The organism is Microbacterium bandirmense, from assembly GCF_037204185.1.
Taxonomy (GTDB): Bacteria; Actinomycetota; Actinomycetes; order Actinomycetales; family Microbacteriaceae; genus Microbacterium; species Microbacterium bandirmense.
In genome coordinates this window covers 1-56,864 of the sequence record NZ_JBBDGM010000003.1, presented here as the reverse complement: position 1 = coordinate 56,864, position 56,864 = coordinate 1, and the positions used below count along the sequence as shown (strand labels likewise).

At 68.7% G+C, this 56,864-nt stretch carries 50 protein-coding genes and 4 tRNA genes (1 of these 54 running past the window's edge); 25 read left to right on the top strand and 29 right to left on the bottom strand.

Annotated elements, in window-relative coordinates; all coding sequences use genetic code 11:
• Positions 1-556: the 5' portion of a YebC/PmpR family DNA-binding transcriptional regulator gene (locus tag WDU99_RS04050; RefSeq protein ID WP_337331162.1), read on the bottom strand. The gene continues 212 nt to the left of window position 1, outside the view; 556 of the gene's 768 nt are visible here — the first part of the coding sequence; the start codon lies at positions 554-556; its stop codon lies beyond the left edge, outside the window.
• Positions 557-643: 87 nt separating this feature from the next.
• On the opposite strand from WDU99_RS04050, the gene WDU99_RS04045 reads away from it, so the two are divergent.
• A complete protein-coding gene (locus WDU99_RS04045; protein WP_337331161.1) occupies positions 644-1,222 on the top strand; it encodes a phosphotransferase family protein in 579 nt (192 codons plus the stop codon).
• Here the strand turns inward: WDU99_RS04045 and pdxT are convergent.
• The 3 genes from pdxT to pdxS form a co-directional block, all read right to left on the bottom strand.
• Complete coding sequence (gene pdxT / locus WDU99_RS04040; protein WP_337331160.1) at positions 1,206-1,844, bottom strand: pyridoxal 5'-phosphate synthase glutaminase subunit PdxT; 639 nt, start codon at positions 1,842-1,844, stop codon at positions 1,206-1,208. The genes WDU99_RS04045 and pdxT overlap by 17 nt on opposite strands.
• Positions 1,845-1,846: 2 nt before the next feature.
• A complete protein-coding gene (locus tag WDU99_RS04035) occupies positions 1,847-2,713 on the bottom strand; it encodes an AraC family transcriptional regulator (RefSeq protein WP_337331159.1) in 867 nt (288 codons plus the stop codon).
• A gap of 110 nt (positions 2,714-2,823) precedes the next feature.
• Positions 2,824-3,723, bottom strand: coding sequence for a pyridoxal 5'-phosphate synthase lyase subunit PdxS (gene pdxS / locus WDU99_RS04030; protein WP_337331158.1), 900 nt, complete (start codon positions 3,721-3,723; stop codon positions 2,824-2,826).
• Positions 3,724-3,800: 77 nt separating this feature from the next.
• On the opposite strand from pdxS, the gene WDU99_RS04025 reads away from it, so the two are divergent.
• The 6 genes from WDU99_RS04025 to thpD all read left to right on the top strand — a co-directional run bounded on the left by WDU99_RS04025 (position 3,801) and on the right by thpD (position 9,434).
• Entirely contained in the window at positions 3,801-5,096 is a 1,296-nt protein-coding gene (locus WDU99_RS04025; protein ID WP_337331423.1) for an aminotransferase class I/II-fold pyridoxal phosphate-dependent enzyme, read from the top strand.
• Positions 5,097-5,148: 52 nt separating this feature from the next.
• The gene (gene pdxY, locus WDU99_RS04020) at positions 5,149-6,000 is read left to right on the top strand and encodes a pyridoxal kinase PdxY (RefSeq protein ID WP_337331157.1); all 852 of its coding nucleotides are present in this window, start codon (positions 5,149-5,151) and stop codon (positions 5,998-6,000) included.
• Between the two features lie 130 nt (positions 6,001-6,130).
• Entirely contained in the window at positions 6,131-6,682 is a 552-nt protein-coding gene (ectA, locus tag WDU99_RS04015) for a diaminobutyrate acetyltransferase (protein WP_337331156.1), read from the top strand.
• Positions 6,683-6,772: 90 nt separating this feature from the next.
• Positions 6,773-8,050, top strand: a complete 1,278-nt coding sequence (ectB, locus tag WDU99_RS04010; RefSeq protein ID WP_337331155.1) for a diaminobutyrate--2-oxoglutarate transaminase — start codon at positions 6,773-6,775, stop codon at positions 8,048-8,050.
• A gap of 35 nt (positions 8,051-8,085) precedes the next feature.
• A complete protein-coding gene (locus WDU99_RS04005) occupies positions 8,086-8,478 on the top strand; it encodes an ectoine synthase (RefSeq protein ID WP_337331154.1) in 393 nt (130 codons plus the stop codon).
• A gap of 65 nt (positions 8,479-8,543) precedes the next feature.
• Entirely contained in the window at positions 8,544-9,434 is an 891-nt protein-coding gene (gene thpD, locus WDU99_RS04000) for an ectoine hydroxylase (protein ID WP_337331153.1), read from the top strand.
• A 54-nt stretch (positions 9,435-9,488) separates the two neighbouring features.
• On the opposite strand, the gene WDU99_RS03995 is transcribed toward thpD, so the two are convergent.
• The 5 genes from WDU99_RS03995 to WDU99_RS03975 all read right to left on the bottom strand — a co-directional run bounded on the left by WDU99_RS03995 (position 9,489) and on the right by WDU99_RS03975 (position 12,583).
• A complete protein-coding gene (locus WDU99_RS03995; RefSeq protein WP_337331152.1) occupies positions 9,489-10,049 on the bottom strand; it encodes an HIT family protein in 561 nt (186 codons plus the stop codon).
• On the bottom strand, positions 10,046-12,001 hold the full coding sequence (gene thrS / locus WDU99_RS03990; RefSeq protein ID WP_337331422.1) for a threonine--tRNA ligase: 1,956 nt from the start codon (positions 11,999-12,001) through the stop codon (positions 10,046-10,048). The genes WDU99_RS03995 and thrS overlap by 4 nt, the downstream gene beginning before the upstream one ends.
• A 282-nt stretch (positions 12,002-12,283) precedes the next feature.
• Positions 12,284-12,358: transfer RNA gene (locus WDU99_RS03985), tRNA-Val, on the bottom strand.
• A 27-nt stretch (positions 12,359-12,385) separates the two neighbouring features.
• Positions 12,386-12,456: transfer RNA gene (locus WDU99_RS03980), tRNA-Cys, on the bottom strand.
• A 54-nt stretch (positions 12,457-12,510) separates the two neighbouring features.
• Positions 12,511-12,583: transfer RNA gene (locus WDU99_RS03975), tRNA-Gly, on the bottom strand.
• A gap of 197 nt (positions 12,584-12,780) precedes the next feature.
• Here WDU99_RS03975 and WDU99_RS03970 point away from each other — a divergent pair.
• A tRNA-Val gene (locus WDU99_RS03970) sits at positions 12,781-12,853 on the top strand.
• 167 nt (positions 12,854-13,020) lie between these two features.
• Positions 13,021-13,635 (top strand): YceI family protein, encoded by a 615-nt coding sequence (locus tag WDU99_RS03965; RefSeq protein WP_337331151.1) that lies wholly within the window; start codon positions 13,021-13,023, stop codon positions 13,633-13,635.
• A 3-nt stretch (positions 13,636-13,638) separates the two neighbouring features.
• Here the strand turns inward: WDU99_RS03965 and WDU99_RS03960 are convergent, their stop codons facing one another.
• On the bottom strand, positions 13,639-14,250 hold the full coding sequence (locus WDU99_RS03960) for a type II toxin-antitoxin system PemK/MazF family toxin (protein ID WP_337331150.1): 612 nt from the start codon (positions 14,248-14,250) through the stop codon (positions 13,639-13,641).
• A 122-nt stretch (positions 14,251-14,372) separates the two neighbouring features.
• On the opposite strand from WDU99_RS03960, the gene WDU99_RS03955 reads away from it, so the two are divergent.
• Complete coding sequence (locus WDU99_RS03955; RefSeq protein WP_337331149.1) at positions 14,373-15,680, top strand: cytochrome P450; 1,308 nt, start codon at positions 14,373-14,375, stop codon at positions 15,678-15,680.
• Entirely contained in the window at positions 15,677-16,861 is a 1,185-nt protein-coding gene (locus WDU99_RS03950; RefSeq protein WP_337331148.1) for a zinc-dependent alcohol dehydrogenase, read from the top strand. The genes WDU99_RS03955 and WDU99_RS03950 overlap by 4 nt, the downstream gene beginning before the upstream one ends.
• A gap of 74 nt (positions 16,862-16,935) precedes the next feature.
• Here WDU99_RS03950 and WDU99_RS03945 read toward each other — a convergent pair whose 3' ends face one another.
• Positions 16,936-18,171 (bottom strand): ammonium transporter, encoded by a 1,236-nt coding sequence (locus WDU99_RS03945; RefSeq protein ID WP_337331421.1) that lies wholly within the window; start codon positions 18,169-18,171, stop codon positions 16,936-16,938.
• Between the two features lie 112 nt (positions 18,172-18,283).
• Positions 18,284-19,327, bottom strand: coding sequence for a cell division protein ZapE (gene zapE, locus WDU99_RS03940; protein WP_337331147.1), 1,044 nt, complete (start codon positions 19,325-19,327; stop codon positions 18,284-18,286).
• A gap of 129 nt (positions 19,328-19,456) precedes the next feature.
• Here zapE and WDU99_RS03935 point away from each other — a divergent pair, with 129 nt between their 5' ends.
• Together WDU99_RS03935 and WDU99_RS03930 are read left to right on the top strand one after the other, a co-directional pair.
• Positions 19,457-20,353, top strand: coding sequence for a sulfurtransferase (locus tag WDU99_RS03935; RefSeq protein WP_337331146.1), 897 nt, complete (start codon positions 19,457-19,459; stop codon positions 20,351-20,353).
• Between the two features lie 19 nt (positions 20,354-20,372).
• Positions 20,373-20,804, top strand: coding sequence for a SufE family protein (locus WDU99_RS03930; RefSeq protein ID WP_337331145.1), 432 nt, complete (start codon positions 20,373-20,375; stop codon positions 20,802-20,804).
• Positions 20,805-20,840: 36 nt separating this feature from the next.
• Here WDU99_RS03930 and WDU99_RS03925 read toward each other — a convergent pair whose 3' ends face one another.
• Complete coding sequence (locus WDU99_RS03925; protein WP_337331144.1) at positions 20,841-22,010, bottom strand: alpha/beta hydrolase; 1,170 nt, start codon at positions 22,008-22,010, stop codon at positions 20,841-20,843.
• Positions 22,011-22,035: 25 nt separating this feature from the next.
• Here WDU99_RS03925 and WDU99_RS03920 point away from each other — a divergent pair, with 25 nt between their 5' ends.
• The 4 genes from WDU99_RS03920 (at position 22,036) to WDU99_RS03905 (ending at position 27,232) form a co-directional block, all read left to right on the top strand.
• Positions 22,036-22,617: a DUF3000 domain-containing protein gene (locus WDU99_RS03920; protein ID WP_337331143.1), complete on the top strand. Its 582-nt coding sequence runs from the start codon at positions 22,036-22,038 to the stop codon at positions 22,615-22,617.
• Entirely contained in the window at positions 22,610-23,803 is a 1,194-nt protein-coding gene (locus tag WDU99_RS03915) for a ribonuclease D (RefSeq protein WP_337331142.1), read from the top strand. The genes WDU99_RS03920 and WDU99_RS03915 overlap by 8 nt, the downstream gene beginning before the upstream one ends.
• Before the next feature lie 73 nt (positions 23,804-23,876).
• Positions 23,877-25,082, top strand: a complete 1,206-nt coding sequence (locus WDU99_RS03910) for a thiolase family protein (protein ID WP_337331141.1) — start codon at positions 23,877-23,879, stop codon at positions 25,080-25,082.
• An 8-nt stretch (positions 25,083-25,090) separates the two neighbouring features.
• Positions 25,091-27,232: a 3-hydroxyacyl-CoA dehydrogenase NAD-binding domain-containing protein gene (locus tag WDU99_RS03905; RefSeq protein ID WP_337331420.1), complete on the top strand. Its 2,142-nt coding sequence runs from the start codon at positions 25,091-25,093 to the stop codon at positions 27,230-27,232.
• A gap of 94 nt (positions 27,233-27,326) precedes the next feature.
• Here WDU99_RS03905 and WDU99_RS03900 read toward each other — a convergent pair whose 3' ends face one another.
• From WDU99_RS03900 to dut, 6 genes are all read right to left on the bottom strand, one after another.
• Positions 27,327-28,238 carry a YegS/Rv2252/BmrU family lipid kinase gene (locus WDU99_RS03900; RefSeq protein WP_337331140.1) on the bottom strand — a complete coding sequence of 304 codons (912 nt, stop codon included), beginning with the start codon at positions 28,236-28,238 and terminating at the stop codon, positions 27,327-27,329.
• Positions 28,239-28,246: 8 nt separating this feature from the next.
• A complete protein-coding gene (gene dxs / locus WDU99_RS03895) occupies positions 28,247-30,190 on the bottom strand; it encodes a 1-deoxy-D-xylulose-5-phosphate synthase (RefSeq protein WP_337331139.1) in 1,944 nt (647 codons plus the stop codon).
• A 119-nt stretch (positions 30,191-30,309) separates the two neighbouring features.
• Complete coding sequence (locus tag WDU99_RS03890) at positions 30,310-33,141, bottom strand: aconitate hydratase (RefSeq protein WP_337331138.1); 2,832 nt, start codon at positions 33,139-33,141, stop codon at positions 30,310-30,312.
• Positions 33,142-33,318: 177 nt separating this feature from the next.
• Entirely contained in the window at positions 33,319-34,065 is a 747-nt protein-coding gene (locus tag WDU99_RS03885; protein ID WP_420063981.1) for a DUF3159 domain-containing protein, read from the bottom strand.
• A complete protein-coding gene (locus WDU99_RS03880) occupies positions 34,062-34,649 on the bottom strand; it encodes a DUF3710 domain-containing protein (RefSeq protein WP_337331137.1) in 588 nt (195 codons plus the stop codon). The genes WDU99_RS03885 and WDU99_RS03880 overlap by 4 nt, the downstream gene beginning before the upstream one ends.
• Positions 34,646-35,095 carry a dUTP diphosphatase gene (dut, locus tag WDU99_RS03875; RefSeq protein WP_337331136.1) on the bottom strand — a complete coding sequence of 150 codons (450 nt, stop codon included), beginning with the start codon at positions 35,093-35,095 and terminating at the stop codon, positions 34,646-34,648. Before dut ends, WDU99_RS03880 begins: the two co-directional genes overlap by 4 nt.
• A gap of 3 nt (positions 35,096-35,098) precedes the next feature.
• On the opposite strand from dut, the gene WDU99_RS03870 reads away from it, so the two are divergent.
• The gene (locus WDU99_RS03870) at positions 35,099-35,578 is read left to right on the top strand and encodes a DUF3093 family protein (RefSeq protein ID WP_337331135.1); all 480 of its coding nucleotides are present in this window, start codon (positions 35,099-35,101) and stop codon (positions 35,576-35,578) included.
• 103 nt (positions 35,579-35,681) lie between these two features.
• On the opposite strand, the gene WDU99_RS03865 is transcribed toward WDU99_RS03870, so the two are convergent.
• Complete coding sequence (locus WDU99_RS03865; protein WP_241928650.1) at positions 35,682-35,975, bottom strand: DUF4193 domain-containing protein; 294 nt, start codon at positions 35,973-35,975, stop codon at positions 35,682-35,684.
• Between the two features lie 208 nt (positions 35,976-36,183).
• Between WDU99_RS03865 and sepH the strand changes: the two genes are divergently transcribed.
• Positions 36,184-37,206, top strand: a complete 1,023-nt coding sequence (sepH, locus tag WDU99_RS03860; RefSeq protein ID WP_337331134.1) for a septation protein SepH — start codon at positions 36,184-36,186, stop codon at positions 37,204-37,206.
• Here the strand turns inward: sepH and WDU99_RS03855 are convergent, their stop codons facing one another.
• The gene (locus tag WDU99_RS03855) at positions 37,207-38,331 is read right to left on the bottom strand and encodes an alkaline phosphatase family protein (RefSeq protein ID WP_337331133.1); all 1,125 of its coding nucleotides are present in this window, start codon (positions 38,329-38,331) and stop codon (positions 37,207-37,209) included. It lies immediately after the preceding gene.
• Positions 38,332-38,413: 82 nt separating this feature from the next.
• Between WDU99_RS03855 and WDU99_RS03850 the strand changes: the two genes are divergently transcribed.
• Positions 38,414-40,852, top strand: a complete 2,439-nt coding sequence (locus WDU99_RS03850; protein ID WP_337331132.1) for a DNA gyrase/topoisomerase IV subunit A — start codon at positions 38,414-38,416, stop codon at positions 40,850-40,852.
• A gap of 87 nt (positions 40,853-40,939) precedes the next feature.
• On the opposite strand, the gene WDU99_RS03845 is transcribed toward WDU99_RS03850, so the two are convergent.
• A complete protein-coding gene (locus WDU99_RS03845; RefSeq protein WP_337331131.1) occupies positions 40,940-43,081 on the bottom strand; it encodes a DNA gyrase/topoisomerase IV subunit B in 2,142 nt (713 codons plus the stop codon).
• A gap of 179 nt (positions 43,082-43,260) precedes the next feature.
• On the opposite strand from WDU99_RS03845, the gene WDU99_RS03840 reads away from it, so the two are divergent.
• Entirely contained in the window at positions 43,261-43,470 is a 210-nt protein-coding gene (locus tag WDU99_RS03840; RefSeq protein WP_337331130.1) for a DUF7455 domain-containing protein, read from the top strand.
• A gap of 28 nt (positions 43,471-43,498) precedes the next feature.
• Here the strand turns inward: WDU99_RS03840 and WDU99_RS03835 are convergent, their stop codons facing one another.
• The 6 genes from WDU99_RS03835 to WDU99_RS03810 form a co-directional block, all read right to left on the bottom strand.
• Positions 43,499-44,533: an alanine racemase gene (locus WDU99_RS03835; RefSeq protein ID WP_337331129.1), complete on the bottom strand. Its 1,035-nt coding sequence runs from the start codon at positions 44,531-44,533 to the stop codon at positions 43,499-43,501.
• Positions 44,530-45,237 (bottom strand): alanine racemase C-terminal domain-containing protein, encoded by a 708-nt coding sequence (locus WDU99_RS03830; protein ID WP_337331128.1) that lies wholly within the window; start codon positions 45,235-45,237, stop codon positions 44,530-44,532. Before WDU99_RS03830 ends, WDU99_RS03835 begins: the two co-directional genes overlap by 4 nt.
• A 14-nt stretch (positions 45,238-45,251) precedes the next feature.
• Positions 45,252-46,004 (bottom strand): glutamine amidotransferase, encoded by a 753-nt coding sequence (locus WDU99_RS03825; RefSeq protein ID WP_337331127.1) that lies wholly within the window; start codon positions 46,002-46,004, stop codon positions 45,252-45,254.
• Positions 46,001-47,317: a MurT ligase domain-containing protein gene (locus tag WDU99_RS03820; RefSeq protein WP_337331126.1), complete on the bottom strand. Its 1,317-nt coding sequence runs from the start codon at positions 47,315-47,317 to the stop codon at positions 46,001-46,003. The genes WDU99_RS03825 and WDU99_RS03820 overlap by 4 nt, the downstream gene beginning before the upstream one ends.
• On the bottom strand, positions 47,317-48,585 hold the full coding sequence (locus WDU99_RS03815) for an RNA polymerase sigma factor (RefSeq protein ID WP_337331125.1): 1,269 nt from the start codon (positions 48,583-48,585) through the stop codon (positions 47,317-47,319). Before WDU99_RS03815 ends, WDU99_RS03820 begins: the two co-directional genes overlap by 1 nt.
• 171 nt (positions 48,586-48,756) lie before the next feature.
• On the bottom strand, positions 48,757-49,683 hold the full coding sequence (locus WDU99_RS03810) for a proteasome assembly chaperone family protein (protein WP_337331124.1): 927 nt from the start codon (positions 49,681-49,683) through the stop codon (positions 48,757-48,759).
• 109 nt (positions 49,684-49,792) lie between these two features.
• Between WDU99_RS03810 and WDU99_RS03805 the strand changes: the two genes are divergently transcribed.
• The 3 genes from WDU99_RS03805 to sucB all read left to right on the top strand — a co-directional run bounded on the left by WDU99_RS03805 (position 49,793) and on the right by sucB (position 54,535).
• A complete protein-coding gene (locus tag WDU99_RS03805; RefSeq protein ID WP_337331123.1) occupies positions 49,793-51,268 on the top strand; it encodes a leucyl aminopeptidase in 1,476 nt (491 codons plus the stop codon).
• Positions 51,268-52,641, top strand: a complete 1,374-nt coding sequence (gene lpdA, locus WDU99_RS03800; RefSeq protein ID WP_337331122.1) for a dihydrolipoyl dehydrogenase — start codon at positions 51,268-51,270, stop codon at positions 52,639-52,641. The genes WDU99_RS03805 and lpdA overlap by 1 nt, the downstream gene beginning before the upstream one ends.
• A 67-nt stretch (positions 52,642-52,708) precedes the next feature.
• Positions 52,709-54,535 (top strand): 2-oxoglutarate dehydrogenase, E2 component, dihydrolipoamide succinyltransferase, encoded by a 1,827-nt coding sequence (gene sucB / locus WDU99_RS03795; protein WP_337331121.1) that lies wholly within the window; start codon positions 52,709-52,711, stop codon positions 54,533-54,535.
• 6 nt (positions 54,536-54,541) lie between these two features.
• Here sucB and WDU99_RS03790 read toward each other — a convergent pair whose 3' ends face one another.
• Positions 54,542-55,978 carry a hypothetical protein gene (locus tag WDU99_RS03790; protein WP_337331120.1) on the bottom strand — a complete coding sequence of 479 codons (1,437 nt, stop codon included), beginning with the start codon at positions 55,976-55,978 and terminating at the stop codon, positions 54,542-54,544.
• Positions 55,979-56,116: 138 nt separating this feature from the next.
• Between WDU99_RS03790 and WDU99_RS03785 the strand changes: the two genes are divergently transcribed.
• A complete protein-coding gene (locus WDU99_RS03785; RefSeq protein WP_337331119.1) occupies positions 56,117-56,827 on the top strand; it encodes a DUF4191 domain-containing protein in 711 nt (236 codons plus the stop codon).
• Positions 56,828-56,864 lie beyond the last annotated feature (37 nt).

Below are 56,864 nucleotides of genomic sequence, written 5' to 3'. Positions count from 1 at the left end.
TTCGCACCGTGACGAGATCGGTCGCCTCGGTGATGACCTCGAACCCCTGCGCGTGCGGCTCGATCTCCTCGGCGCCGGCCTCGAGGGCCGCCATCATGACGTCGTCCTCGGTGGTGCCCTCGGAACCCACGACGATGACGCCCTTGCGGGAGAAGTTGTAGGCGACCGACCCGGGGTCGGCGAGCGTGCCGCCGTTGCGGGTCAGTGCGGTGCGCACCTCGGCGGCCGCGCGGTTCTTGTTGTCGGTGAGGCACTCGATCATCAGGGCCACGCCGTTGGGCCCGTAGCCCTCGTACATGATGGACGAGTACTCGACGGCCTCGCCGCCGATGCCGGCGCCGCGCTTCACTGCGCGGTCGATGTTGTCCTTCGGCACCGACATCTTCTTGGCCTTGAAGACGGCGTCGTACAGGGTCGGGTTGCCCGCCAGATCAGCGCCGCCGAGCTTCGCGGCGACTTCGATGTTCTTGATCAGCTTCGCCCACGACTTGGCACGGCGCGCGTCGATGACCGCCTTCTTGTGCTTGGTCGTGGCCCACTTGGAATGCCCGGACATATATCTCCGCTCGTGTGTTCCGCCCCGAAGCGGCGCCCAGGGCGTCGTCCAGTCTAACGGGTGGCTTCTGCGCCCTACACTGGCGCGATGACGTCCGGAGCCGATCGCCTGCGCCCGCCCTGGTCTTCCCTGCCGTCTGCACTGCGGAGTCGAGTCGTCGGCGCCATCGGCGGGCGGTTCGTCACCGACACCCCTGCACACGGCGGGTTCAGCGCCGGCTATGCCGGGACCGTCCACACCACATCCGGCCGGGCGTTCGTCAAGGCGATGCCTGCCGCCGCGCACGCCGACTCGCTCGCGCTGTACCGCCGCGAGGCTGCAGTGCTGATCCACGGCGATCTGCGGGCGGACAACATCCTGCTCGCAGACGACCGCGCACGCTTCATCGATTGGCCGTATGCGGTGCGGGGCGCCGCGTGGTTCGACCTGCCCAGCCTCCTGCCGAGCGTGGAAGCCGGTGGCGGCCCCTCGTGCGAGGTGGCCTGGACGGTCTTCGAGGAGTTCGGTGCCCCGCAGCCCGACGAGCACCTGCCCCTGATCGCCGGTATCGCGTCGTACTTCTGGTTCGCCCAGGCGCAGCCCGAGCCGCTGGGCGTGCCGGGGCTGCGGGCGTTCCAGCGTGCGCAGGCGGTGCCCGCTCTGCGCTGGCTCAGCTCGCTGCTGTGAGTGTCGCGGTCCGCCGCGCCGCGACCCGGTCGAGGAACCGCCGGTGGAACCGCGTCTCCCCCGAGATCTCGGGATGGAAGCTGATGCCGATCAGGTTCCCCTGTTCCACGGCCACCACGCGGCCATCGTCCAGCGTGGCCAGCGCGGTGGCATCCGATCCCACGGTCTCGACGACCGGACCGCGGATGAACGTCGCCCGCACCGGCGGCTCGCCGAGGGCCGGCACCGCGAGCGACGCCTCGAACGACTCCACCTGACGGCCGAACGCGTTGCGCCGCACCACGACGTCGAGGCCGCCGAAGGTCTGCTGCCCCGTGATCGCGTCCGTGATGGTGTCGGCGAGCATGATCAGTCCGGCGCACGTGCCGAGCACGGGCATCCCGTCGGCGATGGCAGCGCGGATCGGATCGCGCACGCCGAAGATGCGGGAGAGCTTGTCGATCACGCTGGATTCGCCACCGGGGATGACGAGTCCTTCGACTGTGGCGAGCTCCTCGGGGCGACGGACGCGCACGACATCCGCCCCGAGTCCCTCCAGCGTCGAGACGTGCTCGCGTACATCGCCCTGCAGGGCGAGCACACCGACGCGCTCGCCCTGCCCGTCCGTGGATAGTCCGGTCACTCTCAACTCCGTTCGATGGGCATCCACAGTTCGCAGACCGCGGTGCTGAAGTCGTCGGCGCGTTCGATGATCGCGACGATCGACGGCCCCTGGCGCAGTCGCCAGGGATTGGACGGGAACCAGTCGGCCGCCGTCGCGGCCCACGCCGACTGCAGCGCGGCAGGGAACGGGCCCGAGATCCGGAAGACGACCCAGGTTCCGGCGGCGACGTCGATCACGTCGAGGTCGTCCGGCACAGGTGTCTCCGCCGAGACCGCGACGCCATGCAGGTGCGTGAGCGCGCTTCCTTCGGTGTACTCGTCGTCGACGTCGGCCGTCACCTGCAAGAGGCCGGCGGGCTCGGTGCTGCTGAGCGACTTCAGCCGCACATGCTCTTCCGGCGGGAGCGAGGCGATGTGCTCCTGGATGTGCGGGTTGACGCCCTCGTGGATCAGCGGCACGCGCGCGGCGTGGCCGATCAGACGGAATGCAGGCTGTTCGTGGATTCGGGCGTCCATGCTGGCGCTCCCTTCGACGGTCAGGCGGAACCTGAGCTGTGGTTGGCTGCGAAGGGGTCCTCCGTCTCGACGGACATCGCCGTGAGCGACGCCGTGCACGGCGCGGAACGCTCGACCGAACGCCTCGGTCGAACCGTAGCCGTAGCGAACCGCGATCATGAGCAGATCGTCGTCGCCGACGACATCAGCCGCGGCGACCGTCATGCGGCGACGACGCACGTACTCCGAGACCGACATCCCCGCCAGCGACGAGAACATCCGCCGCACGTGGTAGCCGGTTGTTCCCGAGGCGCGCGCGACACCGTCGACGTCGGGGACGTCGCCGAGGTGCTCCTCGATCTCGTCGATGAGGTGATTCAACGTCTCGATCATGTCGGCTCCCTTCGACATCCACTCTCGTCGGAGCACCGCCCCCGGCACCCGACCGTTCGCGTTCGATGCGATCGGGTGCCGGAGGCGCGAGGCACTGCCGCGTCGAGAAGCTACCAGCCGCGTTCGGCCAGCCGGTGCGGGGCGGGCAGATCGGCGACGTTGATGCCGACCATCGCCTCGCCGAGTCCGCGGGAGACATCGGCGATGACCTTCGGGTCGTCGTAGAAGGCGGTCGCCTTGACGATGGCCTTGGCACGCGCGACGGGGTCACCCGACTTGAAGATGCCCGAGCCGACGAAGACGCCATCCGCGCCGAGCTGCATCATCATCGCGGCATCCGCGGGCGTCGCGACGCCTCCGGCGACGAACAGCACGACCGGCAGCTCGCCCGTCTCGGCGATCTCGGCGACGAGTTCGTAGGGGGCCTGCAGGTCCTTGGCCGCGACGTACAGCTCGTCCTTTGACAGCGAGCCGAGGGCGGCGATCTCGCCGCGGATCTTGCGGATGTGCTTCATCGCCTCCGAGACATCACCGGTGCCGGCCTCGCCCTTCGAGCGGATCATCGCGGCGCCCTCGTTGATGCGGCGCAGCGCCTCGCCCAGGTTCGTCGCCCCGCAGACGAACGGAACCGTGAAGCCCCACTTGTCGATGTGGTTGACGTAGTCGGCCGGCGAGAGCACCTCGGACTCGTCGATGTAGTCGACGCCGAGCTCCTGCAGCACCTGCGCCTCGACGAAATGACCGATGCGGGCCTTGGCCATCACCGGGATCGATACCGCGTCGATGATGCTGTCGATCATGTCGGGATCGCTCATGCGCGAAACGCCGCCCTCGGCGCGGATGTCGGCGGGCACCCGCTCAAGCGCCATGACGGCCACCGCGCCGGCATCCTCGGCGATCTTCGCCTGCTCGGCGGTGACGACGTCCATGATGACGCCGCCCTTGAGCATCTCGGCGAGTCCGCGCTTGACGCGCTGCGATCCGGTGGTCGGGTTCTGGTCGGATGCCATCGTCGCTCCTCATGTGTGACAAAGAATTGTTTGGCCTATGACAAAAGATAGCACCATAGAATCGACCTGTGAACGACATGATCACCGGGACCACCGCGGCGGAGATCGCCGGCAGCGTGCGGGAACTGCACGAGCGCGGCACGCTGCGCCCCGGCGATGCGCTTCCGCCGGTGCGCGAGCTCGCGAGCACGCTCGGCGTCAACCGCAACACAGCCGTCGCCGCCTACCGGCAGCTCGCCCAGGCCGGACTGGTCGTCTCGCGCGGGCGCGCAGGCACCGTGATCGCCGGCACGGAGAGCGTGGCGCAGGAGGGCCTGGCCGACACAGTGCTGCACGACATCGGCTCGGGCAACCCGGATCCGGCGCTGATCCCCGATCCCACCGCCGCACTGAGCCGCATCGTCGGACGCCCCGTGCTGTACGGCGAACCCGTCATCGACGCCGGGCTCGAGGCCTGGGCGCACGAGTGGATGCGCACGGATCTGGGCCGCGACGACCTGCGCATCAGCGTCACCAGCGGCGCCGTCGACGCCGTCGAACGCCTGCTCGCCCAAGCACTGCTGCGCGATGACGCCGTCGCGCTCGAAGACCCGTGCTTCCTCGCCAGCATCCACACGGTGCGGCTCGGCGGCTACCGCGCCGTGCCGGTGCCGGTCGACGACGAGGGCATGACGGTCGACGGACTGCGCAACGCATTGGATGCCGGAGTGCGGGCGATCATCAGCACGCCCCGCGCCCAGAACCCGACAGGGGTGAGCCTCTCCCCCGCGCGGGCCGCCGCACTGCGCGAGGTGCTCGCCGAGCATCCGTACGTCCTGATCATCGAGGACGATCACTTCTCGCTGCTCTCGCCCCACCCGTATGCATCTCTGATCGGGCCGACCCACCGCCGGTACGCCCTGGTGCGATCGGTGTCGAAGTTCCTCGGACCCGACATGTGCCTGGCACTCGCCGCGACCGACCCCACCACCGCGGAGCGTCTCGGCATGCGCCTCAGCCCCGGGACCACCTGGGTGAGCCACCTGCTGCAGCGCCTCGCGCACGCGCAGCTGACCGACGCCGCGATGCGCGCGCAGATCGCCGCCGCAGCCACGCACTACGCCGAGCGCAATGCCGCGTTCACCTCTGCACTGGCCGCACGCGGCATCCCGACCCACTCGAGCGACGGGCTGAGTCTGTGGGTGCGGCTCACCGTTCCCGCGCGCGTCGCGGCCGAACGCCTCATGCGGCGCGGCTGGCTCGCGCGCACCGGCGACGAGTTCCGCCTCGACGAGGGCTCGCCCGCCTCGCATCACCTGCGGCTCACCGTGCACGACCTGTCGGATGCCGACACGGGCCGCCTGCTCGACGACCTCGTCGCCGCCCAGGTGTGAATCCACCGCTCACGCGTGATGGGCGCGGGCGCACGGGTGAGAGGATGTCAGGATGAAGATCCTCTCGATCCAGTCGGCCGTCGCATACGGGCACGTCGGCAACTCAGCCGCCGTCTTCCCCCTGCAGCGCATCGGGGTCGACGTCGTGCCGGTGTACACGGTGAACTTCTCGAACCACACCGGATACGGCGCCTGGCGCGGCCCGATGATCGATCCCTCCGACGTGCGCGAGGTCATCACCGGCATTCGCGAGCGTGGCATCATGCCTCAGATCGACGCCGTGCTCAGCGGCTACCAGGGCGGCGAAGGCATCGCCGACGTCATCATCGACGCCGTCGCCCAGCTCAAGGCCGAGAATCCGGATGCCGTGTACGCGTGCGACCCCGTGATGGGCAACGCGAAGTCGGGCTGCTTCGTCGCCCCGGCGATCCCTGATCTGCTGCGTGATCGCGTCGTGCCGGTCGCCGATATCATCACCCCGAACCAGTTCGAGCTCGGCTACCTGACCGGCACCGAGCCCGCCGATCTCGAGTCGACGCTCGCCTCGGTCGACGCGGCCATGGCCATGGGCCCGTCGACGGTGCTCGTCACCTCGGTCGAGCGACCCGACCGCGATGAGGGCACGATCGAGATGCTCGCCGTCGACGGCAAGGGCGCCTGGCTGGTCACCACCCCGCACCTCCCGATGAAGGCGAACGGGTCGGGCGATGTCACCGCGGCCCTGTTCACTGCGCACTACGTCGGCACCGGCGATGCCAAGCTCGCTCTCGAGCGCACGGTGTCGAGCGTGTTCGACCTGCTGCAGACCACTCTCGACGCCGATGACCGCGAGCTGCGACTGATCGAGGCGCAGGAGAGGTACGCGAACCCACGGATGCAGTTCGCCGCACGCCAGGTGCGCTGACGCAGGCCCTCGCGCGCGCGATCGCGGACGCGCCCGCTCGCACGCGTACCCTCTCGTAGACGCGAACGGTGCGCAAAGGGACACGCCGCGGCTTGCCGACCCCGATGATCCTCGTTAGCGTCGTGCACGCATGACTACGTTCAACGAAGCCACCCATGCCCACCAGACCGCCCTCGACCCCGCGAGGATCACGATCATCGCGCCCGCCGCATCGCACGGTGCCGGCATGTGGCGCGTGGCCGGCGCCGCCGGCGAGCTGGATCTGAACTCCTCGTACATGTACCTGGTGTTCGCGCGCGATTTCGCCGACACCTGCCGCGTCGCTCTCGAAGGCGACGACGTCGTCGCCTTCGTGCTCGGGTACCGGCGTCCCGAGCATCCCGACCGGCTCTTCGTCTGGCAGGTCGCCGTCGACGCGCAGCACCGCGGCGCGGGTCTCGCTGGACGACTGCTCGATGACCTGATCGACACAGCCGGCACCGGTGATGTGCCGCTCCGCTGCGTCGAGACGACCATCACCGACGACAACACCGCATCGCAGCGACTGTTCGCCGGCTTCGCCGCCCGGCGGGGAGCCGCGCTGGAGACCACCGCACTGTTCGACGCGCAGGACTTCCCCGATCAGCACGACGCGGAACGCCTGCATCGGATCGGCCCGTTCCCCCCGTCCCAACGGGACTGACGGACAGATCCAGTCTGGGAATCCTTCCCAGCCTCGGCACCCGCCGAGCTGCCGCGTACGCCGGAGCGTACGCACACACCAGGAGGCGCAATGTCCATCTCCACCACCGATGACCTCGGGATCTTCGAGTCGCTCGAATCCCAGGTCAGAAGCTACTCACGGTCCTGGCCCGTCGTGTTCGACCGCGCGGTCGGCAGCACCCTGTTCGACGAGGAGGGGCGGGACTACCTCGACTTCTTCTCCGGCGCCGGCGCCCTGAACTACGGCCACAACAACCCGGCGTTGAAGGAGGTGCTCATCCGCTACCTGGCGGACGACCGGATCATCCACTCGCTGGACATGTTCACCACCGCACGCCGGGACTTCCTGCAGACGTTCTCCGAGAGCATCCTCGCGCCCCGCGACCTCGACTACCGCGTGGTCTTCCCCGGGCCGGGCGGCGCGAACGCCGTCGAGGCGGCGCTGAAGCTCGCCCGCAAGGTGACCGGCCGCGAATCGGTCGTGAACTTCACCAACGCCTTCCACGGCATGACGCTCGGCGCCCTGTCGGTGACCGGCAACTCGCTCAAGCGCGGCGGCGCCGGGGTTCCCCTCGTGCATGCCACGCCCATGCCGTACGACGACTACTTCAACCAGGACTACCCCGACTTCTTCTACTTCGAGCGGCTGCTCACCGACAGCGGCAGCGGGCTCAACCTGCCCGCCGCGGTCATCGTCGAGACGGTGCAGGGCGAAGGCGGGATCAACGCCGCGCGCGCGGAGTGGCTGCGCGGTCTCGCCGACCTGTGCCGGCGCCACGAGATCCTGCTGATCGTCGACGACGTGCAGATGGGCTGCGGCCGCACGGGAGGCTTCTTCAGCTTCGAGGAGGCCGGCATCGTGCCCGACATGATCTGCCTGTCGAAGTCGATCAGCGGATCGGGCCTGCCGATGGCGCTGACGCTTGTGCGGCCGGAGCTGGACATCTGGGAGCCGGGTGAGCACAACGGCACCTTCCGAGGGATCGCGCCGGCCTTCGCCACCGCGACCGAGGCGATCCGCACCTACTGGCAGGACGATGCGCTCGAGAAGTCAACGATCCGCAAGGGCGCCCGCGTCGAGGGACGGTTCAACGCGATCGTCTCGCGGCACGGCGAGGCCGACCTCGTCTCGAAGGGGCGCGGTCTCGCGCGCGGCCTGCAGTTCGCCGATGGCGAGACGGCGGATGCTGTCTGCCGCGCCGCATTCGAACGCGGCCTGCTGATGGAGACCTCCGGGCCCGTCGGCGAGGTGATGAAGATCCTGCCGGCGCTCACGATCACCGACGCCGAGCTCGATCGCGGACTCGACATCATCGAGACCTCGGTCGCCGAAGTCCTCGCCGCCTGACCACCCCGCACACACTCATCCTCGAGAGGATCCCCATGCTCGTTCGCACGATCGACCAGATCACCGACACCGACGCCGACATCCAGTCCGAGAACTGGCGCAGCAAGCGCATCGTCCTCGCCCGGGAGGGTGCCGGATTCTCGGTGCACGAGACCACCCTGTACGCAGGCACGGAATCGGAGTTCTGCTACCAGAACCACATCGAGGCGGTGTTCATCGTGGAAGGCGAGGGTGAGATCGAGGACCTCGCGACCGGCGAGGTTCACCAGCTCGCCCCGGGTTCGCTGTATCTGCTGAACGACCACGATCGGCATCGGGTGCGTCCGCGCACGCAGATGCGCACGGTGTGCGTCTTCAACCCGCCGGTCACGGGCCGCGAGGTGCACGACGAGAACGGCGTGTATCCGCTCGTCACCGAGCCCGCCTGACCGCGGATCCATCCTCAGCCGCAGTCCAGCGGTGAAACGAAGAGAACGGGAGAAGGACGATGACGATGACCACTGACCAGGATCTGTATCCCACCCGGCTGTCCGAGCCGAAGGCGCCCCTCACCCGCGAGCACCCCACCGTGTGGGGCGACGCGGGATCGGGGCCGTTCAGCGCGGAAGAGTTGGCGGCACATGAGACACGCGGCTTCACGGTGATCGACGATTTCCTCGATGCACAGGAGATCGCGGCCTACTCCGCCGAGTTGCAGCGTCTGTCGGATGCCCCCGAGCTCGCCCGAGACGAACGCGTCATCCGGGAGCGGCAGACGGGCGCCGTCCGATCGGTGTTCGCCGTGCAGCAGCTCAGCGAGGCGATCGATCGGCTGACGCGCGATCCGCGCCTGCTTGACCGGGCGCGGCAGCTGCTCGGCAGTGACGTGTACCTGCATCAGACCCGGATCAACTTCATGCCGGGCTTCCGCGGTACCGGGTTCTACTGGCATTCGGATTTCGAGACCTGGCATGCGGAAGACGGCATGCCCATCCCGCGGGCGGTGAGCTGCTCGATCGCCCTGACCGACAACTACCCGTTCAACGGCGGGCTGATGGTCATGCCCGGGTCGCACAAGACGTTCGTCTCGAGTGTCGGAGCGACGCCGGCCGACAACCACGAGTCGTCGCTTCAGGCGCAGGAGGTCGGCGTGCCCAGCGAGAGCGACATCACCTCGCTGGCAGAACGGTACGGGATCGACCAGTTCACGGGTGCTGCCGGGTCGGCGCTGTGGTTCGACTCGAACATCATGCACGGTTCGGGCAACAACATCACGCCGTTCCCGCGGTCGAACATCTTCCTGGTGTTCAACAGCGTCGACAATGCCCTGGTGCAGCCTTACGCCGCGCCCGCGCCGCGACCGGAGCACATCGCCCACCGCGAGAACGTCACGCCGCTGCGCTGAGCGCCAGAGCGAGTGTGGGGCTGGTTGCTGCCGCACATCCCGCCCCACACTGCGTCAGGCCTGCGGCCAGGCGCCCGCGACGGCTTCCCGCACCTCGCCGAGCAGCTGCGGGAGTGCCTTCGTCTTCGCGATGATCGGGAAGAAATTGGCATCCGACGACCATCGCGGCACGATGTGCTGATGCAGGTGGGCATCCACCCCCGCGCCGGCGACGGCACCCTGGTTCATGCCCAGGTTGAAGCCGTCGCAGCGCGACACCCCGCGCAGTACGCGCATACCCGTCTGAGTCAGTGCGCCGATCTCGGCGACCTCCTCAGGGGTCGCCTGATCGTAGGTCGCGATGTGGCGGTACGGGCAGACGAGCAGGTGCCCCGAGTTGTACGGGAACAGGTTCAGCAGCACGTACGCCGTCTCGCCGCGCGCGACGATCAGCCGCTCGGCGTCGTCGTGCTTCGGCGCCTCGCAGAACGGGCACTCCTCGCGCAGCGGCTCCGGCCCCGCCTGGATGTACGCCATCCGGTGCGGGGTCCACAGCCGCTGGAACTCGTCCGGGACGCCGGCCAGGCGGCCGGCGTCCTCAGACTGGCTCGCTGAGCCTGTCGAGGGGTCTGTCATGCAAGATCCTCGGCGGTCATCACCCGTGCGTGGCTCGACACGGCGCTGCGGATGCGCTCGATCGCCTCCGCGATCGGCACACCGTTCTGCTGCGAGCCGTCGCGGAATCGGAACGACACGGTGCCCGCATCGCGGTCCTGGGCGCCGGCGATCAGGATCAGCGGCACCTTGGCGGTGGTATGGTTGCGGATCTTCTTCTGCATCCGGTCGTCGGAGTGGTCGACCTCGGCTCGGATGCCCGCGGCGCGCAGCCGGCCGATGACGTCGTCCAGGTACGGGGCGAAGTCGTCGGCGACCGGCACGCCCACGACTTGCGCCGGAGCCAGCCACAGCGGGAAGTCGCCGGCGTAGTGCTCGAGCAGGATCGCGAAGAAGCGCTCGACCGAGCCGAGCAGGGCACGGTGGATCATCACCGGGCGGTGCTTCTGCCCGTCGGGCCCGGTGTACTCGAGCTCGAATCGCTCGGGCTGGTTGAAGTCCAGCTGGATCGTCGACATCTGCCAGGTGCGGCCGATGGCATCGCGCGCCTGCACCGAGATCTTCGGGCCGTAGAACGCCGCTCCGCCCGGGTCGTCGACGAGTTCGAGGCCTGACTCGACGGCGACCTCGCGCAGCGTGTCGATCGCGGTGGTCCACTGCTCGGGCTCGCCGAGGAACTTCGGGTTGCCCTCCTCGTTGGTGGACAGTTCGAGGTAGAAGTCGTTGAGGCCGTAGTCACGCAGCAGTTCGAGCACGAGGTTGAGGTTGGTGGTGAGCTCTTCGCGCACCTGATCCTGGGTGACGTAGACGTGCGCGTCGTCCTGGGTCAGTCCGCGCACGCGGGTCAGGCCCGAGAGCGTTCCGCTCTTCTCGTATCGGTACACGGTGCCGAACTCCGCCAGACGCAGCGGCAGCTCGCGGTAGCTGCGACCGCGCGAGCGGAAGATGAGGTTGTGGAACGGGCAGTTCATCGGCTTCAGGTAGTAGTCCTGGCCCTGCCTGGTGATGTTGCCCTCGTCGTCGACCGTCTCGTCGAGGTGCATCGGGGGGAACATTCCGTCGGCGTAGGTCTGCAGGTGACCCGAGGTCTGGAAGAGGTCCTTCTTGGTGATGTGCGGCGAGTTGACGACGTCGTAGCCGTTGCGCAGCAGGTGCCGGCGCAGGTTCTCCTCGATCTCGTATCGGATGATGCCGCCCTTGGGGTGGAACACCGCCAGGCCCGAGCCGATCTCATCGGGGAACGAGAACAGGTCCATCTCGACGCCGAGCTTGCGGTGATCGCGACGCTCGGCCTCGGCGAGGCGCTCCTGGTACGCGCGCAGTTCGTCCTTGGTGGGCCACGCTGTGCCGTAGATGCGCTGCAGCTGCGGGTTCTTCTCACTGCCGCGCCAGTAGGCGGCGGCGACGCGGGTGAGGTCCCAGCCGTTGCCGATCATGCGGGTGCCCGGCACGTGGGGGCCGCGGCAGAGGTCCTTCCAGGCGACCTCGCCGTCCTTGGTGACGTTGTCGTAGATCGTCAGCTCACCGGCGCCGATCTCGGCGGACGCCCCTTCGGCGATCTCGGTCGCTGAGCCTGTCGAAGCGCCCGATCCCGGACCGCCGGCCAGCTCGATCAGTTCCAGCTTGAACGGCTCGTTCGCGAGCTCGGCACGCGCCTCATCCTCGCTGACGACGCGGCGCGTGAAGCGCTGGCCCTCGCGGATGATGCGCTGCATCTCCTTCGAGATCGCCTTGAGGTCTTCGGGGGTGAAGGGCTCGTCGACGCGGAAGTCGTAGTAGAAGCCGTCGGTGATGGGTGGGCCGATGCCGAGGTTCGCCTGCGGACGGATGCGCTGCACCGCCTGCGCGAGTACGTGGGCGGTGGAGTGGCGCAGGATGCTGAGTCCGACCGGGCTGTCGATGGTGACCGGCTCGACGACGTCCGCCTCGGTGACGGTGGCAGCGAGATCCTTCAGCTCGCCGTTGACGGTCATGGCGACGACGGACCGATCGGTGAACAGGGCGAACCCATCGCGTTCGTCGGCGGTGGGCTGGGCGTTGTCTGACACGGGTTTCTCCAGATAGAGGATGGAAGGGGTCGGCTCAGCTGCGGGCGCATCGCGCCCTGCCCGCTCAGGCCCTCGTAGTTCGCGAGACGACGCCGGTGACAGAGGTCACGAGAGGGGTCGACACGGATTCCACGTGCCGAGTCTACGCGTTCTGCATCGAACGGCCCGTCGTTAACGCAAAAACCCCGGCTGAGCCGGGGTTTTCTGTGGTGCGCGATACTGGGATCGAACCAGTGACCTCTTCCGTGTCAGGGAAGCGCGCTACCGCTGCGCCAATCGCGCCTGTGAAGGCTATTAAATTGTGCAGAGAGGTGGCGACGGGATTCGAACCCGTGTAAACGGCTTTGCAGGCCGGTGCCTAGCCTCTCGGCCACGCCACCGCGAGGTGGATTCGAACCCACATGCGGAAGCCCCCGAAGGGGCTCCTGCACTCGAGCGGATGACGAGACTCGAACTCGCGACCCTCACCTTGGCAAGGTGATGCGCTACCAACTGCGCTACATCCGCATTTCGTTCCCGGCGTCCCGGGCACTTGAAATACATTAGCCCAGGATCGGCCCATCACCAAACCGCATCGCGCAGTCGGGCGTGTCATCCTCGCCCCGGGTCATGCGCCACGCCCGGGCACCGCCACCGTGCGGGTGGAGCCCTCCGAATCGGGTATGCTTTCTACCTGTGCCACCGTGCACACCACAACCACACAGGGGCGATTGGCGCAGTTGGTAGCGCGCTTCCTTCACACGGAAGAGGTCGTCGGTTCGAGTCCGGCATCGCCCACCGCACGACCACCAGAACCCCGCAGGCCACGCCTGCGGGGTTCTTCCATGTTGCGGCACCGCGCCGGCGCTGTACTGTGGTGAAGTCCTCCCCCGGTCATCCAGGCGAAACGGGTACGATCGACCCGATATCTCGCCACCCACCGCGCGAGCGAACAGGAGTTCAGTGTGATCGACCACGAGAAAGTGAACGGTGATTGGGAGTTCGACCCGGCCCACACCCGCATCGGCTTCTCTGCGAAGCACGCCATGGTCACGACCGTGCGTGGCGCGTTCAACGACGTCACCGGACATCTGCACGTCGACACCGAGAAGCCCGAGAATTCGTGGGCGAAGGTGACGATGAATGTGACCAGCATCGACACCCGCAACGCCCAGCGTGATGAGCACCTGCGCAGCGCCGACTTCTTCGATGCAGAGAAGTGGCCCGAGATCACGTTCGTGAGCACGCACATCGAAGAGGTCGATGACCGTGCGTTCGGCGTCACCGGCGACCTCACCATCCGCGACGTGACGCGTCAGGTGATGATCCCGCTGGCGCTGGTCGGTATTGAGACCGGCGCGTACGGTGAACTGCGCGCCGGATTCGAGGGCAGCAGGCGCCTCAACCGTCGCGACTTCGGTCTCGAGTGGAACACGCCCCTCGATTCGGGTGGAGTGCTGGTCTCCGAGAAGATCACACTCGAGTTCGAGATCTCCGCGGTCAAGACCGAGACGACCGGCGAGAACCCCGAGGGCGATACCGGGCACACCGACGAGGACTCGTCGGAAGAGAGGGACTGACCCCTACTCGCGAGCCCAGCCGTACCGCGAGATCAGCGCCTGAGCGATGCGACCGTAGCGACCGGCGTCGAGCACGGCGGCCTCTCGGCGCATGCCCTCGTGGTGCACGCTGTACAGCTGTTCGATGTCGACCCACGACTCCCGCCCGCGCGAGTCCCAGCCGCCCAACCCGATTGACAGGTAGTCGCGATCACCGTCGTGCGGCTTGCTGGTCATCCGCACCGCGAACACGCGGTCTGCGGTGTGGCGACCGATCACCAGCACGGGCCGGTCCTTGCCACGTCCGTCGTTCTCCTCGTAGGGGACCCAGGTCCAGATGACCTCCCCAGAGTCGGGAACGTCATTGCGCGACGGCGAGTACCCGACCGCGACATCCCGGATGCGCTCCGGATCGACCTGTACCGTCTCAGCCCCGGGCATCCGACCCGCCTCAAAGTCGCCGGGATCGGCATGACGGCGGCCCTGCCGCGCCCCGCGGACATCCGCACTCCCCCGCCCGTCCGGACGCAGCTTCGCGTCCGGTCGCCGCGGTGGCTCACCGGACGGAGCCTGCGTGCTCAGCATCCGCTTGAGGACGCCACCGAGGGCGGAAAGGATCTTGTTCGTCGAACTCACCTGCCCACCCTATCCAGCGGCGAACCGTCGCTGGAGCCGTCAGGTCTCGGTCCGCGCTACCACAATCGTGAGCGATAAGCGCCCCCGTTTTCAGGCGCTGTCGGCGCGCGCAAGCTGAGGACATGCTCCACAGGATCGCTGACGACGCTCCCCTGCTCTTCGTGCACGGATACGACCTCGGTTCGCGCATCTGGTCGCGCGTGCGCGCCGGAGCGCGCGCCGCGCCCATGCGATTGCTCGGGCACCGCGCCATGTTCGTGCGCGGGGCCGAGGGGGTGCGGGTCTTCTACGACGAGGAGCGCGTCGCGCGCCACGGCGTCATGCCGCGGTTCGTGCAGGAGACCCTGTTCGGACACGGCTCGGTGCACAGTCTGGACGGCGACGAGCACCGCCACCGCAAGTCGACCTTCCTCCGCGTCGCCTACGACGATGCGCAGGCACTCCGTCTCCATCCGCTGCTCGAAGAGGAATGGCGCCGCACACTCGACGAGTGGGTCGAAGGCGGTGACCGCAGCGCCTATGAGGCAGCGGTCGGTGCGTTCGGGCGGGCGGGGATGCGATGGGCGGGCCTTCCCGGCACGACGGAGGCGCGCGAGCGCTTCGCCGCCCGTCTCGCGCAGATCGTCGACGGCTTCGGCCGCCCCTTCACGCCCGGCTTCGCCGCCGCCCTGTTCAACCGCATCTGGTCCGATCGCCGGGCTTCCCGCCTGATCCACGCCGTGCGGACCGGAGCGCTGAGACCTCCACCGGGTACGGCACTGTGCGAGTGGGCTTGGCACCGTGCTCCCGACGGGAAGCTGTTGAGCAGCCGCCTCGCCGGTGTGGAGCTGCAGAACAGCATCCGCCCGCTCGTCGCCGTGGCACGGTTCGTCGCCTTCGCCGCATGGCGACTGCACGATGAGCCCGAATGGCGCACGCGGATACACGCGGAGGCGAGCGAGCGCGGGCAGCTCGTTGGCGGCGCGTCGGCCGTCGCCTTCGCACAGGAGATCCGGCGCACCGCAGCGTTCGTGCCGATGCTTCCCGGCCGTGCCATCACGGACATCGACCTCGACGGGCAGCACGCCCCGAAGGGCGGTCGGGTCGTCATCGACATCCTCGGCACCGACCTCGACGAAGTCTCTTGGGATGCCCCGACGCAGTTCCGTCCCGAGCGCTTCCTGGCGCACCCGGACTACGAGGCCATCGACGCGTTCATCCCGCACGGCGGTGCCGATGTCGCCACCGGACACCGATGCCCTGGTGAGAAGCTCGCCATCGCCGGACTGTCCGCCGCGATCGCGGCGATGAGCGACCCTCGCGTGGCGATCACCGGCAGAGGCCTCGATGTGGACCGCCGACGGCTGCCGACCATGCCCTCATCCGGGGGCTGCGTGCACGCGGCTGGTGCACGAGAAGCACAGAGCAGGAAAGAGAGGACCAGATCATGAAGGCGCTGACGTGGCAGGGAAAGCGGGACGTGCGAGTGGACGACGTACCAGACCCGACGATCGTCGAACCCAGCGACGCGATCATCCGGGTCACCTCCACGGCGATCTGCGGGTCCGACCTGCATCTGTACGAGCTGCTCGGCCCGTTCATCGACCCGGGCGACATCCTCGGTCACGAGACCATGGGCGAGGTCGTCGAAGTCGGATCAGAGGTGAGGATGCTGAGCCCGGGCGACCGTGTGGTGATCCCCTTCAACATCGCGTGCGGCACCTGCTGGTTCTGCCAGCGCGGGCTGCAGTCGCAGTGCGAGACCACCCAGGTGCGCGAGTACCGCAGCGGGGCGGCGCTGTTCGGGTACACGAAGCTCTACGGCCAGGTGCCCGGCGGCCAGGCCGAGTACCTGCGCGTGCCGCTCGCCGACTACAACCACATCAAGGTCGGCTCCGAACTGCCCGATGAGCGCTATCTCTTCCTCAGCGACATCCTGCCGACCGCCTGGCAGGGCGTCGAGTACGCGCACGTCCCGCCGGACGGCACAGTCGTCGTGCTGGGCCTCGGACCGGTGGGCCAGTTCGCCGCGCGCATCGCACGCTCGCGCGGTCACCAGGTCCTGGGCATCGACCCGGTACCGGAGCGGCGGGCGATGGCCGAACGCCACGGCATCGACGTGTTCGACCTCGAGGACGACGTGGTCACGTATCTGCTCGACATCACCCAGGACCGCGGTCCTGATTCGGTCGTGGATGCCGTCGGCCTCGAGGCTCATGGCAGCCCTGCCGTCGCCACGCTGCAGAAGGCCGCTGGGCTTCTGCCCGGGCCGCTGGCGAGACCGCTGCTCGAGAACGCCGGCGTCGATCGACTGGCGGCGCTGCACACCGCCATCGATCTCGTGCGGCGCGGCGGAACCGTCTCGCTCAGCGGCGTCTACGCCGGCGACGCCGACATCCTTCCGATGAAGACGATGTTCGACAAGCAGATCTCGCTGCGGATGGGTCAGTGCAACGTGAAGCGGTGGATCCCCGAGCTGATGGCGCTGGTCGAGGATCCGGCCGACCCACTGGGCGTCACCGATCTGACGACGCACCGTGAGCCCCTGGAGCGCGCTCCCGAGATGTACGAGACGTTCCAGAAGAAGGACGACGGCTGCATCAAGGTCGTGCTCCAGCCCTCGCAAGGCTGAACCCGATCCGCGCAGAGGACTCCGACAGCGGGAGGCCCGGCGGATCACCGCCGGGCCTCCCGCTGTCGGAGGAATCACTCCACGAGTGCGTAGCCCGCCTCACCGTGCACGACCTGGTCGACACCGGCCACCTCGTCCTCGCTGGTGACCCGGAATCCGATCGACTTCTCGATCACCAGGCCGATGATGAGAGCCACGACGAACGAGTAGATCAGCACGCCTCCGGCTGCGATCACCTGCACGGCGAGCAACCGCCAGTCACCGCCGGTGAACAGCCCCTGACCGGTGGCGAAGAAGCCCAGATAGATGGTGCCGATCATTCCGCCGACGAGGTGCAGACCGACGACGTCCAGCGAGTCGTCGAAGCCCCAGCGGAACTTCAGGTCCACGGCCAGCGCGCACAGCACGCCCGAGAGCGCGCCCAGCAGCAGCGCCCAGCCCGGCGCCAGGTTCGCGCACGCCGGCGTGATCGCGACCAGTCCCGCGACCAGACCCGAGACGGCGCCGATCGAGGTCGGCTTGCCGTCTTTGATGCGCTCCACCAGGATCCAGCCGAGGATGCCCGCTGCCGCAGCGCCCAGCGTGTTGATGCCGATCAGTCCGACCTTCCCCATGTCCTCCGAGAGCCATTCCGCACCGGCGTTGAAGCCGAACCAGCCGAACCACAGCAGCGCAGCGCCCAGAAGCGTCAGCGGCACGTTGTGCGGGCGCTGAATGCCCTTCTGGAAGCCGATGCGCTTGCCGAGCACCAGAGCGAGCGCCAGGGCCGCCGCACCGGCGTTGATGTGCACCGCGGTGCCTCCGGCGTAGTCGATCACGGCGATGCCGCTCTCGGCGCCGAACAGTGCGGTGCCGAGGTTCATGATCCAGCCGCCGCCCCATACCCAGGCGGCGATCGGGAAGTACCCGATCGTCGCGAACACGCCGACGAAGATCAGCCACGGCCCGAACTTGGCGCGATCGGCGATGGCGCCCGAGATCAGCGCGACCGTGATGATCGCGAAGGTCGCGCCATACGCCACGCTCAGCAGAGCCACGTTGGCGCCGTCACCCGCCGACGTCTCGACGAGACCGAAGTCGGAGAACGGGTTCCCCGCGAAGTGGGAGGGATCCGAGACGGCGCTCATCGAGAACCCGTACAGCACCCACAGCACCGCGATCAGGCCGATCGCGCCGAAGCTCATCATCATCATGCTGATGACGCTCTTCGCCTTCACCAGCCCGCCGTAGAAGAACGCCACTCCCGGCGTCATCAGCAGCACCAGCGCAGTGGCGGTGATCACCCAGGAGATGTTGCCCGCAGCATCCATCTCAACCTCCTTCATCATCTGAACGAGGATCAGTCTGCGACCGCCGTGTTTCCGGCGCCGACGCGCCGTGTTTCTCGCGTGTTACAGGGGTGCGCCTGGTGTGAACGTCGCGTTACGCGGCGTCCAGGGAGTGGGTGAGTGCGTTCAGACGCGAGATCGCCCGGAGGTACTTCTTGCGGTAGCCGCCCCCGAGCATCTCGTCGGCGAACACGCCGTCCAGGGAAACCCCCGTCGCCGCGACCGGGAGCTGCGCATCGTAGACGCGGTCGACGAACGCGACGAAGCGGAGGGCCTCGGACTGATCGGTGAGCACGCGCACATCGCGCAGACCGATGAGCTCGAGACCGTCGATCAGACGGATGTAGCGAGAAGGATGCACCTGTGCGAGGTGCCGGATCACCTCGGAGAAATCATCGTCGGATGCTGAACCCGACTCGGCCGCCCGCTCGATCGCGTGCGCGTACTCCGCGTGGTCGAGCACGACGGCGGTGCCGTCGATGGCACGCTGACGGTAGTCGACGCCGTCGATGCGCAGGGTCTGGAACGCCTCCGACATCGCGTGGATCTCGCGCAGGAAGTCCTGCGCCGCGAAACGGCCCTCACCGAGTGCGTTCGGCGGCGTGTTCGAGGTGGCGGCCAGCTTGGTGCCGGAGGCCACCAGCTCGCCCAGCAGCCGCGTCATCACCATCGTGTCGCCCGGGTCGTCGAGCTCGAACTCGTCGATGCACAGCAGGTCGGCGCCGCGCAGCAGATCGACCGTGTTCTTGTAGCCGAGAGCGCCCACCAGCGCCGTGTACTCGATGAACGATCCGAAGTACTTCCTCCGCGCCGGGAGCGCGTGGTACACGGCCGCCAGCAGGTGCGTCTTGCCGACGCCGAATCCACCGTCCAGGTACACGCCGGGCTTCATCGGCGTCTCCTTCGGCGCCCGGCGGAACAGGCCCGCTTTCTTGACCGGCTCCCCGCGCCCGGCGAACCGGATCAGCGTCTGCTTGGCCTCTTCCTGCGACGGGTAGGCGTCGTCGGCGCGGTAGCTCTCGAAGGTCGCGCCGTCGAACTGCGGCGGTGGCACGAGACTCGCCAGCATCTCGGTTCCGGTAACGACGGGCGTGCGCTCGGTGAGATGCACGACACCCGTGCCGATCTGCTGGGTCATCACGTTCCTGAGGTCATAGTCTTACGATCCGAGTGCGGGCATGCCGGAAGGGATCTAGGGTCAAAGGGGACGGCTCAACTTTACGCCGTCCATACCCCTACCCCGCGTCCTGCATCCAGAGGAGCAACAGTGACCGTCGCACACGACACCTCGTCCGCCAAGTTCGCCGAGTACGCCGCACCCGGCCGTCTCGTCAGCACCGAGTGGCTCGCCGCCAACCTCGGCACTCCGGGACTCGTCGTCGTGGAATCCGATGAAGACGTGCTGCTCTACGAGACGGGGCACATCCCGGGTGCCGTGAAAGTCGACTGGCACACCGAGCTCAACGATCCGGTCGTGCGCGACTACGTCGACGGTGCGGGGTTCGCCGAGCTGCTCAGCCGCAAGGGGATCGCGCGCACCGACACCATCGTCATCTACGGCGACAAGAACAACTGGTGGGCGGCGTACGCCCTGTGGGTGTTCTCGCTGTTCGGCCATGACGACGTGCGGCTGCTCGACGGTGGCCGCGACAAGTGGATCGCCGAGGGCCGCGAGCTGACCACCGACAAGACCGAGCGGCCCGCCACCGACTATCCCATCGTCGAGCGCGACGACTCGGTGCTGCGCGCGTACAAGGACGACGTGCTGGCCTTCCTCGGCAGCGGTCCGCTGATCGACGTGCGCTCCCCGGAGGAGTACACGGGCGAGCGCACGCACATGCCGGCCTATCCCGAGGAGGGCGCGCTGCGCGGCGGACACATCCCCACCGCTCAGAGCGTGCCGTGGGCACGCGCAGTCGCCGAGGACGGTGGCTTCAAGCCCCGCGCCGAGCTCGAGGAGATTTACCTCGAAGGCGCCGGACTCCGGCCCGGTGACGACGTGATCGCCTACTGCCGCATCGGTGAGCGCTCCAGCCACAGCTGGTTCGTGCTGCAGCACCTGCTCGGCTTCGATAACGTGCGCAACTACGACGGGTCGTGGACCGAGTGGGGCAGCGCCGTGCGGGTGCCGATCGCCACCGGCACCGAGCCCGGCTCCGTCTGACCGTGGGAGAATGGCGGGGATGACTGAGACGCACGTCCCCGCCGCATTGGCCGAGTTCCGCGAGGCGTTCCTCGAGCTGCCCGAGAGCGATCGCCTCGAGCTGCTGCTCGAGTTCGCGAACGAGCTGCCCGCCGTTCCCGATCATCTCGCCGACCATCCAGAGATGTACGAACGGGTCGCCGAGTGCCAGTCCCCCGTGTTCATCAACATCGAGGTCGACGGCGGCGTGGTCGCCATGCACGCGACCGCGCCGCCGGAGGCGCCGACGACGCGCGGCTTCGCCAGCATCCTCGCGCAGGGCATCACCGGTCTCACCCCCGACGAGGTGCTCGCGATCCCCAGCGACTACCCGCAGACCATCGGGCTGACGAAGGTCGTCTCACCGTTGCGGATCGGCGGGATGACGGGGATGCTGATGCGCGCGAAGAACCAGGTCCAGCAGAAGCGCTGAGGCGTTCAGCGGCGCTGCGGCGTTCAGAACACTGCGTCAGGCGGTGTCCCTCGCCAGGCCATTGGCCCGCATCCACTCGGTGATGGCCGACGTCCAGGCGTCCTGGTCGTAGTTCCAGAGCTTCGTGTGGCGCGCGACGCCGAACGTGGGCATCGTCACCAGGTCCGGACGCGCCTCGGCGAGGGCGTGCGAGGCGTCCGCCGGCACGAAGCCGTCGTCGTCGCTGTGCAGGATGAGCATCGGCGCCTGCAGTTCGGATGCCCGTGCGACCATGTCGAGCCGGTCGAACGGGATGGCGTTCTCGGCGCCGCTCAACCGTGCCGTGATCGAGTTCTCGAGCGCCCCCATCGCCAGGGCCGGCAACGGCTCGCGCAGTCCGGCCTCACGAGCCTGGAACCGCAGCACGGTGCGCCAGTCGACGACGGGCGAGTCGAGCACCACACCGGCGATCGACGAGCGATGCCCTGACGAGACCGCCGTCTGCAGGGCGATGGCGCCGCCCATCGACCAGCCCATCAGCACGATGCGCTGCGCGCCATGCCGCAGGGCGTATCCGACGGCGGCATCCACGTCACGCCATTCGGATGCGCCGAGCGCGTACGCGCCGCCGCGCGAACGCGGCGCCTCGCCGTCGTTGCGGTACGAGACGACGAGCGTCGACAGGCCCATACCGTGGAACACGGGAACGGCACGCAGGCACTCGGAGCGGGTCGTGCCGCGGCCGTGCACCTGGATGACCCAGGTCGGCGCGGTCTCCGAGGCGGATGCCGGGAAGAACCAGGCGGGACACGGACCGGCCGGTGAGCCGATCAGCACGCTCTCCCACGGCAGATGCAGCTCACTGGGCGTGACGTAGTACCAGCCGCTGAACGCCGCGTCGCGGTCGATGCGCGCGCCGGGTTCGATCTGGGTGAGCAGCTTGCGGCGCACACTGGTCGCGTCGACGCTGAGAACGGCTCCGAGCTTGACGTAGCCGTACGTTCCCGTGGTGAACAGACCGTAGCGACCCGGCAGCTCGGTGTCGGGCGTGCGAGCGAGCTCGATGGTCTGCGCTCCGGTGTCGACGGCCCTGATCTGCACGTCGTTGCGGCGGGGGCTCGGCATCACCACCCGGCGGGCCGTGCTGAACACCGCGAAGGCGACTGCCGCACCCGCGGCGATGGCGGCAGGGACGGCGATGGCTACGGCGTGCCTGAGACTCTTCATCGCCTCCTGACTCTAGCCTGTCCACGTGACCGCACACCCGGATGCCGCTGTCCTCTTCGACGCCGCGGCCGCAGAGCTGCGCGAGACGTCGTTCCGTGCCGACATCGTCGTGCGCGAGATCCCCTCGCCGAGCGGTCTCGCGCCGTTCTCGCTCGCGCTGGCCGCCGACGTGCGACCCGACGACCACGGCGACTCGGCGTACGGCACCGGTCGTTTCGTGCTGCTGCACGATCCGGATGAGCCCGCGGCCTGGGACGGCGCGTGGCGCATCGTGGCCTTCGCCCAGGCGCCGCTCGAGCCGGAGATCGGCACGGATCCGCTGCTCGCGGATGTGGCCTGGTCATGGCTGGTGGACGCACTCGACTCGCGGGATGCGGCCTACCGGGCCGCGTCTGGCACTTCCACGAAGATGCTGTCGAAGGGCTTCGGCGGGCTCGCCGAGGAGGGCGATGGCGCGCAGATCGAGCTGCGCGCCTCGTGGACCCCGGATGCCCCGCTGCGCCCTCATGTGGAAGCATGGGCAGAGTTGGTGGGGATGCTGGCCGGGCTCCCACCCGGATCTGAGGATGTCGCCGTGTTCGGCGCGAGAAAGGGCGGACGTGGCTGAATACTCCGTGATCAGCGACCGCACGGAGTTCGAGGACGCCGCACGAGCCCTGGCCCAAGGTACCGGCCCGGTGGCCGTCGACGTGGAGCGGGCATCCGGCTTCCGCTACTCCCAGCGCGCCTACCTGGTGCAGGTGTTCCGGCGTGACGCGGGCGTCTTCCTGTTCGATCCGCCGGCGATCGGCGACTTCACCGCCCTTCAGGAAGCCATCGGCGGCACCGAGTGGGTCTTCCACGCCGCCAGCCAGGACCTGCCCTCACTGCGAGAGCTCGACCTCGATCCCCCGAGCATCTTCGACACCGAGCTCGCCTCGCGTCTGCTGGGCAGCGACGGGTTCGGTCTCGCCGCCGTCGTGGAGCACACGCTGGGCATCCACCTCGCGAAGGCGCATTCCGCCGCCGACTGGTCGGTCAGGCCGCTGCCCGAACCGTGGCTGGAGTACGCCGCGCTCGACGTGCTGCATCTCGTCGACGTGCGCGACGCCCTCTCGTCCGAGCTCTCCGAGACGCAGAAGAGCGAGTTCGCGCTGCAGGAGTTCGATGCCACGCTGCACCGTGCGCCGAAGCCGCCCCGCGAAGAGCCGTGGCGTCGCCTCAGCGGCCTGCACAAGGTGCGCGGCGCACGACAGCTCGCGGTGGCCCGCGAACTGTGGACGACGCGCGAGGAGTATGCGCAGCAGATCGACGTCGCTCCCGGACGCCTCGTTCCCGATCGGTCCCTGCTGGCCGCGATTCTCGCCGCGCCCCCGTCGAAGCAGGCCCTCGCCGGGCTGAAGGAGTTCAACGGCCGCGCCAGTCGCACGCAGCTGGATCGCTGGTGGGAGGCCATCGAACGCGGTCGGGCGGCGGAGCAGTTGCCGCGTGAGCGGGTTCCCAGCGATGCGCTCCCACCGCCTCGTGCGTGGGCCGACCGCAATCCGGAGGCGGATCTGCGGCTGAAGGCCGCGCGTCCGGTCGTCGAGGCGATTGCCGAAGAGCTGCACATGCCCACCGAGAACCTGCTGACCCCCGATCATCTGCGCCGCGTCGCGTGGCATCCGCCCGCACTCACCGCCGAGGCCATCGGCGCCGCGCTCTCCGAGCTCGGCGCACGCCCCTGGCAGATTGCGCATACTGCACAGAAGATCGCTGATGCGTTTGTAGATGCCCCTCAAACCGCGTCGGATGCCACCGAGACCGCTTCGTAGATTCGACCCAACCGATTCCACCGCACTCGAGCGCCCTCCTAGTCTGGGATCATCCCCAACCTTTGGAGGCAGAGTGGCCGAGCTATCGGACGTCTACTTCGTCGATGGAGTGCGCACACCTTTCGGGCGCGCCGGCGAAAAGGGCATGTACTGGAACACCCGCGCTGATGACCTCGCCGTCAAGGCGACCATCGGCCTGATGGAGCGGAACGCCGGAGTGCCGGCAGACCGCATCGACGACGTCGCGATCGCCGCGACCTCGCAGACCGGCGACCAGGGGCTCACCCTCGGCCGCTCCGTCGCCATCCTCGCCGGGCTTCCGCAGACCGTTCCCGGCCTGGCCGTCGAGCGCATGTGCGCCGGCGCGATGACCAGTGTGACGACGATGGGCGCTTCCATCGGCGTCGGCATGTACGACTTCGCCATCGCCGGCGGCGTCGAGCACATGGGCCACCACCCGATCGGCGGCAACGCCGACCCGAACCCGCGCTTCGTCGCCGAGAAGATGGTCGACCCCGGCGCGCTGAACATGGGTGTCACCGCGGAGCGGATCTTCGACCGCTTCCCGCACCTGACGAAGGAGCGCTCCGACCGCTTCGGCATGCTCAGCCAGCACAAGGTGCAGGCGGCGTACGACGCCGGCAAGATCCAGCCCGACCTCGTGTCGGTCGCGATCAAGGGCGCAGACGGTGCGTGGGGCCTCGCCACCGAGGACGAGGGCCGACGCCCCCAGACCACGATGGAGGACCTGGCCGCACTGAAGACGCCGTTCCGTCCGCACGGCCGCGTCACCGCGGGCACCTCCTCGCCTCTGACCGACGGCGCGACGATGTCGCTGCTGGCCGGCGGCGGCGCCGTGAAGGAGTTCGGTCTCGCGCCCAAGATGCGGATGGTCTCGTTCGCCTTCGCCGGCGTGCAGCCCGAGATCATGGGCATCGGCCCGATCCCGTCGACCGAGAAGGCTCTCAAGAAGGCCGGGCTGACCATCGACGACATCGGCCTGTTCGAGCTGAACGAGGCCTTCGCCATCCAGGTCATCTCGCTGCTCGACCACTTCGGCATCGCCGACGACGACCCGCGGGTGAACCAGTGGGGCGGCGCGATCGCGCTCGGGCATCCGCTGGCGGCATCCGGTGTGCGCCTGATGATCCAGCTGGCCGCGCAGTTCGCTGAGCGTCCCGATGTGCGCTACGGCCTGACCGCCATGTGCGTCGGCCTCGGCCAGGGTGGCTCGGTCATCTGGGAGAACCCGCACTACGACGGCAAGAAGCGGAAGTGAGCGCAGCTGTGACCAACTACGACGACATCGACTTCTCGCCGATCATGGCGCTCACCGAGGGAGAGGTCATCACCCACTCCCCCGTGCGCGATGTGCGCCTGCCCTCCGGCAAGGTGCTCGCCCTCATCACGCTCGACAACGGGCGCGACCACACCCGACCGAACACGCTGGGACCGGCGACGCTCACCGAGCTCGGTGAGACCCTCGACGGACTCAAGTCACGCGCTGCCGCGGGCGAGATCCAGGCGGTCGGCATCACCGGCAAGCAGTACATCCTCGCCGCCGGCGCCGACCTCTCGGACATCAGCAAGGTGGGTTCGAAGGACAACGCACGCCTCATCGCGCAGTTCGGACACAAGGTCATCGGCTCGCTCTCCGACCTCGGCGTGCCCTCGTTCGCCTTCGTGAACGGTCTCGCGCTCGGCGGCGGCATGGAGATCGCGCTGAACTCCACCTACCGCACCGTCGACGCCTCCGCGGCTGCGCTGGCGCTGCCCGAGGTCTTCCTCGGCATCATCCCCGGCTGGGGCGGCGCGTACCTGGTGCCCAACCTGATCGGAATCGAGAACGCCCTCGAGGTGGTCATCTCGAACCCGCTCAAGCAGAATCGGATGCTGAAGCCGCAGCAGGCCTTCGAGCTCGGCCTCATGGATGCGATCTTCCCGGCGGCCAACTTCCTCGAGAACTCGCTGGCGTGGGCCGACGCGGTGCTCGGCGGCAAGAAGGTCGAGCGCAAGAACGCACCGGGCAAGATCGAGCGCACCGTGAAGTGGCCCGTCGCCATCAAGATGGCACGGGGCATGCTCGAATCCAAGATCGGCACGGTCCCCCGTTCGCCGTACGTCGCCCTCGATCTGCTTGACAAGGCACGCAGCGGCACGAAGGCGGAGGGCTTCGCCCGAGAGGACGAGGCGCTGGCCGATCTCGTCACCGGCGACCAGTTCGCCGCGTCGATGTACGCGTTCGATCTGGTGCAGAAGCGGGCGAAGCGCCCGGTGGGCGCGCCCGACAAGCAGCTGGCGAAGAAGGTCACCAAGGTCGGCATCATCGGCGCCGGCCTGATGGCCAGCCAGTTCGCGCTGCTGTTCGTGCGCAAGCTGCAGGTTCCGGTGCTGATCACCGACCTCGACCAGGCGCGCGTCGACAAGGGCGTGGCGTACATCCACGAGGAGATCGGCAAGCTCGAGGCGAAGGGTCGTCTCGACGGCGACACCGCCAACAAGCTGCGCTCGCTGGTGACCGGCACGACCGACAAGAGCCTCTACGCGGACTGCGACTTCGTGATCGAAGCCGTGTTCGAAGAGGTCGGCGTCAAGCAGCAGGTGTTCGGCGAGATCGAAAAGATCATCGCCGAGGATGCGATCCTCGCCACGAACACCTCGTCGCTGTCGGTCGAGGAGATCGGCTCGAAGCTCGATCACCCCGAGCGTCTGGTCGGCTTCCACTTCTTCAACCCGGTCGCGGTCATGCCGCTCATCGAGATCGTGAAGACCCCGCACACCAGCGAGGCCGCGCTGTCGACCGCGTTCGTCGTCGCGAAGGGCCTCGGAAAGAGCGCCGTGCTCACCGCGGATGCTCCCGGCTTCGTGGTGAACCGCCTGCTGGCGAAGGTCATGGGCGAGGCTGCGCGTGCCGTCTACGAGGGGACGCCGATCGCCGATGTCGAGAAGGCGTTCGCCCCGCTCGGTCTGCCGATGGGTCCGTTCCAGCTGATCGACCTGGTCGGCTGGAAGGTCGCGGCCCACGTGCAGGACACCATGGTGCGGGCGTTCCCCGATCGGTTCTACGCCAATGAGAACTTCCACGCGCTGGCAGAGCTCGACGCCGTCGTGGAGAAGGACAAGGGCGGCCGCGTGACCGGCTGGACCAAGGCCGCCGAGAAGGTGCTCAAGGGTGCGGTGGGCTCGACTCCGGCATCCGCCGAGACGATCCTCACCCGCGTGCAGGACGGCCTGGCGCAGGAGATCCGCATCATGCTGGACGAGGGCGTCGTGCCCGAGGTCGAGGACATCGATCTGTGCCTGATCCTCGGCGCGGGCTGGCCGTTCATCGACGGCGGCGCTTCGCCGTACCTCGATCGCGAGGGCGCTTCCGAGCGCGCGGCGGGCGGCCTGTTCCACAACCCGCCGATCCGCGGCGTCGGCGCCTGACCCGCGGCGATCGCAACGCCCCGTTCGACCGAAAGGTCGGGCGGGGCGTTCTGCGTGCGGAGCTCGAGCGACGGCATCCGACCGGCGACGACGGTCAGGAGAGCGTCGGCACGCCGACCAGCACACGAAGCGCTCCGGGGCGCACCGTGATCCGGCACGTGTCCGAGCCCACCCGCTCGCCGTCGGCATAGACCACCAGATCGGGTGCAGAGACATCCACCGTGTGCGCACGTCGGTGACGCACCTCGGGCAGGCCGAGATGGCTTCCCCGCAGCAGACGCGGGAACAGCCGCAGCAGGCGCCGCCTGGTCAGCGGCGCCACGTGCACGACATCGAACAGAGCATCGTCCGGCTCAGCGCCGACGCACACCGGCATCCCACCGCCGTAACTCGCGGTGTTTCCGACGGCGATGAGCGTGCCCGGAGCCGGCACCGAGTCCGCCCCGTCCACGACGACGCGAAAGCGCACCGGTCGCAGACGGATGAGCTCGATGACGAGTGCGAGGTAGTAGCGCAGCGCGCCACGTGGCCACCTCAGGCGGTTCGTGCGATCGCTCACCTTCGCGTCGAAGCCGAGCGCCGCCACAGTGAGGAAAGGTGTTACGTCACCCGCGCTGTGCACCTCACCGACGTCGATCACGCGCATACTCCCCCGCAGCGCCACGCGCGCGGCCGCAGCCGCGTCGCGCAGCGGCAGTCCCAGAGCGCGCGCGAGGTCGTTGCCGGTCCCGGCGGGCACGAGGGCGACCGGCACCTCGGTCTGCATCAGCAGACCGGCGAGACCGGAAAGCGTGCCGTCACCGCCAACGACGACGAGCACATCCGGGTTCAGCGCGAGCGCGTGATGTGCGAGTCGCCGCGCTTCGGCCGCTGATCCCCCGTCGTACACGCGGACGTCGGCAGCGTGCATCCGCAACTCGGCGATCGCCTCGTCGGCGGCGCGCCGCGCGCGCCCCTTGCCCGCGTGCGGGTTGACGATCACCGCTACGGCGAGCGGAGTCTCCATGCCGCAGCTCAGCGGCTCTGGTGCAGGGGCAGATCGATCGCACCGGTCTGGCCCGGTGCCTTGGCGACGGGGATGCGGGTTCCGCCGACCTGCGCGATCACGTCAGCGGTGATCTTCTCAGCCGTGAGCCCGGCGTCGGCGAGGATCTCGTCGCGGGTCGCATGATCGAGGAACTCACCGGGCAGACCCAGCTCGTCCACGCCGGTGTCGATGCCGGCTTCACGCAGCACCTGACGCACGCGAGTGCCGATGCCGCCGACGCGGATGCCGTCCTCCAGTGTGATCACCAGCCGGTGACGCGATGCCAGTTCGATCACGGCGGGCTGCACGGGCACCACCCACCGTGGATCGATCACGGTGGCCCCGATGCCCTGCGCTTCCAGCATTTCGGCGATCTGCACCCCCATGGTCGCGAACGCGCCGATGGCCACGATGAGCACGTCCTCGGCGGCGGCGCGGGCGAGCACATCGGTGCCGTCGGCGAGCCGCTGCACCGCTGCGATCTCGTCGGGCGCGTCGCCCTTCGGATAGCGGATGACCGTGGGAGCGTCGTCGACGGCCACCGCCTCGTCGAGCAGCTCGCGCAGCCGCTCGCCGTCGCGCGGAGCGGCGATGCGGATGCCGGGAACGAGCTGCAGCATCGCCAGATCCCACACGCCATGGTGACTCGGCCCGTCAGGGCCGGTGACACCCGCACGATCGAGCACGAACGTCACGCCCGCCTTGTGCAGCGCGACGTCCATCAGCACCTGATCGAACGCGCGGTTCATGAAGGTGGCGTAGATCGCGACGACGGGATGCAGTCCGCCGAAGGCCAGACCGGCCGCCGATGCGACGGCGTGCTGCTCGGCGATGCCCACGTCGTACACACGCTCAGGGAAGCGCTCGGCGAACGGCGCGAGACCGGTCGGACGCAGCATGGCCGCGGTCATGGCGATGACGTTCTGATTGCGCGCGCCGACATCGACGAGCGCATCGGCGAAGACCGAGGTCCATGCCGTACCCGAGGACGAAGACAGCGCACCACCGGTCTTCGGGTCTATGCGTCCGACGGCATGGAACTGATCGGCCACGTCGTCGAGGGCCGGCTGATATCCGCGCCCCTTCTCGGTGATGGCATGCACGATCACCGGAGCGCCATAGTCCTTTGCCAGGCTCAGCGTCTCGAGCAGCGCGGGGATGTCGTGTCCGTCGACCGGTCCGAGGTATTTGATATCGAGATTGGAATACAGCGCGACATTGTTCGTGAAGCGCGACAGGAAGCCGTGCGTGCCGCCGCGGACGCCGCGAAACATCGCGCGCCCGAAGGGTCCGAACGCCCTGAAGAGGCGATCCGAACGGCGGTGCAGATCGCGGTACGCGCTGGCGGTGCGCACGCGGTTGAGGTACCGCGACATGCCGCCGATGGTGGGGGCGTAGGAGCGCCCGTTGTCGTTGACGACGATCACGAGATTGCGCTCGTTGTCGTCGCTGATGTTGTTCAGCGCCTCCCAGGTCATACCGCCGGTGAGTGCACCGTCGCCGACGACGGCCACGACGTGCCGATCCGCCCGTCCGGTGGCCGTTAGCGCGCGCGATACACCGTCCGCCCAGCTCAGCGAGCTGGATGCGTGGGAGGACTCCACGACGTCGTGCGGGCTCTCCGAACGCTGCGGGTAGCCGGCCAGACCGCCGCGTGAGCGCAGCTGCGAGAAGTCCTGGCGACCGGTCAGCAGCTTGTGCACATACGACTGGTGGCCGGTGTCGAAGATGAAGGGGTCGTCGGGTGAGGAGAACACCCGGTGCAGCGCGATCGTGAGCTCGACCACGCCGAGGTTCGGTCCGAGGTGCCCGCCGGTGCGGGCGACGTTCTCGACGAGGAATGCCCTGATCTCGGCCGCGAGTTCGGCGAGCTGCTCGGGGGACAGACCGTCGAGGTCTCTCGGACCCGTGATGTTCGGCAGGATCGGCATGGACGCTCCTCCGCGACTCAGTGGATGCGCGGCACGGCTGGCCGCGCGCATCATCCCAGTCTATCGCGGGACGCACGAGGGCTCGGATGCCGAAGCATCCGAGCCCTCGTGGATCACGTTCAGACCAGCGAACGCAGCACGTACTGCAGGATGCCGCCGTTGCGGTAGTAGTCGGCCTCACCGGGGGTGTCGATGCGCACCACGGCGTCGAACTCGATGGTCTTCTTGCCCTCGGGCGAGAACTCGCTCGGGGCAGCGGTGACGCGCACGGTCTTCGGCGTGGTGCCACTGTTCAGCTCTTCCAGACCCGTGATCGAGACGATCTCGGTGCCGTCCAGGCCCAGCGACTCCCAGCTCTCGCCGGCGGGGAATTGCAGCGGGACGACGCCCATGCCGATGAGGTTCGAGCGGTGGATGCGCTCGAAGCTCTCGGTGATGACCGCCTTCACACCCAGCAGGCTGGTGCCCTTGGCCGCCCAGTCGCGGGATGAGCCGGAGCCGTACTCCTTGCCGCCGAAGACGACCAGCGGAGTGCCCTCGGCCGCGTAGTTCTGGCACGCGTCGAAGATGTACGACTGCGGACCGCCGGCCTGGGTGAAGTCGCGGGTGAAGCCACCCTCGACCTCGACACCGTCGTTGACCGCGCGGACCAGCTGGTTCTTCAGGCGGATGTTCGCGAACGTGCCGCGGATCATCACCTCGTGGTTGCCTCGGCGCGAGCCGAACGAGTTGAAGTCCTTCTGGCGCACACCGTGCTCCTCGAGGTACTTCGCCGCCGGGGTGCCGATCTTGATGTTTCCGGCCGGGCTGATGTGGTCGGTGGTGACCGAATCGCCGAGCGTCGCCATCACGCGGGCACCGGTGATGTCGCCGACCGGCGTCAGCTCCATCTGCATGCCGTCGAAGTACGGAGCCTTGCGGACGTACGTGGACTTCTCGTCCCATTCGAAGATCGGGCCGGTCGGCGTGGGCAGGTTCTTCCAGCGCTCGTCGCCGTCGAACACGGTGGCGTACTGGTTGATGAACTGCTCGCGCGAGATCGACGAGTCGATGATCTGCTGGATCTCGTCGGGCGCGGGCCAGATGTCCTTGAGGAACACCTCGTTGCCGTCCTTGTCCTTGCCCAGGGCATCCGCGTCGAAGTCGAAGTGCATCGAACCGGCCAGCGCGTACGCCACCACGAGCGGCGGCGACGCGAGGTAGTTCATCTTCACGTCGGGGCTGATGCGTCCCTCGAAGTTGCGGTTGCCCGAGAGCACCGCGGTGACGGCCAGGTCGTGGTCGTTGACGGCGGCCGAGACCTCGTCGATCAGCGGGCCGGAGTTTCCGATGCAGATCGTGCAGCCGTAGCCGACGGTGTAGAAGCCGAGGCCCTCGAGATCCTTGTCGAGTCCGGACTTCTCGTAGTAGTCGGTGACGACCTTCGAGCCAGGGCCGAGCGTGGTCTTGACCCACGGCTTCTGCTTCAGGCCCTTTTCGCGCGCCTTGCGGGCGAGAAGACCGGCGGCGATCATGACCGACGGGTTGGAGGTGTTCGTGCACGAGGTGATCGCGGCGAGCGTCACCGCGCCGTGGTCGAGGATGTAGCTCTCGCCGTCGGGCGTGGTCACAGGAACGGGCTTCGAAGATCCGTTCACGCCGCTCGAGATGTGCACCGGGCGGGTGTCGTGGTCCTCGTCACCGGGGCCGGCGCCGGGGTCGGATGCCGGGAACGAGTGCTTCGACTCGAGGTCGACGAGGTCGTCGGAGGTGGAGGGCGTCGCGTAGTTGACGATGTCCTTCTCGAACTGGACCTTGGCCTCCGAGAGCAGGATCCGGTCCTGCGGGCGCTTGGGCCCGGCGATCGACGGCACCACGGTACCCAGGTCGAGTTCCATGTACTCGCTGAACACCGGCTCGTTGCTCGGGTCGTGCCACAGGCCCTGCTGCTTCGCGTACTCCTCGACCAGCGCCACGGCCTGGTCGTCGCGACCGGTCAGCCGCAGGTACTCGGTGGTGACGTCGTCGATCGGGAAGATCGCGGCGGTCGAGCCGAACTCGGGCGACATGTTGCCGATGGTGGCGCGGTTGGCGAGCGGCACCGAGGCCACTCCGGCACCGTAGAACTCGACGAACTTGCCGACGACGCCGTGCTTGCGCAGCATGTCGGTGATCGTCAGCACGACGTCGGTCGCGGTGACGCCGGCGGGGATCTCACCGGTGAGCTTGAAGCCCACCACGCGCGGGATGAGCATCGAGACGGGCTGGCCGAGCATGGCCGCCTCGGCCTCGATGCCGCCGACGCCCCAGCCGAGCACACCCAGGCCGTTGACCATCGTCGTGTGCGAGTCGGTGCCGACGCACGTGTCGGGGTACGCCTGCAGCACACCGCCGTTGGTGCGGTCGTAGATGACCTTCGCCAGGTGCTCGATGTTGACCTGGTGGACGATTCCGGTGCCCGGGGGGACGACCTTGAAGTCGTTGAAGGCGGTCTGGCCCCAGCGCAGGAACTGGTAGCGCTCGCCGTTGCGCTCGTACTCGATCTCGACGTTGCGCTCGAGGGCGTTCTCGGTGCCGAACAGGTCGGCGATCACCGAGTGGTCGATCACCATCTCGGCCGGCGAGAGGGGGTTGATCTTGTTCGGGTCTCCACCGAGCGCGGTGACCGCCTCGCGCATTGTCGCGAGGTCGACGATGCAGGGCACGCCGGTGAAGTCCTGCATGACCACGCGGGCCGGCGAGAACTGGATCTCGGTGTTGGGCTCCGCCGAGGCGTCCCACGAGCCCAGCGCCTCGATCTGCGCCTTGGTGACGTTCGCGCCGTCCTCGGTGCGAAGCAGGTTCTCGAGGAGAACCTTCAGGCTGAACGGCAGCTTGTCGAAGCCGGGAACCGTGTCAATCCGGAAGATCTCGTAGTCGGTACTGCCGACCGTCAGGGTGCTCTTTGCACCGAAGCTGTTCACCGTGGACACGAATCCGTCTCCTTCTGAATCTGATGGAAGCGACAGGCGATTCCATCTTGCTCGCCGAGAGCGCGTTGCGGCTAGCAAGGTGTGCCTTACCAGTGTGCGCCGCGCCGGGTATCGACGAAAGCCCGAAATTTATCTTGATGTCAAGATAAATCTATCAGACGGCGAACGGGCCGGATGCTAACCGCGGTGCGCGTAGAGTCGGCGTGTCACCAGCCAGGTCGACGCCAGCACCACCGCGAACAGCGGCAGGCCCATCACGATCTTCACGGTGCCGAGAGTCGCGACGTCGCCCTGGAAGTAGAACGGCAGCTGCACTCCGAGGCGCAGCAGGAACAGCGCGCCCCAGGCGACGGACAGCCAGGCGAAGGTGCGTCGCTTGCGGGCATCCTCACGCCACGCGACGCCCTCGCCCACGAGGAACCCGACGATGATCCCGATCAGGGGCCAGCGCACGAGGGCGGAGACCAGGAACGCCGTGCCGTAGACGATGTTGGTGATGAATCCGACGACGAACTGGTCCTCTGCGCGTCCGGTGAACAGCGGCAGGCCCGCCGCGATCACCGCGGCGATCAGACCGGAGAATGCGGCCACGGGGGGCGACTTCATCACCAGCCGCACGATCGCGAACAGAGCCGCGATGCCGACCGAGAGTCCCAGCGAGAGCAGCAGGTTCTGCGTGGACGTATAGGCGACGATGAAGACGAGCAGCGGCAGGACCGACTCCATGATCCCGCGCCAGCCGCCGATGACCTGCCACACCATGTGGCCGGTGCTCTGCTCGACGTCGGGGTCGATGCCCGCGCGTCGCGCGGCGGATCCGAGCGCGGTGCCGATCAGCTCGGCCGCGGTCGGATCGGTCTCGTGAGTCTCTTCCTCGGACGCCGGCGGGCCGTCGTCGCGGGACTCGGACGCCCCGTCTGTCACGCCGCGCCCGGAGTGGACGGCATCTTCAGCGGGATCAGGTCGCGCGGCGGCATGGGCGAGCTTCCGCGCACCACGACGATCGACCGGAACAGATCCTCGACCTGCTCTGCGGCGGCGGGGTCGGATGCTGCTTCGCCGCCGATCACGCCACGCAAGAACCAACGGGGTCCGTCGACGCCGACGAAGCGTGCGATGCGCATGCCGGACCCCTCTGCGGCGGTCGCGGGCACCTCCGCCAGCAGCTCCTTGCCCAACGGGCCATCGCGCTCCTCGACGCGGCCGCCCTGGGTGCGGATCTGATCACGCAGCTGCACGCGCGTCTCGTCCCACAGTCCGCGGGTGCGCGGCGCCGCGAAGGGCTGCACCTGCAGTGAGGAGCCCGCGTAATCCAACCCGACGGCGACGATGCGCTTGCTCTGCTCCTCGACCTCGAGGCGCAGATTCAGTCCTTCCCGCGGCAGCACCTTGATGCCGCCGAGGTCGATGTACGGCCGCACGGGGTTCGCCTCGGCATCGTCGAAGGGGCCCGCCGTGGCACGATCGGCCGGCGCCGACTTCAGCGTGGGTTCGATCTCTTCAGTCATTCGCTCTTTCCCTGGGTATAGCCGGTCGACCCGAAGCCGCCGTCGCCGCGGACGCTGTCCGGCAGCGCCTCGACGGGTTCGAAGCGGGCCTGGACGACGGGCATCACGATCAGCTGTGCGATCCGATCACCGACCGCCACATCGTACGCTTCCTTGCTGTCGGTGTTGAGCAGACTCACCTTGATCTCGCCGCGATAGCCGGCGTCGACGGTGCCCGGCGAGTTCACGACGGTGATGCCGTGCTTGGCTGCGAGACCGCTGCGCGGGACGACGAATGCGGCGTAGCCCTCGGGCAAGGCGATGCGCACGCCCGTGCCGATCAGTGCCCTCTCCCCCGGCTCGAGGCGCACGGCCTCGGTGGATACGAGGTCCGCGCCCGCGTCGGCGGGGTGGGCGTAATGCGGCACGTTCGCGGCGATAATGGGAACGGCAACGGAATGAGTCACCCCATGAGGCTAATGCAGAACCCCGAGAGCGAAACTCGCCACATCTACCGCGAGCGTCTGACCCCCAGTCTGTGGATGCTGGTGGTGATCGCGCTGGCAGGTCCGATGGTGTCGCTGGTATTCGCGCCGATCGACTCTGGCTTCGCCCTGATCCTCGGCGTCGTCGTCTCGCTCGTGCTCGTAGCACTGAGCATCACGCTGTCGCCCATCCTGCGCGTGCGCGGAACGGTGCTGCACGTGGGCCGCGCGTACATCGACGCCCGCTGGCTGGGCGAGCCCGTGGAGTTCACCGGTGACGAGGCGCGCGCCCGTCGGACTCGCGACATCGCCCGTGACGGCTGGCACTTCCTGCGCGGCGGCATCGACGGCCTGGTGATCGTGCCGGTCACCGACCCGGCGGACCCGATGAACAGCTGGACGATCTCGACGCGGACCCCCGACCGTCTCGCGGCGGCGATCCGCGCGGCACGCGACGCGACCTGAAAGCACAGCCGCGAGAGCAGACAGCTCCGACAAGAGACAACCGCGCAGAGAGCAGAACGCGCCCCGGACCATCAGGCCGGGGCGCGGACGTTTCAGGGATGCGTCAGGCGGCGCACTCCTTGCAGATGGGACCTTCCGGGCCTTCGTGGTCGAGCTGCGAGCGGTGCTTCACGAGGAAGCAGCTCATGCAGGTGAACTCGTCCTGCTGGGCCGGGAGCACGACGACGTCGAGCTCCACATCGGACAGGTCCGCACCGGGGAGCTCGAAACCCGTCGGGTTGTCGGAGTCCTCGACGTCGCCAGCGCCGGACTGGGTGTTCGGCACACGCTCCTTAAGCGCTTCGATCGACTCTGAGTCGTCTTCGCTCTTGCGGGGGGCGTCGTAGTCGGTTGCCATGCGGTGAATCTCCACTTCCGTGGTACGAGGTGGGTGGGTTGAGAGGTGCCGAATCGGGTGTGCGGCGGCCATAGTTTGCACGACTGCGAAGCTTTTCGCAAATGCCGACGTGCACGGAGGGGGAAACTCGCGGCGCGCCCGCAGTATTCCCGGCCGCACACAGGTGCTCGTGACACCATGAACGCACACCCATCAGAGGGGCATTGGCATGGAAAACGTCACCATCGTCGGAACAGAAGCGGGAGTGCTCGTCCTCGCCACCGAGTCCGGGCAGCGCTTCGCACTTCCCATCGACGACGTGCTGCATCGCGAAGTGCGTCGCGCGACCCGTCAGGCGGAACCCGCCGCTGCGCGTCTGGCCGCAAGCCCGCGTGATATCCAGACCCAGATCCGCGCGGGCCTTTCGGCTTCGGAGGTCGCCGCGCTGCTCGGCGTGAGCGAGTCGGACGTCGCGCGCTTCGAGGGACCCGTGCTCGCTGAACGCGAGCACATCGTCGGCCAGGCACTCGCGGTCCCGGTGCTGATCGGCAGCGATGTCGAGCCCGACGCCCAACCCACCTTCGGCACCGCAGTGCGCGCCAAGCTCGCCGACCTGACGGCGACCGATGAGCGCTGGGCCAGCTGGAAGGACGAGTCGGGCTGGACCGTCAAGCTCGAGTTCACCGCGAACGACGTCGCGCACGACGCCCGCTGGGCGTTCGACCCCCGCCGCAGCACGCTGTCGCCGATCAACGCCGACGCCACGCAGCTGTCCCGCCAGGGCTCACTCCCCGACGGTCTGATCCCCCGCCTGCGCGCTGTCGACTCGGAGCGCGTTTCGCCGTACAAGGACGACAGTCGTTTCGATTCCGGTGCCTTCGGACCCCGTCTGGTACCCGGCCCAGACGAGCACGCCGACGATGTCGAGACGGAGCACTCCAGCGCGGCGGCACAGGCCGCAGCCGCGCGCCGCGCCCCCGATGAGCATCGGACCAGCGCGGAGACCGCCGATCTGCTCGAGGCGCTGCGGCGTCGTCGTGGTCAGCGGGAGTCGGCTCCGGTGCTCGAGGAGGAGCCGGCTGAGGAGTCATCGCCGATCGCGCTGTTCGACGCCCTCGATGAGCCCGAGGATGAGACGCCGGAGGCACCCGCACAACCGGAAGCCGCCGAGACCTCGTCGGGACGCCGGAAGCGTCGCAACGCGATGCCCAGCTGGGACGAGATCGTCTTCGGCGCACGCACCGACGACTGATCAGCGCGCGAAGGCACCCATCCGGATGAGCGGCACTCGCCACTCCTCCGGCGTCAGCGCGCCGTGCTGGCCGATCATGCCGCGTCCGCGCTGATCCTCCGCCTCGGCGTCATACAGTGCGTGGTTCGACCGCGCGATGGCCAGCAGGTCGCCGATCCGGCTGAGCGCAGCCTCGGTCACCCCGGCGCCGAACAGTCCGGCGTCGACAGCCTCGGTACGGCTGACGACATCCGCATATCCGTCAAGATCCCGCCGCCATCGCTCCAGCAGCGCGCTCTGGTCAGCATCCGGTTCGGTGTACACGTGCAGCATCCGCGGCTCGCCTCCGATGTGTCGGATGCCGTCGTGCCAGCCGCCCGCCGAATCCAGCACCAGCTGCCGGTGATGCGGCACGTCCACCATTCCGTGGTCGGCGGTCACCAGCATCCCGACGTCGTCCGGCACCCGCTGCGCGAGCACGGCGTCGATGTCTTCGAGCGCCGCCACCCACTCGGCGGAGTCGATGCCGTGCTTGTGACCTGCCTTGTCGATATCGGGCAGATAGCAGTAGACCAGCGCACCCTCGTGTGCCTCGGCGAGGTGCAGCGCCTGCGCGACGCGCTCAGCCGCCGACGCGGCGGCCACGAATTCCGCACCGCGGAGCGTGGCCCGACTGAACCCGCTCCGCGCATGTCCGGAGGAGCCGATCGCGAACGTCGGGTGGCCGGACGCCGCCGCCTGCTCGAACACGGTCGGCGAGGCCTGCCACGACAGCGGATCGATGCCTGCCGCGTCCCAGTCGGTGAGCTGGTTCACCAGGACGTCGCGGTGCGGGTCGCGCACCCGATAGCCGACCATCCCGTGCGCACCCGGCGCGGTGCCGGTGAGCAGGCTGGTCAGTGCCGCCGCCGTCGTGGTGGGGAACACCGCGCCACCGGCATCCTTCTTCGTCATCGCCGCACTCAGCGTCCGCGCGTGCCCTGCGTGCGCGCGCAGCGGGATGGCGCCGAGTCCGTCGACGACCGCCAGCACGGCGGACCGGACGGGCGGCAGGTCACCGGCGCCGCGCAGCGCGGCGAGCAGTCGCTGCGCCACCCCGGTGATGTTCCGCGGCGAATCCAGGGCGGACGGTAGCATGAGAGGCATCCGGGTCAGTCTTTCACAGGCATCCCGACGCGGCCCGCACGAGCGTCCGCGAGCCCCGCCCCGAGCGACCAGCAGGAAGTCCATGCCCAAGACCCCGCCGTCCGAGCCCGTCCAGGAGCGCATCCAGGACATCGATCTGTCCCAGGAGATGCAGGGATCGTTCCTCGAGTACGCGTACTCGGTGATCTACTCGCGCGCACTTCCCGACGCTCGCGACGGACTCAAGCCCGTGCAGCGCCGCATCCTTTACCAGATGGCGGAGATGGGCCTGCGACCCGACCGCGGTCACGTCAAGAGCGCTCGCGTGGTCGGCGAGGTGATGGGAAAGCTGCACCCGCACGGCGATTCCGCGATCTACGACGCCCTGGTGCGCCTCGCACAGGACTTCGCCCTGCGCGTGCCGCTCGTCGACGGACACGGCAACTTCGGCTCGCTGGACGACGGACCGGCGGCATCCCGTTACACCGAGGCGCGGCTGGCCGCCTCGGCGCTGGCCATGACCGAGAGCCTCGACGAGGACGTGGTCGACTTCGTGCCGAACTACGACGGCCAGTTCCAGCAGCCGGCCGTGCTCTCGGCGGCGTTCCCGAACCTGCTCGTCAACGGCGCGAGCGGCATCGCGGTCGGCATGGCCACGAACATGGCCCCGCACAACCTCATAGAGGTCGTCGCTGCGGCGACCCACCTGCTCGAGAACCCCGACGCCACCACGGCCGACCTCATGGCGTACGTGCCCGGCCCGGACTTCCCCTCCGGCGGCATCCTGATGGGGCTCGACGGCGTGAAGGACGCGTACGAGAACGGGCGTGGCGCGTTCAAACTGCGGGCGAAGACATCCATCGAGTCGCTCGGCCCGCGCAAGACGGGCATCGTCGTCACCGAGCTGCCGTACCAGGTCGGCCCCGAGCGCGTCATCGAGAAGCTCAAGGACGCGGTCAACGCCAAGAAGCTGCAGGGCATCAGCGACGTTCAGGACCTCACCGACCGCAAGCACGGCCTGCGTCTGGTGATCACGGTGAAGACGGGCTTCGACCCCGCCGCAGTGCTCGACCAGCTGTTCCGCTACACGCCGCTCGAGGACTCGTTCTCGATCAACAACGTCGCCCTCGTCGACGGGCAGCCGCGCACCCTCGGCCTCAAGGAGCTGCTGCGGGTCTACCTGCAGCACCGCATCGAGGTCGTCACGCGCCGCAGCCGCTATCGGCTCGCCCGGCGCAACGAGCGCCTGCATCTGGTGCGGGGCCTGCTGCTGGCCATCCTCGACATCGACGAGGTCATCCAGGTCATCCGCTCCTCCGACGACTCGGAGACCGCGCGCACGCGCCTGCAGCAGGTGTTCGAGCTCGACGAGGTGCAGGCCGAGTACATCCTCGAGCTGCGCCTGCGGCGACTGACCAAGTTCTCGCGCCTCGAGCTCGAGACCGAGCGCGACAAGCTGCTCGCCGAGATCGCCGAACTCGAGCGTCTCCTGGGCGACCCCGCACTCGTCCGTGCGCAGGTCGCGCAGGAGCTCGACGCGGTCGCCGAGACCTTCGGCACGGCCCGCCGCACCCTGCTGCTCAACGCCGCCCCGCCGAAGGCGCGGACCACCAAGTCGGCCGCGGAGCTGCAGATCGCCGACGCCCCCACGACCGTTCTGCTCTCGACGACGGGCCGGGCCGTGCGGGTCGACCTCGACGGTGACGCGACGATCACCACACCCGCGCGCCGCAGCAAGCACGATGCGATCGCGGCGCGGCTCGTGACGACCACCCGCAGCGAGATCGGCGCGGTCACCAGCGCCGGCCGGGTGCTGCGCTTCACGCCGATCGACATCCCCGCAGTGCCGCCGACCTCGGTCGGCCTCGGCGCGGGGGTGCGCGTCGCCGACTACCTTGGGCTGTCCGACCGCACCGAGAAGGTGCTGGCCCTGATCCGGTTCGACGACGACACCCCGGTGGCGCTGGGCACGAGGGACGGCGTCGTCAAGCGCTTCGTGCCCTCGGCACTGGCCGCCAAGCCCGAGCTGGAGGTCATCGGCCTCAAGTCGAAGGACCGCGTCGTCGGGGCGGCGCCGGCGCCGGACGACGCCGCGCTGGTCTTCGTGACCTCGGATGCCCAGCTGCTGCACTTCTCGGCGGCGAACGTGCGCCCGCAGGGTGCCGCGGCGGGCGGCATGGCAGGTGTCAAACTCGCCTCCGATGCCGAAGTGATCTCGTTCACCGTGGTGTCATCGCCCGAGGAGGCCGTCGTGGTGACGGTCTCCGGTTCGGAGGGGACGCTGGCAGGGGCGGATGCCGGTCGGGCGAAGATCTCGGCCTTCGCGGAGTTCCCCGGCAAAGGTCGCGCCACCGGCGGCGTGCGGGCCCACGCCTTCCTGAAGGGCGAGGACCGACTGCGGCTGGCCTGGGTCGGCCTCGAGCCGCGGGCGATCGGCACCGACGGCGCCGTGCGTCAGCTGCCCGAATCGGCCGCGAAGCGCGACGGCTCCGGTCAGCCGCTCGACGCAGTGATCGGCTCGATCGGCACCGCGATCGGCTGATCCCGCGCTGACGCTGCAGTTTCCTGCATCCGCCACGTCGATCTGCGCCGCGGATGCAGGAAACTGCAGCGCGAATGCGCCACGCGCTCAGGCGTCGATCGCCTCGCGGCTGAGGCGGTCGCTCGAAGTCATGATGAACTCGCGACGCGGAGCCACCTCGCTGCCCATCAGCAGCTCGAAGGTGCGCACCGCGGCATCCGCCGCCTCGGCATCTTCAATCGTCACGCGACGCAGCAGGCGTCCGGACTTCTCCATGGTCGTGTTCGCCAGCTGATCGGCATCCATCTCGCCCAGGCCCTTGTACCGCTGGATCGGGTCCTGCCACCTCTTGCCGGCCTTCTGCAGTTTCGCGAGGAGGGCGTGCAGTTCAGCCTCGGAGTACGTGTAGATCATCTCGTTCGGCTTGGAGCCGGGGTTCATCACGATCACCCGGTGCAGCGGCGGGACGGCCGAGAACACCCGCCCGGCCTCGACCAGCGGCCGCATGTACCGGAAGAACAGTGTCAGCAGCAGCGTACGGATGTGCGCACCGTCGACGTCGGCGTCACTCATCAGGATGATCTTGCCGTAGCGCGCCCCGCTGAGCTCGAACGAGCGGCCGGAGCCCGCGCCGATCGTGGTGATGATCGCCGCGCACTCGGCATTGCCGAGCATGTCGCTGACGGACGCCTTCTGCACGTTGAGGATCTTTCCCCGGATCGGCAGCAGGGCCTGGAACTCGCTGTTGCGGGCGTGCCGGGCGGTGCCGAGGGCGGAGTCACCCTCGACGACGAAGAGCTCGGTCTGCGCGACGTCGCTCGAGCGGCAGTCGACGAGTTTCGCCGGCAGCGACGACGACTCCAGGGCCGTCTTGCGCCGCTGGGTCTCCTTGTGCGCGCGTGCGGAGACGCGCGCCTTCATCTCGGAGACGATCTTGTCGAGCAGCATCGACGCCTGGTTCTTGTCGTCGCGTCTGGTCGAGGTGAATCGCTGGGCGAGTTCGGTGCGCACCACCTTGGCGACGATCGCGCGCACCGCCGGCGTGCCCAGCACTTCCTTCGTCTGGCCCTCGAACTGCGGTTCGGGCACGGTGACGGTCAGCACGGCCGTGAGGCCGGCGAGCACATCGTCCTTCTCGAGCTTGTCGTTGCCGACCTTGAGCCGGCGCGCATTCTGCTCGACCTGGCCGCGCAGCGTCTTCAGCAGCTCCTGTTCGAAGCCCTGCTGATGCGTGCCGCCCTTCGGCGTGGCGATGATGTTCACGAACGAGCGGATCGTCGTCTCGTAGCCCGTGCCCCAGCGCAGAGCGACATCGACCTCGCACTCGCGCTGCACCTCGGTGGCCTTCATGTGGCCGTCCGGCTGCAGCACCGGCACCGTCTCGGTGAAGCTGCCGCTGCCCTGGATGCGCCAGGTGTCTGTGACGGGTGCGTCGGATGCCAGATACTCGACGAACTCCGAGATGCCGCCCTCGTACAGGTACGAGGTCTCGATGGGGCCGGTCTCGGCATCCGAGCCTTGATCCGCGTCCGTCGGGGTTCCTGAATGTGCGGCAGGGCGCTCATCGCGCACGACGATCTCGAGACCCGGCACCAGGAAAGCCGTCTGACGGGCACGGTTCTCGAGCTCGCCGAGCTGGAACGCGGCATCCTTCGTGAAGATCTGGCGGTCGGCCCAGTACCGCACCCGGGTTCCGGTGGCGCCCTTGGGAGCCTTGCCGATCACGCGCAGCTCGCTGCGCTCCTCGAACGGCGTGAACGGGGCATCCGGCCGCGGCTCGCCGCCGTTGTCGTCGAAGATGCCGGGCTCACCCCGGTGGAACGACATGGCGTACGTCTTGCCGCCGCGGTCGACCTCGACGTCGAGGCGCTCCGACAGCGCATTCACGACGGATGCGCCGACGCCGTGCAGGCCACCGGAGGCGGCGTACGAGCCGCCGCCGAACTTCCCGCCCGCGTGCAGCTTGGTGTAGACGACTTCGACACCGGTCAGGCCGGTGCGCGGTTCGACGTCGACCGGCACGCCGCGTCCGCGGTCGGCGACCTGCACGCTGCCGTCCTCGAACAGCACGACGTCGATCCTGGTGCCGTTGCCGGCGACAGCCTCATCGACGGAGTTGTCGATGATCTCCCAGAGGCAGTGCATCAGCCCGGGCGAGCCGTTCGACCCGATGTACATGCCGGGGCGCTTGCGAACGGCTTCGAGGCCTTCGAGCACCTGAAGATGATGGGCGGAATACTCGGCGGTCACAAGGACTAAGTCTATTTCGCGCGGAGACACGAGGCCTCCGCGACACTCCCCCACACGCATGCCCGGCACAGCGCGGGTACGCGCACAGCGAAACACGCCGCGCGGCGGGCATTCCTCCAGGCGACTCGTGGTTGTATTGAGCACGATCTCAATCAACCGGATCCAGAGGAGGCACTGAGATGAACGCTACAACTGAGCGAGAGACCGTCGAGTACCGCCTCACCGCGATGGACCGCTGCGATTCCTGCGGGGCGCAGGCCTACATCGCCGCCGAGGTGAACGGCTCGGAACTGCTGTTCTGCGCCCACCACGGCCGCAAGTACGAGGAGAAGCTGCGCGCGGTCGCCACGAGCTGGCACGACGAGACCGCACGCCTGGTCGAGGCCTGAGCGGCCCCAGGGCCGCCGGGCTCGTCGATCAGTCGACGATCACCCGCCGCACCGCTGGTGTCAGGCGGGTGATGATCTCCTCGCCCACCGTGTCGATGCGCTCGGCGAGAGCCGTGGCATCCGCCTCGCCGTCCCTGCCAGGACCGAACACGACGACGCGCTGATCGGTCTGCGCACCGGCCCACGGCTCGACGTGCATCTCGCCTCCGCCGATCGACAGGATCCGGCGCAGTCCATCGGGTGTCGCCACGCGCGCTCCGCACAGCGTCGACGGCAGGCCGTGGAAGGACCCCACGCCGACGACGACGTGATCGTCGCCGATCTCCGCGACCGGCGCGGTCAGACGCGAGATGAGTTCGATGCCCTCCAGCTCCGGTCCGTCGGCGGAGCGGATGCCGTAGCAGAACGCCCCGATCCGGTTCAGCGTGCCGCGCAGCTCGGGCCGCCACCAGGATGCCGCCGACGCGGTGAGGTGCAGCACCTCCGGTCGCCCGCCTGCGTCGGTCAGCCGGCGCACGGCATCGTGGAACAGGCGCTGGGCCGCGTCGTCCTCATCGTCGCTGGCCTCGGCGAGGTGGCTCCATACCCCGACCACACGCACGACCCCGCGCTCTTCTGCGGCGCGGGCCGTCGCGACCGCGTCGGCCCACTCGTCGGGCCGGAACCCGTTGCGGTGCAGTCCGGTGTCGATCTTCAGATGCACGTCGGCGCGGATGCCCGTGCGCGCGGCCACGTCGATGACATCACCCAGGTACTGCGCCGAGCCGACGCCGAGGTGGATGCCGGCGGTGATCGCCGCCTCCGCTTCCTCGACCGTCGACGTCGCCCAGGCGTACACCTTCCTATCCGTCAGCGCGCGGATGCGCAGCGCGGTATCGACGTCGTACCCGCCGAACCACTCCACTCCGCCGTCGGCCGCCTCGGGCACCGACCAGTGCAGTCCGTGACCGTAGGCGTCGTCCTTCATCACCAGCATCAGGGCGGCCGGGGCGATACGCGCCTGAACGGCGGCAATGTTCCGACGGAAGGCGCCGCGCGAGATCTCCAGTGCGGGGCTGCTCATGCGATCCACTCCCGGTGTCCGTGTCGGCCGATGACGACGGCGAGTTCGAGCGCCGTGAGCCCGCTGACCGCCGACCAGTGCGTCAGGGCGTGGCGCACCTCGCCCGTGCCGCCGAAGAACGTGACGGCGGTGCCGACGGGCACGTCGTCGCCCTCGAGATCGACCACGCAGACATCCATCGCGATCCGCCCGACGATGGGCCGAAGGCGTCCGGCGATGTCGACGGACGCTCGGTTGCCGAGCGCGCGGAGGATGCCCTGTGCGTACCCTCCGGTGACCAGCGCCACCCTCGTGTCGCGTTCTGCACGGTGCGTGTACCCGTATGAGACCGCCTCGCCGGCGTGGAGCGGCTTGGTCGAGAGCACCCGCCCCTGCAGGCACATCACGGGTTCGGTGGGATCGGATGCCGCACCCGCGGCCCCGGCAGTGCTGGGGATCCCCCACAGCCGGTGCGGATCCGTGTCATCGCCGACGTCGACACGAGCGGTGATGCCGAACTGCGCCAGCCGGGCCACCTCATCGCGCCCGTCCACGAGCACACCGGTGGCACCGGCATCCATGACGATGCGGGCCGCGCCGGTCAGGCCATGGCCATACGCGTCGTGGCGCAGATCCGCGATGCCGCCCGCGGCGAGCAGCGCCCGTGCGTTCCGGACGAGCGCTCCGCTTGACAGGAGCACGCGAGGTGCGGCGCTGCTGGACATGGATCCTCCGCGGCTCAGAGCTGGATGGTCTTGAAGCCCTTGTCGTCGATGAACCGGTCGATCGCGGCACGCGCGCCCTGCGCGTACTCGTCGAACGGGCCGTGCACCGGCTCGGACACCTCGAGGCCACGGCGGCCCGCGGCAGCCAGCACGAGCACGTCGGCCAGGCCCGGATTCAGGGGAAGCACCGGCCCCTGCACGTTGCCGGCGAAGGCGTTGCGATGCCGGACGAATTCGCCCCGGCCCTCACCGCGCGCGAAGCTGCCCCGCCCCGCGGAGACCGTGCCGTACGCGGCGGATGCATCGGTCAGCGTCCACTCCGAGGCGTGATCCTCGAAGCCGACGACGCGCACGTCGGGCGTCTCGACGGTGATGTAGCCGACGCGCCGGTCGCGGGTGCGGGTGACACGGTACGGCAGCAGCCCCAGTCCCTGCAGTGCTCCGCCGTCGGTCAGGTCGATGCCCGCACCGAGCAGCTCGGCCGAGCCGCCAACCGCGAACAGCACTCCGCCCGCATCGATGAACGCGCGCAGCGCGTCAGTGCGTCCCAGCAGGTCGGCGTGCACGCCGCGCAGAGCAGAGAGCGGACCGTTGCCGATCACGATGATGTCGACGTCCTGTGGAAGGACTTCACCGATTCCTGCGCGCACCGTGGTGCTGTCGAGTCCGCGGGCCGACGCACGCTCCTCGATGGCGCGCACGTTGCCGCGGTCGCCGGTGATGCCGAGCTCCGCGGGGTACAGCTGAGCGATCGTGAGCTGCGTCATCGCCGCGCCACCTCCTGGTCGCCGTGCCCGAGCAGGCGACGACCGATCATCATGAGCTCGTAATTGACGAACCAGGTCTGGGTGCCCCGGTCGGTGTCGGGGAACGACCGCATGATCTCGACGGCCTTCTCCATGTCGGGCTCGACCGTGCCGATCTCGACGCCGGCGTACGCCAGGGCGAGGGCCAGCTGATAGGCCTTCTCGCCGGTGACGACGTCCACACGGGGCAGAGCGCTGAAGTCGACGTCGTACAGCCACGAGACGTCGGGCGTTCCCTCGTCGATCGCGATCAGCGCGCGCTCCGGCGTGCCCTCCAGCGCATCGAGGTTCATCTGGATGCTCGGCCCGTTCTTGAACATCACGAACTCGACCTGCTCGCCCGCGGGATCCCGGCGCAGCGGGATCACCTCGCCGCGGCCGTACGCGGGGGCCATGGTGGCGAACCCGGCGGCGGCGCGGACCGCGTCGAAGCGGTCGCCCAGCACACCGGATGCCACCGCGAGGGCGGCAGCGGCGTCGGCCGCGTAGTGCAATCCGCGGGCGGGGAGGGTGATGCGGGCATCCGCTCCCCCCACGTTCACGACCACGTCGCGCCCCGCCACCGCACGCACCTCGGAGAACGCCGGGCGCTCCACGATGCCCGCGGTGCCGCTGCGCGTGTCGACCGCGTTGGCGAGGCCGTGCGCCGAGGCGGCGACGATCTCGGGCGCGACGCCGAAGAAGGTGACGGGTGCGCGCATGGCGTCGACGTCGATCTTCGACAGGTACGGGTCATCGCGATTGACCACGACATGCGCGGACGCGCGGGTGGAGGCATCGAGCATCATGTCGGCGACGCGCTCGGTCTCGTAGAACCGGTAGAGCTGGTCGACCTGCACGTTCAGCGACAGGATCACCGACGGTGACAGACGGTCGGCGAGATCGGCGGCGAAGCCCTCATCGATCTCGAGCACGGCGACATCGGCCTTGATCCGGCCGGTGAGCGTCGCGTCGGCCAGCAACGCGCTGGTCACACCCTGCGGCAGGTTCGCACCCGTCGGGTTCGTGAAGACCTTCAGCCCGTGTGCCCGCAGCACCTCGCTGATCATGTGCGTCGTGGTCGTCTTGCCGTTGGAGCCCAGCACGAACACCACGCCGTATCGGAACTGGTCCGCCAGCGTGGGCAGCAGCGTCGGGGCGAGCCGGTTCGTGAGGTAGCCGGGGAAGGCGGAGCCTCCCCCGCGCAGACGGGTCGCGAAACGCGCGAGCTTGCCCGCCAGCACAGGGAAGACGTACCGCAGGCCGGCTGAGCGCGCCTGAGGTGTCGCCTGCATCATTCGAGGTAGTCCCGCAGCGACTGCGAACGACTCGGGTGACGCAGCTTCGCCATGGTCTTCGACTCGATCTGGCGGATGCGCTCGCGCGTCACGCCGAAGGTGTCACCGATCTGGTCGAGCGTCTTGGGCTGACCGTCGCCGAGGCCGAAGCGCATGCGGATCACGCCGGCCTCGCGCTCCGACAGCGAGTCGAGCAGCTGCTCGAGCTGGCGCTGCAGCATCGTGAAGCCCACCGCGTCGGCAGGCACGACCGCCTCGGTGTCCTCGATCAGGTCACCGAACTCGCTGTCGCCGTCCTCACCGAGCGGGGTGTGCAGCGAGATCGGCTCGCGACCGTACTTCTGCACCTCGACGACCTTCTCGGGCGTCATGTCGAGCTCGCGCGAGAGCTCCTCGGGCGTGGGCTCGCGACCGAGGTCCTGCAGCATCTGACGCTGCACGCGGGCGAGCTTGTTGATGACCTCGACCATGTGCACCGGGATGCGGATCGTGCGGGCCTGGTCGGCCATCGCGCGGGTGATCGCCTGACGGATCCACCACGTCGCGTAGGTCGAGAACTTGAAGCCCTTGGTGTAGTCGAACTTCTCGACCGCACGGATCAGACCGAGGTTGCCCTCCTGGATCAGGTCCAGGAACTGCATGCCGCGACCGGTGTAGCGCTTGGCGAGCGAGACGACCAGACGCAGGTTGGCGCCGAGCAGGTGGCTCTTCGCACGCTGGCCGTCGCGGGCGACCCACTGCAGGTCGAGGCCCAGCTGGCTGGACTTCTCCTTGGCAGACATCGCCGACAGCTTCTCCTCGGCGAACAGGCCGGCTTCGATGCGCATCGCCAGTTCGACCTCTTCGGCCGCATTCAGCAGCGCGACCTTGCCGATCTGCTTCAGGTAGTCCTTGACCGGGTCGGCGGTGGCGCCGGTGATCTGGGTGGAGTAGACGGGGGCGTCGTCCTCGTCCTTCGACGAGATGACGATCGCGCCGGTCGGGAGCGGCTCGGTGAAGGCCGGCTTCTTGTCGGCCTCGTCCTCGTCGGTCTCCTCGGCCTCGACGGCCTCGTCGTCGACCTCCGGCTCATCGGTCCTCTTGGCGCGCTTTGATGGTGCCTTCTTCGCCGCAGCCTTCTTGGCGGGGGCCTTTTTGGCCGGAGCCTTGGTCGCCGGCGCCTTGTCGGCCTCGGCAGCGACCGTGTCGACCTCAGGTGCGTCGACGTCAGCGGCGGCGGTCTTCTTCGTGGTCGTCCGGGTCTTCTTGCTCGTGGCAGCAGTCACGTTTCGCCTTTCACGGAGCGGTGCACACGCTCCGAGCCATTTCGGACACTAGTAAGACCCTTGTCAAGCCGATCGCGATAACGACCATTGACAATGGGTCAGGAATCCATTATCACACAGTCCGGCGCGTGGTGCGTGCTTCCACTCGGATCGATGGGCTGCGGGTCTGGGTCAGCGCTGTTTGTCATCGTCTCCCGGTCGTCTGGTCGCGAGGTAGCGCTCCAGCTCTGCGGCCAGCTCATCGGCGCTGGGCAGGTCGCGCTCGTCGAAGGACTGCTCGTCGTCGTCGTCCTCCCGTCCGGCCATGTAGGCGTCATAGCGGCGCTCCAGGGTGTGCACCATCTGCGTCAGCTCCTCGCTGCCGCTCACCTGCTCGCCGACGCGGGCCAGGAAGTCCTCGCGACTCTCCTGCACCTCGTCCATGCGCAGCACGAGGCCGGCGCCGATCATCACTTTGTCGCCCGCGGCCAGCACCGTGTCCGGATACTCGGTGTCGGCCAGGTAATGCGGAACCAGCAGCACGAACCCCGCCACCCGCTGTTCGTTCTCGATCAGGCGGTACTCCAGCAGATGCGCCGCCGTGCCCGGCACCTGCGTGCGGGGGCGCCACACCGAGTGCGCGGCGATCAGATCGTGCCGGTTGCCGCTGACCGTGGTTCCCAGCGGCCGCGTGTGCGGGACGGGCATCGCGATCGAGTGCACCCAGGTCACGGTCGACACCTGGAAGGCCTCGGCGAAGTCGATGACGGCGTCGGTGAACGCGTTCCAGGCGAAGTCGGGCTCGTACCCGGACAGCAGCAGGAACGGCTGTCCGAGCGCGTCGTGCGCCAATGAGAGCTCAAGGCGGGCGGGCCGGTACTCGGTCAGGTGGTCCTGATCGAACACGATCACGGGCCGACGCGCGCGGTAGTCCAGCAGCACGTCGTTGTCGAAGCGCACGATCGGCTGCGGGTCCGCGGTCGCGTGCAGGTGCTCGATCAGTCCGGAGACGGCGTTGCCGGCGTCGGTGAATCCGGTGAGGAGGATGACCAGCGGCGCGCCGGTCGGCACGTCGGGTGCGCCGGCGATCGACTCGTAGAGCTCTGCGGATGAGGGCATGTGTCAATGCTACGAGCCAGGACGCGCACAGGGCCTGCCCGCGCGATGCTCACAGCGAACACGGTATGCCGTCGGGACCGCGGATGGGGACCTTCCCTAGGATGGAGGTATGACGCTTCCCGTGATCTCGCACACCTCCGATCCGTTCCCAGGAAGCGCTGCAGACGCCGCAGTGCTCGTCATCTCCGACCCGTCAGCCACCACCGATGCGCTGAACGGCTACGAGGGACTCGTGGAGACGCTTTCCGCCATCGGCTACAAGGGCACCGCGTCCGCGTACACGCGCGTGCATCTCGCCGCCATCACATCGCTTCCGCTGGCGGTCGTCAGCGCGGGCAAGACGCCGGATGCCGCAGCGGTGCGCGACGCGGTCGCCACCGCGGTGCGCAGCCTCACCGGCTTCGAGACGATCGCGATCGGCTTCGCCCCCGACCTCGAGCAGCATGCCGATGCTGCAGCCGAGGGCGCCCTGCTCGGCGGCTACCGCTTCGACGACTACCGCTCCGAGAAGAAACCCGCCCGCGCGGACTCGATCATGCTGCACTCCGCCGAGATCGGCGACGGTGCGCTCGAGCACGCCCGTGCGGTCGCCGACGCAGTGGCGCTGGTCAAAGACCTCGTCAACACCCCCGCCGAGTGGCAGAGTCCCGCGCAGCTGGCGCAGTCCGCTGTCGACGCCGTCGACGGCCTGCCGGTCGAGGTGCAGGTGCTCGACGAGCAGCAGCTCGACGAGGGCGGCTACGGCGGCATCCTCGGCGTCGGCCGTGGTTCCGACCGCCCGCCGAGGCTCGTGCGCCTGGACTACTCCCCCGCAGGTGCCGCCCGTCACATCGCCCTGGTCGGCAAGGGCATCACGTTCGACACCGGTGGGCTCTCCCTGAAGCCGGCAGCATCGATGGTGGGCATGAAGTTCGACATGGCGGGCGCCGCCAGCATCCTCGCAGCGATCCGCGCGATCGCCGCGCTGCAGCTGCCCGTGCGCGTGACGGCCTGGATGTGCATCGCCGACAACATGCCCTCCGGCCGCGCGACCCGCCCCGGCGACGTGCTCCGCATGCTCGACGGGCAGACCGTCGAGGTCATGAACACCGATGCCGAGGGCCGCCTCGTCCTCGCCGACGGCCTCGTCGCGGCGAGCCGCGAGAACCCCGACGTCATCATCGACGTCGCGACACTCACCGGCGCGATAATCGTCGCGCTCGGCATGCGCCACACCGGCGTGATGGGAGCGGACGAAGCGGTCGCCGAGTACCTCGCCGCATCGGATGCCGTCGGCGAGCCCGCCTGGCGACTGCCGCTGCCGGAGTACATGGAGGAGTCGCTGGACTCGCAGATCGCCGACATGGTCAACGCGAACATGGCCGACCGCTCGGGCGGCTCGATGTTCGCGGGTCTGTTCCTGCAGCGCTTCGTCGGCCGCGTCTCGGATGCCGAGGACGCGCCGCGCATCCCCTGGGTGCACCTCGACATCGCCGGTTCGGGTGAGCACAAGGGCTCGCCGTACGGCCACACGGAGAAGGGCCCGACGGGCGCCACGGTGCGCTCGCTGATCGCCTTCGCACGCGCATCGACAAAGGAGTCCTGATGGCAACGCACGAATTCGACCTCGTCATCCTCGGCGGCGGCAGCGGCGGATACGCCGCCGCACTGCGCGCCAGCGAACTGGGCAAGAAGGTGGTGCTAATCGAGAAGGACAAGGTCGGCGGCACCTGCCTGCACCGCGGATGCATCCCGACCAAGGCGCTGCTGCACGCAGCCGAGGTCGCCGACCACGTCCGCTCGGCGGCATCGGTCGGCGTGTCGGCCACGTTCGAGGCCATCGACCCCGCCGGCGTTCGGGCCTACCGCGAAGGCATCGTCGCCAAGAAGTTCAAGGGGCTCGAGGGTCTGATCAAGGCCCGCGGCATCACGGTGGTCTCAGGCGCCGGCCGCCTCGAGCCCGATCGCTCGGTCAGCGTCGGCGAAGACCGGTACGTCGGCGCCGACGTCGTGCTGGCGACCGGCTCGTACAGCCGCACTCTGCCGGGGCTCGAGATCGGCGGACGGATCATCGCCAGCGAGCAGGCGCTCGCCCTCGACGAGGTTCCTTCCAGCGTGGTGATCCTCGGCGGCGGTGTGATCGGCGTCGAGTTCGCCAGTGTGTGGCGCTCATTCGGCGCCGAGGTCACGATCGTCGAGGCGCTCCCGCACCTGGTGCCCAACGAGGACCTCGCACTCAGCAAGGGACTCGAGCGGGCGTTCCGCCGCCGCGGGATCAAGTACTCCCTCGGCACGCGCTTCCAGAAGGCCGAGCAGAGCGACACCGACGTGACCGTCACGCTCGAGGACGGCAAGACGTTCACCGCCGACTACCTGCTGGTCGCCGTAGGGCGAGGGCCTGCCACGGCCGATCTCGGATTCGAAGAGGCCGGCATCGCCCTCGATCGCGGCTTCGTGACCGTCGACGATCAGCTGCGCACGGGCGCCGATCGGGTGTGGGCCGTCGGCGACATCGTCCCCGGTCTGCAGCTCGCACACCGCGGCTTCCTGCAGGGCATCGCCGTCGCCGAGCGGATCGCCGGGATGCAGGTGCCGAGCCTGCCGGAATCGCAGATCCCCCGCGTCACCTACAGCAGCCCGGAGGTCGCCTCGGTGGGTATCACCGAGGCGGCGGCCGTGGCCGAGTACGGCGCGGAAGACGTCGTCGCGTACGACTACAACCTCGCAGGCAACGGAAAGAGCGAGATCATCGGCACGGGCGGCACGGTCAAGGTCGTGCGCCAGAAGGACGGCCCCGTGCTGGGCGTGCACCTGCTGGGCGACCGCGTCGGCGAGCTGATCACCGAGGGCCAGCTGGCCGTCGCGTGGGAGGCGCACCCCGAGGACATCGCTCCCCTGATCCATGCACACCCGACCCAGAGCGAAGCGCTCGGAGAGGCGTTCCTCGCCCTCGCCGGGAAACCGCTGCACGCGCTCTGAACCACACAACCGAACGCTCAGGTCACTAAGCTTGAGTGCGTCACGATTTTTCGAAGGAGACTCCGTCATGAGCACACCCGTGGTCCTTCCCGCACTCGGGGAGAGCGTCACCGAGGGTACGGTCACTCGCTGGCTGAAGCAGGTGGGCGACACCGTGCAGGCGGATGAGGGCCTGCTCGAGATCTCGACCGACAAGGTCGACACCGAGATCCCCTCTCCGGTCAGCGGCGTGATCGAGGAGATCCTCGTCGCCGAGGACGAGACCGTCGAGGTCGGCGCCCTGCTCGCGCACATCGGCGACGGAAGCGGATCCAGCTCGTCCGGTGCCGCACCCGAGGCCGCCGCACCCTCTGCAGAAGCACCTGCTGCAGAAGCACCTGCTGCAGAAGCACCTGCTGCAGAAGCACCTGCTGCGCAGGAGGCTCCCGCAGCCGCCGCGCCTTCCGCTGATGCACCCGCTCCTGCGGCCGAGGCACCGGCTGCGCCTGCTGCGTCGAGCGACGCGGTCGATGTCGTCCTGCCCGAGCTGGGCGAGAGCGTCACCGAAGGCACCGTCACCCGCTGGCTGAAGCAGATCGGCGACGACGTCGCGGTCGACGAGGCACTTCTGGAGATCTCGACCGACAAGGTCGACACCGAGATCCCGTCGCCGGTCGCCGGCACGCTGCAGGAGATCCTCGCCGCGGAAGACGAGACCGTCGAGGTCGGCGCCGTGCTCGCGCGCATCGGCTCGGGTGCCGCACCCGCAGCGACGGCCGCCGCGCCCGAACAGCCAGAGCCTGCTGCACAGCCCGAACCCGCTGCACAGCCCGAACCCGCTGCACAGCCGGAGCCCGCCGCTCAGCCTGCCGCACCGGCGCCGGCTGCCGCGCCCGCCCCGGCGGCTGCACCCGCTGCTGCACCGGCACCCGCCGCCGCACCCGCGCCCGCAGCTGCACCGGCTGAGCCCACCACCGCTGCACCGGCTGAACCGGCCGCCGGCGACGCCGAGTCGCTGTACGTGACGCCCCTCGTGCGGCGCCTCGCCAGCCAGCAGGGCATCGATCTCGCGACGGTCACCGGCACCGGTGTCGGCGGACGCATCCGCAAGGAGGACGTGCTCAAGGCCGCCGAGGCGAAGTCCGCGGCTCCGGCCGCCGCCGCCCAGGCAGCTGCGCCCGCCGCGCTGGAGGTCTCGCCGCTGCGCGGCACCACCCAGAAGATGTCGCGCCTGCGCAAGGTCGTCTCCGAGCGCGCTGTCGCCTCCATGCAGCAGACCGCTCAGCTGACCACCTTCGTCGAGGTGGACGTCACCAAGCTGGCCGGCTTCCGCACCGCGAAGAAGGATGAGTTCCAGCAGAAGACGGGCGACAAGCTGTCGTTCCTGCCTTTCTTCACTCTCGCAGCGGCCGAGGCGCTGCAGGCGTTCCCGATCATCAACGCGACCGTGGACGGCGACCAGATCGTCTACCCGGCGACCGAGAACATCTCGATCGCGGTCGACACCGAGCGCGGCCTGCTCACGCCGGTGCTGCGCGACGCGGCGACGAAGAACCTCGCGCAGATCGCTCACGAGATCGCTGACCTCGCGGCACGCACACGCGACAACAAGCTGAAGCCCGATGAGCTGGCCGGTGGCACCTTCACCGTCACCAACACGGGCTCGCGCGGCGCGCTGTTCGACACGCCGCTGGTGTTCCTGCCGCAGTCGGCGATCCTCGGCACCGGTGTCGTGTTCAAGCGCCCCGGCGTGGTCACGGTCGACGGTGTCGACGCGATCGCCGTGCGTTCGTATGTGTACCTCGCGGTCTCGTACGATCACCGCATCATCGACGGCGCCGACGCGGCCCGCTTCCTGGGTGCGATGAAGTCGCGGCTCGAGACGGCGGAATTCGAGGCGAACCTCGGGATCTGAGCCGGCTCAGCCCGCACCTGATGGCTGGTCCGCGACGTCGTACACGTCGCGGACCAGCCATTCATCGTTCTCGCGGACGATCACCAGCATCTGCTCCGGAGCCCCGTCCACGGCAGTGAGTCGCAGCACAGCGATGTCACCGTAGTCCTCCACCGGCGAGACCCCGCGATCGGCACCCGCGCCCGCGAGCTTCTGCAGCACGATCTCACCGGCACCCGCGACGACCGCATCCTCACAGCGAGGATCATCAGCCTCCGCGCAGGCGGCGATCTCCTGCAGCAGTCGCGCCGCCACCCGCGTGATATCGCCCTGCGGATCGTCCCGTCCGTCTGCATCCGGCGACGGTGCGGGCGACGGACCCGACCCCTCGTCCGTGCGCTGCTCCTCCTCCGCGGCCGTCTTCCCCGCCGTGACGTCGCCGACCGCCGGCTCGTCATCACCCGCCGGCTCGTCATCACCCGCCGTGGTCTCCGTCATCTCCTGGGCCCCCGCAGTCGCCGCCGAGTCGTCACCGGTGGGCCAGAGCAGACCGCCCAGCAGCACAGCGCCCGCGACCGCAGCGCCGACGATCAGCATCCGCCCCCGTCCGCCGGCCGACGCGCGTTCCCCCGTCCGCGACACCGCGCCCGGCCGCTCTCTCGGCGCTCCCCTGATGGGCCGGCGCGGGCGGTGCTCGCGCGCCCACTCGATCAGCGCATCCCACCGACCCCGCATCGTGGTGACCAGGCTGCGCTGTGCGGTGACCCGACGCGCCTCCTGAGGGAGCAGAGCCTGATGCAGCGGGATCGCGCTCACCCGCTCCGGCGCGTGCACCTCGCGGTGCAGCGGACGAGGTGCCGCCAGCTCCGTGAGCTCATGCTCCCATCGGTCGATCGACCGCGCGACCTCTCTGGGGTCATGCGCCCCGGATGAGATCTCGGTGAGAGCGCGTCCCATGGCCCGATCCGTGCAGCTCTGGCGCACACGTGCCATGACCTCGAGGCTCGCCGAACTGCACGGCACCCCTTCGCCCGGCACGAACAGCGGACGCCCTTCGGCGGTGAGCCACCACCGGCCGCCCACCTCGGCATCCGCTGCGGACGTCTCGACGATCCCGCGCAGCATGCTCCCGATCAGCGTCACGATCTCGCCCGCCGCCAACGGCTGCTCCGCCGCCGCACGGCGTGCCAGGAACCCATCGACGGACTCGCTGCACCACGGCAGCAGTGCATCGTGCCCGTCGGTGCGCCGCGCGACGTCGAGCACCCCGGCGACATGCTCCGCGCCGGAGAATCGCCAGAGCTCGTCGGGCACAGAGTCAGCGTCCACCCGAACGCGCAGCACGTCGCCGTCGGCGACCAGGTCGCCCGAGAACGCCGACTCCTGGGCGTCGAGCCTGCGCACCGACCGGGCGGTGCCGGGAATCGGTGCGATGAGGGGGTCCATGGCGTCCATGTGATCCATGAGAGCGCATCGCGCAGCATCCCGTCGGACGGATCCCGATGGATGTGGACAATCCGGCCCGGGGCACGTGCTGTGCAGGAGCAGTCACGCCGCGATGCGGGAACACTCGCACCGCGATCACTCGGTAGGCTGTTCTCCATGGCAAAGCGATCTTCCGAACCCGAGAAGCGCCAGGGGTTCTTCTCCCAGATGCGTTCCCTCTTCCGCTTCACGCGGGACGTGTACGGCTGGCTGCCCTGGGCGCAGATCGCGATCCTCATCGCGGGTGTGCTCATCGGCCTGATCCTGGGCTTCCTGATCGGCGGCGGCACGGTTCTCTCCCTGGTGCTCTGGGGCATCACGGGCCTCATGCTCGGCATCCTCGGTGCCATGATCCTGATGACGCGACTGTCGACCAAGGCGATGTATCAGAAGATCGACGGCATGCCCGGCGCCACCGGTCACGTGCTCAGCACCAGCCTCGGTCGCCGCTGGCAGGCTTCCGACACCCCGGTCGGCATCAACCCGAAGACGCAGGAGGCCGTCTACCGCACGATCGGTCGCGGCGGCATCGTCATCGTCGGCGAGGGCACCCGGGGTCGTCTCACCCGCCTGATCAACGACGAGCGCCAGAAGTCGCAGCGTGTCGCCCACGGCGTGCCGATCACGGTGCTCTACGTCGGGCACGGTGAGGACGACATCGCGATCGCCGACCTCGCCAAGACCATCAAGAAGCTTCCGAAGACGATTGACAAGGCCACGATGGCGACCGTCATCCGCCGCGTCGAGTCGGTGTCCCAGTCGCTGACCTCGCTGCCCATCCCGAAGGGCATCGACCCGAACCGCGTGCGCGCGCAGCGTCCGCGCTGACCCGCAGCATCCGCATCACCGAGAAGGCCCCGTGCAG

Bases quoted from the DNA above. Each gene is read 5' to 3' on its own strand.
- WDU99_RS04045 (WP_337331161.1), top strand. From the start codon at position 644: ATGACGTCCGGAGCCGATCGCCTGCGCCCGCCCTGGTCTTCCCTGCCG.
- WDU99_RS04035 (WP_337331159.1), bottom strand. From the start codon at position 2,713: ATGATCGAGACGTTGAATCACCTCATCGACGAGATCGAGGAGCACCTC.
- pdxS (WP_337331158.1), bottom strand. From the start codon at position 3,723: ATGGCATCCGACCAGAACCCGACCACCGGATCGCAGCGCGTCAAGCGC.
- WDU99_RS04025 (WP_337331423.1), top strand. From the start codon at position 3,801: ATGATCACCGGGACCACCGCGGCGGAGATCGCCGGCAGCGTGCGGGAA.
- pdxY (WP_337331157.1), top strand. From the start codon at position 5,149: ATGAAGATCCTCTCGATCCAGTCGGCCGTCGCATACGGGCACGTCGGC.
- ectA (WP_337331156.1), top strand. From the start codon at position 6,131: ATGACTACGTTCAACGAAGCCACCCATGCCCACCAGACCGCCCTCGAC.
- ectB (WP_337331155.1), top strand. From the start codon at position 6,773: ATGTCCATCTCCACCACCGATGACCTCGGGATCTTCGAGTCGCTCGAA.
- WDU99_RS04005 (WP_337331154.1), top strand. From the start codon at position 8,086: ATGCTCGTTCGCACGATCGACCAGATCACCGACACCGACGCCGACATC.
- thpD (WP_337331153.1), top strand. From the start codon at position 8,544: ATGACCACTGACCAGGATCTGTATCCCACCCGGCTGTCCGAGCCGAAG.
- WDU99_RS03995 (WP_337331152.1), bottom strand. From the start codon at position 10,049: ATGACAGACCCCTCGACAGGCTCAGCGAGCCAGTCTGAGGACGCCGGC.
- thrS (WP_337331422.1), bottom strand. From the start codon at position 12,001: ATGACCGTCAACGGCGAGCTGAAGGATCTCGCTGCCACCGTCACCGAG.
- WDU99_RS03955 (WP_337331149.1), top strand. From the start codon at position 14,373: ATGCTCCACAGGATCGCTGACGACGCTCCCCTGCTCTTCGTGCACGGA.
- WDU99_RS03950 (WP_337331148.1), top strand. From the start codon at position 15,677: ATGAAGGCGCTGACGTGGCAGGGAAAGCGGGACGTGCGAGTGGACGAC.
- WDU99_RS03945 (WP_337331421.1), bottom strand. From the start codon at position 18,171: ATGGATGCTGCGGGCAACATCTCCTGGGTGATCACCGCCACTGCGCTG.
- zapE (WP_337331147.1), bottom strand. From the start codon at position 19,327: ATGACCCAGCAGATCGGCACGGGTGTCGTGCATCTCACCGAGCGCACG.
- WDU99_RS03930 (WP_337331145.1), top strand. From the start codon at position 20,373: ATGACTGAGACGCACGTCCCCGCCGCATTGGCCGAGTTCCGCGAGGCG.
- WDU99_RS03925 (WP_337331144.1), bottom strand. From the start codon at position 22,010: ATGAAGAGTCTCAGGCACGCCGTAGCCATCGCCGTCCCTGCCGCCATC.
- WDU99_RS03900 (WP_337331140.1), bottom strand. From the start codon at position 28,238: ATGGAGACTCCGCTCGCCGTAGCGGTGATCGTCAACCCGCACGCGGGC.
- dxs (WP_337331139.1), bottom strand. From the start codon at position 30,190: ATGCCGATCCTGCCGAACATCACGGGTCCGAGAGACCTCGACGGTCTG.
- WDU99_RS03880 (WP_337331137.1), bottom strand. From the start codon at position 34,649: ATGACTGAAGAGATCGAACCCACGCTGAAGTCGGCGCCGGCCGATCGT.
- WDU99_RS03870 (WP_337331135.1), top strand. From the start codon at position 35,099: ATGAGGCTAATGCAGAACCCCGAGAGCGAAACTCGCCACATCTACCGC.
- WDU99_RS03865 (WP_241928650.1), bottom strand. From the start codon at position 35,975: ATGGCAACCGACTACGACGCCCCCCGCAAGAGCGAAGACGACTCAGAG.
- sepH (WP_337331134.1), top strand. From the start codon at position 36,184: ATGGAAAACGTCACCATCGTCGGAACAGAAGCGGGAGTGCTCGTCCTC.
- WDU99_RS03855 (WP_337331133.1), bottom strand. From the start codon at position 38,331: ATGCCTCTCATGCTACCGTCCGCCCTGGATTCGCCGCGGAACATCACC.
- WDU99_RS03850 (WP_337331132.1), top strand. From the start codon at position 38,414: ATGCCCAAGACCCCGCCGTCCGAGCCCGTCCAGGAGCGCATCCAGGAC.
- WDU99_RS03840 (WP_337331130.1), top strand. From the start codon at position 43,261: ATGAACGCTACAACTGAGCGAGAGACCGTCGAGTACCGCCTCACCGCG.
- WDU99_RS03835 (WP_337331129.1), bottom strand. From the start codon at position 44,533: ATGAGCAGCCCCGCACTGGAGATCTCGCGCGGCGCCTTCCGTCGGAAC.
- WDU99_RS03830 (WP_337331128.1), bottom strand. From the start codon at position 45,237: ATGTCCAGCAGCGCCGCACCTCGCGTGCTCCTGTCAAGCGGAGCGCTC.
- WDU99_RS03825 (WP_337331127.1), bottom strand. From the start codon at position 46,004: ATGACGCAGCTCACGATCGCTCAGCTGTACCCCGCGGAGCTCGGCATC.
- WDU99_RS03820 (WP_337331126.1), bottom strand. From the start codon at position 47,317: ATGCAGGCGACACCTCAGGCGCGCTCAGCCGGCCTGCGGTACGTCTTC.
- WDU99_RS03810 (WP_337331124.1), bottom strand. From the start codon at position 49,683: ATGCCCTCATCCGCAGAGCTCTACGAGTCGATCGCCGGCGCACCCGAC.
- WDU99_RS03805 (WP_337331123.1), top strand. From the start codon at position 49,793: ATGACGCTTCCCGTGATCTCGCACACCTCCGATCCGTTCCCAGGAAGC.
- lpdA (WP_337331122.1), top strand. From the start codon at position 51,268: ATGGCAACGCACGAATTCGACCTCGTCATCCTCGGCGGCGGCAGCGGC.
- sucB (WP_337331121.1), top strand. From the start codon at position 52,709: ATGAGCACACCCGTGGTCCTTCCCGCACTCGGGGAGAGCGTCACCGAG.
- WDU99_RS03790 (WP_337331120.1), bottom strand. From the start codon at position 55,978: ATGGATCACATGGACGCCATGGACCCCCTCATCGCACCGATTCCCGGC.
- WDU99_RS03785 (WP_337331119.1), top strand. From the start codon at position 56,117: ATGGCAAAGCGATCTTCCGAACCCGAGAAGCGCCAGGGGTTCTTCTCC.